The sequence below is a fragment of the Acrocarpospora pleiomorpha genome (assembly GCF_009687885.1).
GTDB classification, from domain to species: domain Bacteria; phylum Actinomycetota; class Actinomycetes; order Streptosporangiales; family Streptosporangiaceae; genus Acrocarpospora; species Acrocarpospora pleiomorpha.
Map to the genome: position 1 here is coordinate 1 of NZ_BLAF01000025.1, position 55,080 is coordinate 55,080.

Below are 55,080 nucleotides of genomic sequence, written 5' to 3' on the forward strand. Positions count from 1 at the left end.
GCCCGCGCCCGCGCCAGCGCCTGTGCCGCCGGCCGCCGCTGCCGCGCCGCCGCCCGTTCCGCGTACCGATCGTGTACGGCCTGAGCCTCCGCCAGCCGCCCCACCGCCACCAGCGCCTCCACCAGCAGATCCGGCCACGGCAGCACCCCCGGCTCGGAGATCCCCGACGCGTGCCTGATCCGCGTCAGCGGCCACAGCACGGAGATCACCCCCTCCGGATCCCCCCGCGCGGCGGCCAGGAACGCCGCCGCGGTCGCCAGATACCCGCCCGCCGCCACGCTCGGCGTCCTGACGTCCCGCAACCGGGCCTCCGCCCGCTCGAACTCGCCGCGCGCCGCCAGCGGCCACACCAGCAGCGCGTTCACATACGGCGTCAGCCAGTACTGCCCGCAGTCCTCCTCCAGCGACACCACCAGCGTGCCGTGCGCGAGCGCGTCGTCCCACCGCCCGAGCCGCACCTCCACCTGCGCCAGCAGCGCGGTGACCAGCAGCCGCGCCGGCACGTCGGTCGGCCCCGCCCCGGCCGCCACCCCGGCCAGGTCGGCGTGCGCGCCCGCCAGGTCGCCGCACCAGGTCCTGATCGCGCCCCTGGCGATCAGCCTGTCCCGCTCCTCGCCGGTCGCGATCGCCGGATCCGGCAGCTCGCCCAGATCCTCGCTCTGCCCGGCCAGGAACGCGCTGACCGCGTGGAAATAGCGCAGCAGGTCGGCGCCGGGAGCCGAGAAGGCCAGCGCCCGCCGCGACCAGGTCAGCGCCGACTGAGCCTGATCGTGCACCAGGTGCAGCAGCGACAGCGAACTCGCGATCCGCCGGGCCAGGACGGGCTCCTCGGCCGGCACGCAGTGCCGCCATGCGGCCTCCAGCAGCGTCAGCGCCCGCCCAGTGTCCCCGGTGACCTGCTCCAGCGCCCCCGACACGAACGCCCGCGCGGCCGGCAGCGCGATCGGCCCCGCCGCGATCTCCGACGCCCGCTCCACCTGGCCCGACTGGAGCAGCGCGTGCACCGCCTCCGCGTGGCACAGCGCCCGCTCCCGGCGCGAGGTGGACAGCTGCGCCGCGCAGGCCAGATGGTCGGCGGCGCTCTCCCACAGCCCGTCCGTCGCCTGCTCCCGCGCCATTTCCGCCATCTCGGCCGCCAGGCCGTCGTCGGCCCGCAGCACCGCCCGCATGCGGTGCCGCAGCCGGGTCGCCCCGTCGGCCACCAGCTTGGCCGCGTCCCGGTGCAGCCGGGTCCGGTCCCGCGGGCGCAGGCCCTGGTAGACGGCCGCCCGGGTGAGCGGGTGCGGGAACGCCACCACCAGCTCCCCGGCGGCGAACCGGTGCGCCAGCAGGTCCAGGTCGACGGCCTCGTCCAGCAGCGTGATCCCGTCCGCGACCCCGGCCAGCCGCTCGGCCTGCCAGAGCGGGCACGACTCGCCAAGCACGCCGGCCGCCTCCACCAGGGCGCGGGTCTCGCCGCCGAGCCGGGCCAGCCGGTCGGCCACGTCGCCCGCGTACGGCCGGGGGGCGGGCAGCCAGCCCAGCGGATCGGCCAGCACCTCGGCCGGGGCCTGCCGGAGCAGCGCCCCGGCGTAGAACGGATTGCCGCCGGTGTGCGAGCGCAGCCGGGCCAGCGCGGCGGCGCCCAGCGTCAGCCCGCTGCGCCCGGCCAGGTCGCCCAGCTCGGCCACGCTCAGGCCGGTCAGCGAGAGCCGTACGGCGTCGGCCAGCAGGCGGCGCAGGCCCTCGGGCAGGCGGGCGTCGGACTGGTCGCGGGTGACCACGACCACCAGCACCCGGTCGGCGCGCAGGCGGCGCAGCGCGAAGGTGAGCGCGTGCAGCGACGCGGCGTCGGCCCAGTGCGCGTCGTCGACCACGATCGCCACCGGGCCGTGCTCCTGCAGCTCGCCGAGGAGCTCGAGCAGCACCCCGCCGACCAGGACCGGGCCACCGTCCGGCCCTGGACCCGACCGCCCGGCCAGCGCGAGCAGCTGCCCGACCACCCCGTACGGCAGGGCGGTCTCCATCTCCTCACCACTGGCCGGGAGCACGCGGAAGTCGGGGGCCTCGGCGAGCGCGCACCGCACCAGCGCGGTCTTGCCCATCCCGCACGGGCCCTCGACGAGGACCAGGCGCGGGCTGCCCGAACGGGCGAGATCGAGCTGGGCCGCCAGCGCGGCCCGCTCCGCGGCGCGCCCGACGAGGGTTTCCCTCAGGTCAGCGAGGATCGTCACACTCTGTAGGAGCGCAGCGGAAGCCCCCTGATACATGGGATTCAGGCTTGCTCTTCATCACTGTCCGGCCCCAGCTTGGCACGCAGCGTCTTCAGGCACCTGGCCCGGGTCGGGCCGATGCTGCCGATCGGCATGTCCAGACCGGCGGCCACCTCGGCGTAGCTGGGCGGCGGGCTGGCCAGCTGCACCCGCAGCAGGCGGCGGCAGCGCACCGACAGCTGCTCGAAGGCGCGCAGCAGCCGCCGCATCCGGGCCGCGTCCAGGACCCCCTGCTCGGCCTCCAGGAGCGCGCGTTCGGGGGAGCGCTCGTCGGGACGCAGGTCGAAGACGAACGCGTCGGCCGTGGGGGTGACCCGCTGCCTGGCCCTGGCCAGCCGGATCGCCTCCCGCCTGGCGGTGGTGGCCAGCCAGCCGCCGATGCGCTCCGGATGCTCGATCCGGTCGAGTTGCTCGGCCAGCTTCAGCCAGGTGGTCTGGCAGACGTCGGAGCGGTCGTCATGGGCCAGGCCGAAACCCCCGGTGACCGCCCAGATGAGGCCGCTGAATCGCGCCACCAGAACGTTCCACGAGGACGTGTCCCCGCACGCCGCTCCTTTGACCAGGTCGGCGGGGTCGCCTGGGTCATTCGGAACGGTGGCGTCCAATTCGGTGCTCCTTCGGGGGGCGGCAGCAGCACAAGACGAGATCTAGCATCGATTCGGCCCAGGGGAAACCCGATTAGCGCGGCTCGCCCCGCATAGCTGGAACCCCGGCTTGCGGGCCGGAACCTCTGAATTCCCACGTGTCCCGGGAGTTTCGCGCGCGGTTTCGTCGACATTCTGGAATGATCGCGTCGATATCCCGTCGGACATCGAGGAATGACGGACTGATGCCACCTTTAGATCAACTCACCGCCTTCGTGTCTGCCAATCCCGTCGGAGCGGCCATCCTCGGCGTATTCGCACTGGTCGCCATATTCATCGCCCTGTTCGCGCTGCGCGCCCTCTACCGGGCCTGCTCCCGGTTCATCCGTGACTACGTGGCCGTCCGCCCGGCCGAGGACATCCTCACCATCGTCGCCGCCAGCATCGCCACCGGCGTGTCCGCCCAGGGCATGTGGCGCTTCTCCGGCGACGTGCTGGGCTTCGATGGACCGCTCCGGCTGCTGCTGTTCGCGTTCATCGAGGTCGCGGTCATCACCAGCGCCGTGCGGGCGCGCCGCAACATGCGCGAGAACTACTCCGCCGGCATCGACGGCATCGCCGTGTGGGCGCTGACCGGGCTTTCCGCCGTGCTGTCCAGCATGGACGCGCGCAGCCTGCCCGAGGCCCTGTTCCGGCTGGCCGCGCCGCTGGTCGCCGCCTGGCTCTGGGAGCGCGGCATGGCCATCGAACGGGTGCGCCTCACCGGGAGCTCCCGTATCCACTGGCGCCTCACCCCGGAGCGGGTCATGGTCCGGCTCGGCCTGGCCGAGGCCAGCGACCGCACCGCCTCCGAGGTCGACGCGCACCGCCGCCTGACCCGGGTGGCGCTGGCCGCCAAGCGGGCCCGGGCGCTGCGCGCCGCCGGCGCCTCCGACCGCCGCATGCGGGCGGCCCTCACCAAGCTGGACCGGGCCATGGACCAGGCGGTGGAGCACACCGGGCTGGCCATCGACCAGGCCCGCCAGGAGGCGCTGCTGTCCCAGATCGGCGCCCTCTACAACACCACCGCCCTCATCGACCTGCACCCGCCGGTGCCGTGGGAGCCGGAGGCGCCGCCGCCGATGCTGGCCCTGATGGCGCCCGACGACGAGGACGAGCGCCGCGAGTCCCGGCAGGAGACGCCGGTGGACACCATGCAGCGGGCGACCATGATCCGCACGGCGCGGGCGTACTGGGACGCGCAGATCGAGAACAAGTGGGTGCCGCGGGCGGCCGACATCGCGCGCGAGACCGGGATCCCGGTGGACACCGCCCGCGAGTACCGGTCGCTGTGGAAGCTGGAGGCCAACGCGCACGCCCTGATCGAGGCCGCCTACCTCGAGCACGGCATCGTGGACACCGGGTCCTTCCCGGCGGTCCCGCCGTCGGACCGCATCCTGTCGGTCAACGGAGCCGCCGTGAGCTGACCCGCTCCGCTCCGGAAACAGCCCCTGACGCGCTGGCGTCAGGGGCTGTTTCGTATTCCGTAACGAATGTATGTCATTACAAAGTCCTGACATGTCTGGCTTCGGGGAAGGCAAGAACATCTATCACATCGGGGATTTGAGCCGGTGAAGGGAGACCCCCATGTTCCGTCCGAAGCCGTTGGTGCTCGCCTGCGTGCTGGCCGTCGCCGCCTGCACGAGCCCCGCGAGCCCGTCCGGGTCCGCGACCACCGCCCCTGCCGCCCCCACCGCCGCCGCGCCGGCCGCCGGTGCCGCCACCTACGCCGTCGTCACCCACGGCGGGGTCGGTGACGCGTTCTGGGACGTGGTCAAGAACGGGGCCGAGACCGCCGGGACCGACCTCGGCGTGACCGTCACCTACGAGGGCGACGGCGACCCGCAGCGGCAGTCCCAGCTGATCGACGCCGCGGTGAACAAGAAGGTCAACGGCATCGTGGTCTCGATGGCCAACCCGGACGCGCTGCGCGCCTCCATCGAGGGGGCCGTGCAGGCCGGGATTCCGGTGATCACCATCAACTCCGGGCAGGACAAGTCCGTCGAGTTCGGCGCGATCACCCATGTCGGGCAGGACGAGCTGGTGGCTGGGCAGGGCGCGGGCGCCAAGCTCAAGGAAGCGGGGGTCGGCAAGCTCGTCTGCGTCGTGCACGAAGCGGGAAATGTCGGTCTTGAGCAGCGGTGCAAGGGTGCGGGGGAGACGCTCGGCGGCTCGGTGGAGAACCTCCAGGTGGACATCAACAACCTGCAGGAGGCGCAGTCCACCATCCAGTCCAAGCTGCAGGCCGACCCCTCGGTCAACGGCGTGCTGGCGCTGAACCCGGCCGTCGGCGCCGCCGCCGTGGGCGCGGTCAAGGGCGCGGGCTCGGCCGCCAAGGTCGCCACCTTCGACCTCAACGCCGACGTCATCAAGTCGGTGCAGGCGGGGGAGATCCTGTTCGCCATCGACCAGCAGCAGTACCTGCAGGGATACCTGCCGATCGTGCTGCTCAACCTCTACAAGACCAACCTCAACGTGGCCGGGGGCGGGCACCCCGTGCTGACCGGGCCCGGGTTCGTGACCAAGGAGAACGCGGCCCAGGTGGCCGAGCTCACCGGCAAGGGCACCCGGTGACGGTCGGCCAAGGAGAACGCGGCTCGGATGACCGGCACCCGGTGACTCTTACCCAAGGGGACGGCGGCCCGGCTGAGCGGCAGGAGGCTCCGGTGCGGCGCGTGGCCGCGCCGGAGCGCCGGCGGGCGCGCCAGGTGCTGGCCCGGCCGGAGATCGGGGCGCTGGTCGGCGCGCTCGTCGTGTTCGCCTTCTTCGGCACGCTGTCGGAGGTGTTCCGGAGCCCGGCGGGGATCGCCAACTGGCTGGACCCGGCCTCCACCCTGGGGATCATGGCCGTCGCCGTGGCCCTGCTGATGATCGGCGGCGAGTTCGACCTGTCGACGGGGGTCATGACCGGTTCGACCGCGATCGTCACCGGCCTGGTGGCGACGCGGCTCGGGTGGAACGTCTGGCTCGCGATAGCCGTGTCGCTGGTGTTCGCGGTGGCGGTCGGCTTCCTCAACGGCTATCTGGTGATGCGGACCGGCCTGCCCAGTTTCATCATCACGCTGGGGAGCTTCCTCATGCTGCAGGGCCTCAACCTGGGGGTCACCAAGCTGATCACCGGCACGGTCCTGATCCGCGGCCTCGCCGACGTGCCCGGCTACCACAGCGCCTCCATGGTGTTCGCGTCCACCGTGTCGCTGTTCGGCGGCGCCTTCCGGGTCTCGATCCTGTGGTGGCTCTGCCTGACCGCCCTGGCCGTGTACGTGCTGCGCCGCACCGCCTTCGGCAACTGGGTGTTCAGCGTCGGCGGCGACGTCCGGGCGGCCCGCAACGTGGGCGTGCCCGTGGTCCGCACGAAGATCACCCTGTTCGTGACCACCGCCGTGGCCGCCTGGCTGGTCGGCACGATGACGATCCTGCGGCTCACCTCCATCCAGGCCAACTCCGGCATCGGCCAGGAGCTCATCTACATCGTCGCCGCCGTCATCGGCGGCTGCCTGCTCACCGGCGGGTACGGCTCCGCCGCCGGCGCCACCCTCGGCGCGCTCATCTTCGGCATGGTCTCCCAGGGCATCGTGTACGTCGGGTGGGACGCCGACTGGTTCAAGTTCTTCCTGGGGGCGATGTTGCTGCTGGCCGTGCTCACCAACCAGTTCGTCCGCCGGTACGCGGAGGAGGCCGGGAAATGAGTCCCTTGCTCGAGGTTCGCGGCATCGGCAAGCAGTTCGGGTCCGTCGTCGCCCTCGCGGATGTCTCCACCCAGGTCAGCGGGGGCACGGTGACGTGCGTGCTGGGCGACAACGGCGCGGGCAAATCCACATTTATCAAGATTCTTTCGGGCGCGCATCGGCATGACAGCGGCGAGTACCTCATCGACGGGTCGCCGGTCCGCCTCGACAGCCCGCGCGAGGCGCTGGACCGGGGGATCGCGACCGTCTACCAGGACCTGGCGATGGTCCCGCTGATGCCGGTCTGGCGGAACTTCTTCCTCGGCGCGGAGCCCACCAAGGGCTGGGGGCCGCTGCGGCGCCTCGACATCGCCCGCGCCAAGGAGACCACCCGGCGCGAGCTCCTGGACATGGGCATCGACATCCGCGATCCCGAGCAGCCGGTCGGCACCCTGTCGGGCGGCGAGCGCCAGTCGGTCGCCATCGCGCGGGCCGTGCACTTCGGCGCGCGGGTCCTGATCCTGGACGAGCCGACCTCGGCGCTGGGGGTCAAGCAGGCCGGGGTGGTGCTGCGCTACATCATGCAGGCCCGGCAGCGCGGCCTCGGCGTCATCTTCATCACCCACAACCCGCACCACGCCTACCCGGTCGGCGATCGGTTCCTGCTCCTCAAACGCGGCCGCGGCCTCGGCGAGTACGGCAAGGACGACATCACCGTGGCCGAACTCACCCAGCTGATGGCCGGCGGCGCCGAGCTGGAGCAGCTCGGCCACGAACTCGCCGCCTACGGTGACGTCGCGGCGCGCATCGAGGAGGAGGTCGCCACCCTAGCGGCCCCCGTAAAGTCGGAGGATGAGCAACCTTGAGCCAGACCCCCGGGAGGCCGTCTGCGGCACGCACGGGGCACCAGGGCCGACGTTCGAGCTGCTGACCGGCCGGGACGTGGTGCTCGGCGGGCCACGGGGGCTGCGGGTCACCCGGACGCTGCCGAGCCGGGGGCGGCGCATGGTCGGGGCCTGGTGCTTCCTGGACGCGTACGGGCCGGAGGAGGCGGACATGCGGGTGCCGCCGCATCCGCACACCGGGCTGCAGACGGTGAGCTGGCTGGTCGAGGGCGAGGTCCTGCACCGCGACTCGGTGGGCAGCGAGCAGCTGATCAAGCCCGGCCAGCTGAACCTGATGACCTCGGGGCGCGGGATCGCGCACTCGGAGGAATCCGCGTACGGCCGGATCCACGGCGCGCAGCTGTGGGTGGCGCTCCCGGGGACCGACCGGGACATCGCCCCGCATTTCGAGCATCACGCGGCGCTGCCCCTCCTGACCTGGCCGGACGGGGCCGAGATAACGGTGATCATGGGTCAGCTGGCGGGCATGACCTCGCCCGCGACGACGTACACACCGCTGGTGGGCGCGGAGATCACGGTGACCTCGTCCCTGAGCATCCCGCTGCGCGCCGACTTCGAGCACGCCGTGATCACCCTGTCCGGAGCCGCCGAGATCGAGGGCGGCACCCTGGAACCCGGGCCCCTGCTCTACCTGGGCGCGGGCCGGGAGGAGCTCTCCATCCGGGCGCTGCGGCCGTCCCGCCTGCTGCTCCTCGGCGGCGAGCCGTTCGAGGAGGAGATCGTGATGTGGTGGAACTTCGTCGGCCGCAGCCATGAGGACATCGCCAGGTTCCGCGAGGACTGGGAGGCGGGCCGGGGCTTCGGCGAGGTCACGGGCTTCGACGGCCCGCGACTGCGCGCCCCGGCCCTGCCCGGCGCCACCCTGCGCCCACGCGGGCGCGAACATTAGCGGTGCCGGCCGTCCGGGTGCAGGACGACCTTGGTCCAGCCCTCGTCGCGGGCGTCGAAGTGGCGGTAGCCCTCCGGGGCCTGCTCCAGCGGCAGCTCGTGCGAGATGACGAACGACGGTGTGGCCCGGCCGGTGTGGATGAGGTTGCGCAGCCGCCGGTTGTAGGCCTTGACGTTCGCCTGGCCGGTGCCCATCTTCAGGCCCTTGAACCAGAACAGGCCCATGTCGAAGGGGATCTCGCCCCTTCTGGTGCTGTCGTCCGGCGCGCCCGGGTCCTGCGGCAGGAAGACGCCGATCACGCCGATGCCGCCGGTCGGGCGGACCGACCTGACCAGGTTGTTCATGGTCATGTTGGGATGTTCCCGGCCCTGGGGGTCGTGCGCCTGGTAGCCGACGCACTCGCAGCCCCGGTCGGCGCCCTCACCGGCGGTCAGGCCCAGGATCTGCTCCACCGGCGAGCCCTTGGCGTCGTCGATCGGGATGGCGCCGATCTGCTCGGCCAGGCGCAGCCGGTCGGGATGGCGGTCGACGACCATGACCTTGCTCGCGCCCTTGATCAACGCCGAGTAGGCGCACATCAGGCCGACCGGGCCCGCGCCGTACACGACGGCCGACTCGCCGGGCCGCAGTCCGGCCAGTTCCGTGCAGTGCCAGCCGGTCGGGAAGATGTCCGACAACATCACGTAGTCGTTCTCCTTCTCCTTCGCGTCGCCCGGCAGCCGCAGGCAGTTGAAGTCGCCGTACGGCACGCGCAGGAGTTCGGCCTGGCCGCCGTTGAACGGGCCCATGCCGGCGAAGCCGTACGCGGCTCCGGCGGTTCCGGGGTTGAGGGTGAGGCAGAAGCCGGTGAGCCCGGCCTCGCAGTTCTTGCAGTGGCCGCAGGCGACGTTGAACGGCAGGCAGACCATGTCGCCCACCCTGATCCGGTCCACGGCGGAGCCGATCTCGACCACCTCGCCGAGGTTCTCGTGGCCGAGCACCCGGCCCGGTTCCATGGTCGTGCGGCCTTCGTACATGTGCAGGTCGGAACCGCAGACGCCGGTCGTGGTGATCCGTACCAGGACGTCCGTCGGCCGTTCGATCCGGGCGTCGGGCACCTCTGTCACGACGACATCACGCGCGCCGTTGTACACCAGTGCTTGCATGATCAGTCCCCCGTGTTTCGGCGGTGAGGAGGAGTACGTATCCGGAATGAACCGGTTTTTCCTCCGTAGTAGCCACTCCCCGCCAAAACCGGACGAATGCCCTATGTCTGGTCAAATTCGGTAACGCCTTCGTTGGACGTCACTGAGTTGGACGTCACTCAGGCGATGACTCGCTGGGGGACTCGCTGTGGCGTTCGCGGAGTTTGGCGCGGATCTCGTCGGGGGTGTACGCACGACGGCGGCGCTCGCCTCGGGCGATGACGACTCCGGTCGCGGCGACGCCCGCGAAGGCGGCCAAGCCGAGTATCTTCCACCAGCGCATGTGCTTAGGGTAGCGGTGTGAGCGGGATCAGTCTTGACGAAGCCCTGAATCTGACCAGGACCGGGGACGTGTGGGTGTTCCGGGGGCGTTCCGTGCCTGACCGGGCCATTCAGATGACGACCAACAGTCCGGTCAACCACGTCGGCATGTCGGTGGTGATCGAGGACCTGCCGCCGCTGATGTGGCACGCGGAGCTGGGGCGCTCGCTCCCGGACGTGTGGTCGGGGACCCGGCAGCGCGGCGTGCAGCTGCACGACCTGCGCGAGGCGGTGCTGGTCTGGGCCAACAGGTACGGCCAGCGCGGCTGGTTGCGCCAGCTCGAACCGCCGGCGACGCGGGAGATGGAGGACGCCGCGCTGCGGACGGTGGCCCGGCTGGACGGGACGCCGTTCCCGTCGACGGCGCGGCTGGCGGGGCGGTGGATCCGGGGGCGGCTGCCGTCCCGGCGTTCGCGCGAGATGGCGCTGGAGAGCGCGTACTGCGCGGAGGTGGTCGCGGTGACGTACGAGGAGATGGGGCTGCTGACCGACCGCCGTAAGCCGAACTGGTACGACCCGGGCAGGTTCTGGAGCGGCGACGACCTCGATCTGGCCACCGGATTCCACCTTGGCGGGGAGATTTCGGTACAGATCCCCAAAACCTGACCACAGAACTTTACAGTTCGCTGCCCCTTTTGTCTGATTTGTCGGGTATACAGGTATATATCCGGTCAAGTTAGGGGGCGTTCGTGGCTCGGCTTATTGGGGTCTTGATGATCCTGGCCATGATAGGTGGGTTGGCCTATCTGATTGCCATTGACCTACTGGGACAGTAGGCACGGGGATTTGGGTGCCCCTACACTGAGGGACGGCGAACTCTCGCGCCGAACCTCCTCAGCGGGCACCCACGCGGCTCGCCGAACGCGGAGGCAAAGGGGACTCGACGCGCCTCGGGAGACGCGGTCTCGGACATCATGACCTTGCGGCAAGCCGGATAGCGGGCGTGGGCCGGGTTCGGCGCGTGCCGCGAGCGGAGTCATGCGATGACCGACAAGAAGCAGCTCAAGGCCCGCATCCGGGCCCGGATGGCGAAAACCGGCGAGAGCTACACCACGGCCAGGCGGCACCTGGTCGGCGCCCAGGACGGCCCCGCCGTCGACGGCGGCTGGCGGTTGAACGGGGGACGGCACCCCGACAGCGCCGCGATCACCAACATCCTCCGCAACGGCGGAGCCGAGGTCAGCGAACCGCTGGTGTTCGTGGCCGGGGGCGGACTCGGCGCCGGCTACATCCTGTGGGAGTTCAAGCACGACGACAGCCGTCACGTCACGCTCGGCTTCCGCAACCAGTGGCAGTATCCGCAGCGCTGGCTGGAGAAGACGCTCACCCGGCTGGGCGTCAAGCACGACGCGCACACCACCGGCGGCGCGAAGGCCGCCTCGCAGCGGCTGACGGCCGAACTCGACGCGGGCCGCGCGTGCGTGATCATGCCGGATCGGTATCAGATCGGCTACTGGAACGCGCCCGCCTCGCTGGACGGCTACGGCGGCCATCCGGTGATCGCCTACCGGCGGGACGAGACCGGCGTCTTCCTGGACGACCGCAACCTCGCGCCGCTGCGCGTGCCCCAGGAGAAGGTGGACGCGGCCAGGGCCAGAGTCGGCTCGTACAAGAACATGCTGGTAGTGCCGTATCCGGGGGAGCTCACGCTGCCCGAGGCGGTGCGGGACGGGCTCAGGGACTGCGCCGAGCACCTGTCGCTGCCCTCCGACTCGTTCTCGCTGCCCGCCTGGCGCAAGTGGAGCCGTACCATCCTGGACGGCAAGGCCGCCAAAGGCTGGCCGAAGGTGTTCGCGGACGGGCGCGGGCTGGCCGGGGCGATGCTCTCCACCTGGGAGGGGATCGAGCCGGTCGGACAGGATGGCGGCAACCTGCGCGACCTGTTCGCCGACGGCCTGGACGAGGCCGCCGCGATCCTTGGGTTTCCGCTGGGCGAACTGGCGACGGAGTTCCGGCGCATTCACGGGCTCTGGCACGGGCTCGCCGAGGCGGCCCTGCCCGATTCCGAGTACGGCCGGCTGCGCGAGCTGACCGCGGAGATCCGGGAATCGCTCATCGCCGAGGGGGCCGCCTCCCCGGACGCCTCGCGCGAGCTCTGGGAACTCCGGGCGGCGGCCGACAAGGCGGTCGTGGATCTCGACAGGTTCGCCGACCTGAGTGAACGGCTGGCCAACATCTTCGAGGCCGAAACCGCCGCGATCGCGCGACTCCGAAGCGTGATCACAGCATAAAGGCACCTGATCGCGGGCATTGACCCAGGGAATTCTCAGGATAACCACCTAGGGTCCCCCTGCATGAACTGGAAACAGAAGGTGAACTCCGCGCTGGGGGAGTTCACCGGGTTCCATATCGCCAAGGTCGGCGGGGAAACCGAGCCCGGCAAGGCTCCCGAGCCCGTCGAGGTCCGGCCCCCCGCCGACCCCAGGACCGACCGGCTGCTCCGCGCGCCCGTGTTCGTGATGTCGCCGGTCCGGTCCGGGTCCACGCTGCTCCGCGCGCTGCTCAACGCGCACTCGCTGCTGCACGCGCCGCACGAGCTGCACATCCGCCGCCTCAAGGTGGACTTCGGCACCACCCTCGCGGAACGCGCCATGCACGCGCTCGGCCACAACCAGGCCGACCTCGAACACCTCCTGTGGGACCGGGTCCTCCACCGCGAACTGCTCAGAAGCGGCAAGAGCCACATCGTCGACAAGACGCCCGCGAACGCGTTCGCCTGGGAGCGCATCTCGACCTGCTGGCCGGACGCCCGGTATGTCTTCCTGCTCCGGCATCCGGTCTCGATCGCCCGCTCCTGGCATGAGGCCGACCCGGCCAAACGTACGCCGGAGGAGGCCGCGCAGGACGCGCTGCGCTACATGAAGGCGGTGCAGCGGGCCCGCAAGGGGCTGACCGGTCTCACCGTGCGGTACGAGGATCTCACCGCCGATCCCGAGGCCGAGGTCCGGAAGATCTGCGAGTATCTCGCCATTCCGTACGAGCCGGGGATGCTGCGCTACGGCGAGCAGAGCGTGCTCACCAAGGGCCTCGGCGACTGGAAGGACAAGATCCGCTCCGGCGAGGTCCAGGCCGGGCGGGAGCTGCCCGGCGCCGACGAGATACCCGACCTGCTCCGCCCGATGTGCGAGCGCTGGGGGTACGTGACCCCGTGAAGATCCGTTACCTGCTGCTGCACGCGTACGGGATGGGCGGGACGATCAGGACGGTGATCGGGCAGGCCAACGCCATGGCCGCGCTCGGGCACGACGTCGAGCTGGTCAGCGTCGTCCGCCGCCGCGACGAGCCCCAGTTCAGGATCGATCACCGGGTGACGCTCAGCGCCCTGGTGGACGAGCGCGCCGGACGCACCGAGGTCACCTTCCGCGATCGGGTGATGCGGCGGGTGCGCGGCAAGGCCGTCCCGTTCGGGGAGTTCGCCGCCCGCTACTTCACCCCGCACGTGGAACGCGCGGTCACCGCGTACATCGCCGGCCTGGACGGCGGCGTGCTGGTCACCACCAGGCCCGCCCTCAACCTGATGGCGGCGCGGCACGCGCCACGCGGACTGGTCACCGTGGGGCAGGAGCACATGAACCTGCGCACCCACCACGAAGCCGTCCGCAAGTCCATCGCCCGCTGGTATCCGCGGCTGCGGATGGTGGCCGTGCTCACCCGCACCGACCAGGGCGACTACCAGCGGCTCGCGCCCGGCGTGCGGACCGCGCACATCCCCAACGCGGTCTCCGGAGCCGGCCGCAGGCGCTCCGCTCTCACCGCCCCCACGGTGATCGCGGCCGGGCGGCTGCGCGTGCAGAAGGGCTTCGACCTGCTGATCCCCGCCTTTGAGCAGATCGCCCCGGGCCACCCCGACTGGCGCCTGGACATCTACGGCGAGGGCCAGAAACTCCAGGAACTCCGGCGCATGGTCAAGATCCCCGGCCAGGTACGGCTGCGCGGCCGGACCACCCGGCTCGACGAGGAGCTGGCCAACGCCTCCGTCTTCGCGCTCAGCTCCCGGTTCGAGGGCCTGCCCATGGTCATGCTCGAAGCCATGGCGCACGGCCTCGCCGTGGCCGGATTCGACTGCCCGACCGGGCCCGGCGACGTGATCGTGGACGGCGTCAACGGCCTGCTCGTGCCGCCCGAGGACGTGGACGGCCTGGCCCGCGCCATCGCCCGCCTCGCCGACGACGCCGAGCTGCGGGAACGCCTCGGCGCGGCGGCCCTGGAGACGGCCAGGATGTACTCGCCCGAGGCGGTGATGCCGCGGTGGGAGCAGCTCTTCACCGAACTGCTCGCGGCGCGTTAGCGCGGTCATTACCCTCATACCGGTGATCCAGGGCATCGATGTCTCGGACTGGCAAGGCGCCGTCGACTGGTCCGCGCACGCCGAGACCGACATGGGATTCGCGTTCGCGCGGGCGACCGAGGGCGACGGCGTCGTGGACTCGCGCTTCGCCGAGAACTGGGCCGCGATGGGCCGCAGCGGCCTGGTCCGCGGCGCCTACCACGTCGCCCACCCGCACGGCGACCCGCTCGCCCAGGCCAGGCACTTCCTGGACACGGTACGGCTCGCGCCCGGCGACCTGGCCGCCGTCGAGTTCACCCGCGACGGCGCGCTCCCCGCCGAGCAGGTCGCCGCGTTCGGCCGCCGATGGTGCGCCGAGGTGGCCCGGCGCTGCGGCCTGCGCCCGCTGGTCTGGACGCACGCCCACTTCGCCATGGCGGGCCACTGCGAGGGCCTGGAGACGTACCCGCTCTGGATCACCGCGCCAGGCCACCCGATGGGGCGTCCGGTGGTGCCGCCGCCCTGGGACTCCTGGACGATTCACCAGTACGCGGGCAGCCCGATCGACCTCGACGTCTTCGCCGGCACGCTGGCCGAGCTGCTGGCCCTGGGCGCGCCCGACAAGCGAGCGAAATAGGTGCGCCGAGCCCGGTAGAGTCGGCATGTTCTCATCGTGTTCAGCTCGTGAAGGAGTCATCGTGTCTGCCGCCCTCGAAATTCACCTCACCCTCGCCGGAGCCGAGCGTGCGGTGGCGGCGGGGACGACGTATGGCGAGCTGCTCGAAGCCGACGGGCGAACGGTGATCGCCGCGCGGGCCGGGGGCGAGCTGAAGGACCTCGCGGCCGTCGTCGCCGACGGGGACGACGTCGAGCCGGTCGCCATCGACAGCGCCGACGGGCGGGCGATCCTGCGGCACTCCACCGCGCACGTGATGGCGCAGGCCGTGCAGGAGCTCTTTCCCGAGGCGAAGCTGGGGATCGGGCCGCCCGTGGAGAACGGGTTCTACTACGACTTCGACGTCAAGGAGCCGTTCACGCCGGATGATCTCAAGCGCGTCGAGAAGCGCATGCGGGAGATCGTCAAGCAGGGGCAGCGTTTCGCGCGGCGGCCGGTGTCGGACGCGGCGGCGCGGGAGGAGCTGGCGGCGGAGCCGTACAAGCTTGAGCTGATCGGGCTGAAGGGTGGCGCGTCCGGGGAGGACGGGGCGAATGTCGAGGTGGGCGGCGGGGAGCTGACCATCTACGACAACCTGGACGCCAAGACCGGGGAGCTGTGCTGGAAGGATCTCTGCCGGGGGCCGCATCTGCCGACGACCCGGGTGATTCCGGCGTTCAAGTTGATGCGGTCGGGGGGTGCGTACTGGCGGGGGAGTGAGAAGAACCCGCAGTTGCAGCGGATCTACGGGACGGCGTGGGAGTCGCGCGAGAAGCAGGACGAATACCTGGAGTTCCTGGCTGAGGCGGAGAAGCGGGATCACCGCAAGCTGGGGGCGGAGCTGGATCTGTTCTCCTTCCCTGATGAGTTGGGGTCTGGGCTGCCGGTCTTTCACCCGAAGGGGGGGACGATCCGGCGGGTTATGGAGGATTACTCGCGGCGCAAGCACGAGGAGGCGGGGTACTCGTTCGTCAATACGCCGCATATCACGAAGGACAATCTGTACAAGACTTCTGGGCATCTGGAGTGGTACGCGGACGGGATGTTCCCGCCCATGGAGCTCGAAGGCGCCAAGTACTACCTCAAGCCGATGAACTGCCCGATGCACAACCTGATCTTCCGGGCGCGCGGGCGGTCCTATCGGGAACTGCCGTTGCGGACGTTCGAGTTCGGGACCGTGTATCGGTATGAGAAGTCCGGGGTGGTGCACGGGCTGACCCGGGTGCGGGGGCTCACGCAGGACGACGCGCACATCTACTGCACGCGTGACCAGATGCGCGACGAGCTGAAGTCGCTGCTGCGTTTCGTGCTCGATCTGCTGCGTGATTATGGTCTTAACGACTTCTACCTGGAGCTTTCGACCAAGGATCCGGTCAAGTTCGTCGGGACTGATGAGGATTGGGCGGAGGCCACGGAGACGCTTCGCGAGGTCGCAGAATCCGAGAAGCTGGAGCTTGTGCTCGATCCCGGTGGCGCGGCCTTCTACGGGCCGAAGATCTCCGTGCAGGCGCGGGACGCGATCGGGCGGACCTGGCAGATGTCGACCATCCAGCTCGACTTCAACCTGCCGGAGAGGTTCGACCTGGAGTATTCCGCCGCGGACGGGACCCGGCAGCGGCCGGTCATGATCCACCGCGCGTTGTTCGGGTCGATCGAGCGGTTCTTTGGGGTGTTGACCGAGCATTACGCGGGGGCTTTCCCGGCTTGGCTCGCGCCGGTGCAGGTGATCGGGATTCCGATCGCGGACGCGCACGCGCCGTATCTGCTGGAGGTGGCGGAGCGGTTGAAGGCGAAGGGCATCCGGGTCGAGGTGGACGCTTCCGCGGACCGCATGCAGAAGAAGATCCGCAACGCGCAGAAGTCGAAGGTGCCTTACATGCTGCTGGCGGGGGATGAGGACATCGCCGCCGGGGCGGTTTCGTTCCGGTACCGCAGCGGCGAGCAGAAGAACGGCGTCCCCATCGAGGACGCGATCGCGGAAATCGTCGACACGGTGGAACGCCGCCTGGTTTAGGGGTTCGGTCGGGTACGGCTTCCGGCGTGGTGTTCAGTCGGTCCGGCTTTTCGGACGGACTTCTGGTCGAACAGGGCTTCTCGGATATCCGGGAAGCCACCGCGTCGGCGGGCACGGGCGGAGCCCGAGGGGAAGTAATCCAGCCTGCCCGGACAACCACATCGCCGCCCGGGCACCTCAGACAGGAGCCGCTACTCCAGGTACCCCATGAACCCGCACAGGGCGTCCACGTTGTCGGGGATGGCGGTGATAAGGCCGGTGGGGTGCAGCACGAGAGCCGCGTTGTTGTAGGTGTTGGAGTTGTAGGAGTAGAACCAGAACGGCCCGTTAAGCCAGTTCGACGAGATGATCGACGAAATCCACGCGTCAGTGAGATTCATCGGCAAAGCCGGATAGTTTTTGATCTGGGCGAAGGCGTCCTGACGGGACAGCCTGGGAGTAAGAAATATGAGAACTCGGCCACTCGTGGCCGCCCCATCACCCTGGATGATCTTCGTCTGCTCGTCCTGCATTGTCATTGCGACATCCCCTGTTTCCCCGCTGGAGCGCACACCTTGCACACCCCCAAAACTTCGGAATGTAGCATTCCCGCTACTTATCGTGACAAACGATAGCAGGTCACCCCAAGTCGCAGCAGGTGATCGGGGCGCAGACTCGGTTTCGGTCGGGACAGTCGGGGATGAATCCGGCGTTCGCGATAACGCTGGGTGACGCGTTTCCCCAGATCGGCGTGCTCGGTAAGGTACGGCTCCCGATCAGCCAGGAGCCGTACCTTCTTGTGAGATCAGGCGGGCTCGGGTTCGGTTTCCTCGCCGGGGAGGCGCACGTCGTCGACGGTGACGTTGACCTCGACGACCTCCATGCCGAGCATCTGGGCAACCGACGTCGCCACGTTCGACTGGACTTCGGCGGCCACCTCCATGACCACATGACCGTAGATGATCACGATCGTGATGTCGATGGCGACCAGGCCGTCCTGGATTTCGGCCTTGACGCCCTGGTTGGCGCGCTTGGAGCCGAAGCCGATGCGGTCGCGGACCGATTCGAAGGCGCGCTCGAAGTCGCCGCCCAGATCGGCCACGCCCGGGACCTGGAGGGCGGCCAGAGCGGTGACCTTCTCCACCACCTCGTCCGCGACGGTGATCTTCCCCTTGAGCCCGGACACCGAGATGGCGTCGACGTGCGCGGCTCCCTCGGCGGCTGGCGCTTCCTCGGCGGCTGGCGCTTCCTCGGCCGGTTCGTCGATGACGGATCCGGCGGTCTCCTCGTAGGACACGATTTCGGTCATCAAATTCTCCCGTGGATACTCTGGCGTTCACGCTGCGGCGGCAGCGGGAGTGGGAAGACCATCTGAGGCCCGCGCGTACCCTGAGCTGGTTTCAACGGTGCTCTCCTTGGTCGTGGTGTAGCCGTAGCCGTCCGCTCGTTGGAGCAGTCGGACGTGGCGGTGATTGATGCCCTGCACGGTGCCGTGAACGGTGGTGATGTTGAAGCGGCCAGTGGAGCGAACCGCGACCCGGCCCGTGTGGACCCCGGCGTTCTTGCCTTTCGGTACGTTGGCCCGGACCAGGTCACCGGTGACGAAGCCGCGAACCTGTTTGATCCTGGGCAGTCGTAGGCGGGGGAAGCCGTAGGCGTCGGTGCGGGTCCGGCAGTACCTGCCGCGCCCGGTGGCCTTGACCAGGAGGACCTGTGAGGGCCAGCCGGTCACGGTGTCGAGTTCGCCGACGTGGAGTGCGTCCAGAGTGTGGGATTTCGGCGCGCCGGTGCGGGAGCGGTTCCATTTGGTGCGCCCGCCCGAACCGGTGACCACGGGCAGCCCGGTCGCCTCCAACGCCCGCCACAACGCCCAGCGGGTCGCGTTGACCGCTGCCGCATCGCGAAGCGGGAGCTTGGCTTTCTTCACGACCCGAGCCAGGAGCGCGGGTCTGTCTTGCAGGAACTCCTCCACCGGAGTGGCGTTCTTGGCCCGGTTGCACCGTCGGCACGCCAACGTGAGATTACTGACCCAATCGGAACCGCCACGGACGCGGGGGTGGAGATGGTCGACCTGCAGCGGCAGGTTCTCCCTCCCGCAGTACACGCAGGCGCGACCCCATTTCTCCAGCAGGTATTGGCGGACCTCATAGCCCGCCAGAGTGCCCTGCTGATATTCCACGCCATCCAACGGCCTGCCCGCGCTCAGGGCGTGGGTGTCGAAGGACACCCGTTCGAAATGGATCACGCGGACCGGAGCCCACCGGGTCAGGCGGGACACCCACGACATGGTGGTGTCGACCCGGTGCCGCAGCGACGGGGCGAGCCACCCCTTCGGCTTGGCGCGGTTGGCGAAACGCGGGGCGCGGTAACGCAGGTTCGCGCTGCGCCGCCGACGCCGGTAGTTCGCACGAGAGGCCAGTCTGTCGCGGATCAGTCCGCCCCGGTGATCAAGCCGGACGCTGTACTTCCCGGTACGGGTGGCGCCATCGCCGGTGAACACCGCGATCCCGGTGTGCTTGGAGCCGGGGTCGATTCCCACCTGCACTCCTTGAACAGTGGATTCGGCGATGATGCGATCTTTGAGCCGGATCACGAACGGGGTGTGGCGGGCCACCACGGCCCGGCCGGAGTCCAGGAGTCGCCTGGCTCGGGCTGGGCTGGTGGGCTGAACTGGTGTTCCATGCTTGTCCAGGACGAACACCACGGGGGCGTTACCGCCCCGATCTCCCGCGACGGGTGAACCCGCCTTGGGGTGACGCCGAACAGCCGGTGCCGACTGCCCGATCTCCCCTCGACCGTGTTGAACACCAGGTGCCACCGAGTAATCGGCGACGTCCGAGCCCCGTTCCGTGCTCACCCCGTGAGCGTTTTCTGCGGGCGCGGATTCCAGAGCAGCGGACTGAGGAAGCATCCACTGGCGGGTCTGCGATCTTGTGTTCAACGAAGCCATCTGGCTGCACCTCCAATGGTGATGGCTGGTCTGGTCAACGTGGAGCCAGTCGATACAGCAAGAGCCGCATCTCAAGCTTCGGCCTTCAAGCCGGGGTCGTTGACGTGGATCATCTCCTCGTGAGTCAGGCTGGAATTCTGCCGGAAGATCAGGAGCTTTGTCCGCCGATAGGCTGCACGTGCCGGTCGAGGTTCCAGAGGGCTGTCCGTACTCTTCGGTGAACGTTGTCCCAACCGGGCACGGATCGCTGACATTGGGGGGCCGCCCGTCCGAGTACGGCCGGGTCATATGCTGACCGATATGACAGATGACCCGGGGCTGCCGGAGGGGGCGGGCGTACCTGACGCTTTCGGACGACTCTGGACCCCCCACCGGATGGCGTACATCAAGGGCGAGAACAAGCCGTCCGGAACCGGCGCCGACGACGGTTGCCCGTTCTGCGAGATCCCGAAGCATGACGACGCGGACGGCTTGATCATCGCCCGCGGGTCGGTGGTATACGCGCTAATGAACCTTTATCCCTATAACTCCGGCCATTTGATGATTTGCCCGTACCGGCATGTCGCGGACTACACCGACCTGGACGACGCCGAAGTGGCCGAACTAGGAGATTTCACCAAGCGTGCCTTAAGCGCACTCCGGAAAGCCAGCGGCGCGCAAGGATTCAACGTGGGAATGAACCTCGGACTTGTGGCCGGAGCCGGGATCGCCGCGCATCTGCACCAGCACATCGTCCCGCGCTGGGGCGGCGACACCAACTTCATGCCGGTGATCGGCCAGACCAAGGTCCTCCCACAACTTCTCCGCGACACCCGCCAACTCCTCGCCGACGCCTGGCCCACCTGAGCCCGGCACTCGGCGCAGCCGAGTCCCACCGGGCGGGTCGGACGTTCGCCGGCAGGGCCTTTGTCGATCGAATTCTGACTGGGACAGTCGAAGTCTTGGCGGGCGAGCGGCAAGCCCTTGTATTTCGTGTGTTGGTGAATCCGGATCTGTCCTCGCAAGGCGATTCGGTACGCCCGAACGCCAAGCTTTCCGTGCCGTACGCCTTGCTGCGCCTGGGGCTTTTAGTCCACCTTTGTTCCATGACGGAGACGATGGTTGGGATTCGCCTCGATCTCGGGGCAGACAGCGACGCCGAGGAGCTCACGAGCGTTGCCAGGCGACTCCGTGACGAACTACGCCAACTGGATTTCGAGACCGTCCCGATGCCCACGGTGCCCCCTCCTCCCGGAGCCAAAGGACCGGTGATGGACGTCATCGGCGAGGTATGGGTCAGCGTCGCCGGGTCCGCCGGCGTGGCGGGACTGCTGGACGTCCTGGCCGCGTGGATCACCCGCGGACGCGGGCGCAGCGTCAAGCTTGAGCTGAACGGCCAGGTCATCGACGCGACCGGCCTGTCCCGCCGGGACCAGCGCCGATTGATCGAGGAGTGGATCGCCAGGCAGCGAGAAATCGAAGAATGAGCTCCCACGCCCTGATCGTCGCCGCCGACACCTACCGTGACTCCGGCCTGGCCGCGCTCCGCGCGCCGTCGCACGACGCCCGCGAACGGTGAATCTCGGAGTGCAGACTGTGGTCGTCGCGGCTCTTGTATTGCTGCGGCATCGTCTTCCTGTCCGGGAACCATGATCCCTCTTAGCGCCCGCCGGTCTGACTCGGTATAACCGCTGGCTGGGGAGGGCCCCAGAACGTCAGTGGGGGGCGCTACGCTGCGGTCGTGCTGGGCGGACGGGTGAGCCGTGCCGTGACGGGAGGGGGAAGCGTGACCATTGAAGCCGCCAACGGAGTCGGCTCGGACGTGGACGGGGATGTTCGCGCGGGGGTTGGCGGTGATGTGTCCGCTGATGTGGTCGGGCGGGTGCTGGGGACGCAGTCGGCTTCGCCGCTGTCGTTCTGGGTGGGGCTGGCGCCGGGGAAGGTGGTGCAGCTCGACGATGTCGTGGTGACCCGGCGGGATGTGCCGGGATACGGGCCGGTGCTGGTGGCGGGGATCGTGACCAAGGTCGAGGCGCGGCACGAGGGAGCCGCTTTCGACTCGGACGTCTTCCTGATCGCGGAGGGCAGCCTTCCGGCGGCGGTCGTGGAGGTGGCCGAGGTCAAGGTGACGCGGATCGAGCCGGAGGTGTTCGTGCCGCCGCTGCCGGGAGCGCTGGCATATCGGGCGCAGGGGGCCGAGCGGGACCAGGCGCTGTACTTCGACGTCATGGAACGCCGGGTGCCGATGGGTCTCGGGCGGGACGGGCTTCCGGCGTTCGTGAACTTCGACTTCCTGGACGGGACCCGCGGGGCGCACGTGTCGATCTCGGGCGTTTCCGGTGTGGCGACGAAGACGTCATTCGCCACGTTCTTGCTGTACTCGATTTTCAATTCGGGGATGCTCGGGGCGGAGGCCGCCAACACCAAGGCGCTGATCTTCTCGGTCAAGGGCGAGGATCTGCTGTTCCTCGACTACGACAACACCCGGCTGGACGACGTGGCCAGAGATCAGTACGGGCGACTGGGCTTGCCCGCACGACCCTTCCGGAGCGTGCACGTCTTCGCGCCGCCACGGCCGGGAGACCCCAACGCGGTCCCGCACGTGTCGGCGCGCACCCGCGGCGTGAGCGCGTTCTACTGGACGCTGGCCGACTTCGTCGAGCAGGAACTGCTGCGCTTCGTCTTCGCGGACGCCGACGACGAGCGCGCGCAATACAGCCTGCTCATCGGCCAGATGGCGGCCCGGTTGCGCGCCGCCGCCCAGCCCGCCGGAGACTCGGGAGCGATCAGGTTCGAAGACGGCCCGATCTGCCGGACCTACCAGGATCTGGTGGACTTCATCGACGACCGCCTCACCGACGAGGGCACCCGCGTCGCCTGGACCGGCGCCCCGATGCCGCTGGGCACGATCAACGCCTTCCTGAGACGGCTCAGAACCTCCATCAGATCGTTGTCCCCGATCGTCCGGGGCGACCTGCCACCCGGCCGGCCGCACACGATCGCCACCTCCGACGCCCAGGTCTCCATCGTCGACCTGCACAATCTCCCCGAACGGGCGCAACGTTTCGTGGTCGGCGTCGTCCTGCGCGGCGAGTTCGCCCGCAAGGAGAGCACGGGTTCGGCACGCCCGCTCCTGTTCGTCGTCCTAGACGAGCTCAACAAGTACGCGCCACGCGAAGGCGACTCCCCGATCAAGGAGATCCTCCTGGACGTCGCCGAACGCGGCCGATCCCTCGGCGTCATCCTGATCGGCGCCCAGCAGACCGCCTCCGAGGTGGAACGCCGAATCGTCGCCAACTGCGCCGTCCGCGTCGCCGGCCGCCTCGACCCCGCCGAAGCCGCCCGCGCCGAGTACGGCTGGCTGCCCCCCACCGCCAGGGAACGCGCCACCATCGCCAAACCCGGCACGATGTTCGTCGCCCAGCCCGAGATCCCCGTCCCGCTCGCCATCTCGTTCCCGTTCCCCGCCTGGGCCACCCGCCCGGCCGAAGCGGGCAACCCGCCACCCACGAGCAATACCCCATCCCGTCCGGCCTTGTCCGACCCGTTCGCGGGCTTAACCGCCGAAGCTCCTGAAGATGACATCCCGCCTTTCTAGGCTGTTCATCGTCGGCGCGGCAGGGCGGCGACCCGACCCGCGACCCCGATGCCAGACCGCGACACAGAGGTTCGAAGGAGTTTTGAGCCCGCTACCACGGGTGAGGACAGTCGTCTTCTCCCTTCCAGCCGATCAGTTCGCAGCACGAGGAGTCCGATGAAGATCCTTCACACCGCCGACTGGCACGTGGGCAAGGTGCTCAAAGGGCGTGCGCGGCTGGACGAACATCGGGCGGTGCTGCGCGAACTGGTAGGAATCGCACGCTCTGAGGATGTTGACGCGGTCATCGTGGCGGGGGACGTGTTCGACACCTCGGCGCCCACGCCGGAGGCGCAGGCCCTGGTCATGCCCGCGCTGATGGCGCTACGCGAGGACGGCCGCCAGGTGGTGGTCCTGGCGGGCAACCACGACAATCCGTACCTGCTGGATGTGTACCGGCCGGTGCTCGGGGCGCTGGGCATCCAGGTGCTGGGCACATTCCGGCGCCCGGACCGGGGCGGAGTGATCACCTTCACGGCCCGTTCCGGTGAGCCGGTACGGCTGGCGGTGTTGCCGTTCCTGTCCCACCGGCACGTGATCCGCGCCGCCGAGGCGCTGACCGGCACCGCCGCCGAGCACAACCGCGACTACGCCGAACGATTCGGGCAGCTCGCCGCCGCGATGACGGCCGATTTCACCGCCGACACCGTCAACCTGGTGACCACCCACGGCACCCTGCCCGGCGGCCGCTTCGGCGGCGGCGAACGCGAGGCCCAATCGATCTTCTCCTACTACTTCGAGGCCACCGCGTTCCCGTCCACCACCCAGTACGCCGCACTGGGTCACCTGCACCGTCGCCAGCAGATGCCGGGCCCCTGCCCGATCTGGTACAGCGGCTCCCCGATCGCCGTCGACTTCGGCGAGGAACGCAACACCCCCGGCGCGCTCCTGGTCACGGTCGAACCCGGCAGCCCCGCCGTGGTCCGCGAGGTCTCGATCACTTCGGCTCGCGCCCTGGCCACCGTGACCGGCACCCTCGGCGAACTGGAGGCGATGGCGCCCGACCTGACCGAGACCTGGCTTCGCGTGATCGTGGCCGAGAAACCCCGCCCCGGCCTGGCCGACATTGTCCGCGAACTCCTGCCCGGCGCCCTCCAGGTCGACCTTCACGAACAGTTCCGGCCCACTCAGGCGAGGCGGCGCGACAGCGACACGGGCCCGGCCTCGCGCGGCCCGCGGGACCTGTTCCGCGACTATCTCGGCGCCACCGGCCGCGACGATCCCCGCGTAGCCGCCCTCTTCGACCGTCTACACGACGAGGTGACGAGTTGACACGCCAGATCCGTCCGCACGACGAGGTGACGAGGCTGATGCGCGCGATTCGGCTGCGCGATGCGTTGATGAGCCCGGTCCGGCCGCAGGACGGGGTGACGAGCTGATGTCTGCGATTCGGTTGTGCGACGAGTTGACCCGCCCGGTCCGATCGCGTGACGAGGTGACGAGCTGATGCGTCCGATTCGGTTGTACCTGGAGAATTTCGGCAGCTTCCGCGAACCGGTCGAGGTCGACTTCGCCGACGTCGACTATTTCGCCCTGGTCGGCGCCACGGGCTCCGGCAAGAGCACCGTGATCGACGCCATCTGCTTCGCCCTGTACGGCACCGTCCCCCGCTGGGGCAAGGAGAACGTGGTCGCCTACGCGCTCGCCCCTTCGGCCACCTCCGGCAGGGTGGCTCTGGTCTTCGAGGTGTCCGGCCGCCGTCACGGTGTCGTGCGCACGTTGCTCCGGGACGCCAAGAACAGTGTCCGCACCAAGGAGGCCAGGCTCGACGAGCTGGATCCCGGCGTGCCGCCCGCCTCGCCGATGACCGACCTGCTGGCCAAGGTGACGAACGCGGTCGCGGAAGGGGAGAACGTCACCGTTGAGGTCCAGCGCATCACCGGCCTCGAATACAAGTTCTTCACCCAGTGCGTGGTCCTCCCGCAGGGCCGCTTCGCCGAATTCCTGCACGCCCAGCCCCGCGACCGGCAAGACCTCCTCGTCCAGCTGCTGGACGCCGAAGTCTACGAGCGGATCCGGCAGCGCGCGGTCCGCGAGGAGGACACCGCCAAACAGCACGCCACCTTCGCCCGCAACGAACTCAACCGCCTGTCCGGAGCCGACGAACCGGCCGAGCGCGCCGCGACCGACCGCCTGGCGGCCCTGAAAGAGCTGACGTCCCGCGTCGGCGACGACCTGGCGGCCCTGACCGCCCACGACGAGACCGTACGCCGCCTCCAGGAGGAGCAGCGGACCGCGGCGGGCGCCCTGGCCACACTGACCCGTCTGACCATGCCCGGCGATGTGCCCGGCCTGGCCGAGGGACTGCGATCCGCCGAGGAGGCGGTAGGAGCGGCGACCACCACCGTCACCACCCTGGAGGAGGCGGAACAGCTCGCGGACAGGAGCCTCGCCGACCTGGGCGACCGGTCCGCGCTGACAGAACGTGGCAGCCTGCTGGAACAGTACCTACGCGTCGCCGCTCAGGCGCTCCAGGCACGCGCCGACGCGGACCAGGCCACCTCGACACTCCCCGCCCTCGTCGAGCGAACCACGGCAGCTGAACGCGCCCTGACCGACGCCGAGCAGGAACGCGATCGCCTGCGAACGGCACACGCCGGCGCCGAAGTGGCCCACAGCATCGTCGTAGGAGCACCCTGCCCCACCTGCCTCCGCCCAGTGACCGAACTCCCGCACCACCCCGCCCTCGCAGGCCTCAGCACCGCCGAGGGCACCGTCAGATCCGCCCGCAAACACGCCGAAGACGCCCGCTCCCACCACGGCAGAGCAACCGCGGAAGCAGACCTCCTCACCCGCCACGCCAACAAACTAACCACCGAACTATCCGACCTCTCCCGAAAAGTCACCACAAAAGCCCACGAGCCCCGGCCTGCGTATGAGCCCCGGCCGGGGGACGGGCCGATGCCTGTGGATGGGCCCATGCCTGTGCACGAGTCCCGGCCTGTGGGTGGGCTCACGTCTGGGGATGGGCCTCTGGGTGCGGGCAGGGTCGCGCGCGGGGATGCGGCCGCTCGTGCGGGGGAGGCCGCAAGGATCGGTGAGATGGCGCGGGTGGAGTTGGGGGAGATCACTCGCAAACTTCAGGCTTTCGATGAAGCGGGCAGGCAGGTGACGGCCGCGCGGCAGCGGACTCGGCAGGGGAGGGCGGCGCTCGCGGCGGCCGAACGGGCCGCCGCGGGGTTGCGCGGCAGGGTCGAGCAGGCGTGGCGGGAGCTGGAGGCGGCACGGGACACGGTGGCGGGGTTCCGGCCGCCGCCGGTGGAGCGGGCGGACATCCATCGGGGCTGGGCGGCGCTGCTGGCCTGGCGTGACCAGGCGGCGGAGGCGGAACGGGAGGCGGGACGGGCACGCGGGGAACGGCTGGCCGAGGCCCTGCGCGTTCGGGATGGGGAACGGGCCGAGCTGGTGGCCCGGCTTGGGGAGCATGAGCTCGTGGTGCCACCGGACTTCACGCCGATGCGGATCGGGCAGGCGCTGGCCACCACGGTGGCGCAGGCGGAGAGCAGGCTGGAGCGGATCCGGGAGGCTCGGGAGCGGGCCAGGCAGCTGGCCCAGGAGGTGGCCGACCGGGACGAGGAGGCCAGGGTCGCGCACGAGCTGTCCCTGCTGCTGCGGGCCAACCAGTTCGAGCGCTGGTTGTGCGCGGAAGCCCTGGAACTGCTGGTCGCCGCCGCCTCCGACACCCTCCGGGACCTTTCCGACGGTCAGTACGAGCTGGTTCTGGGCGGCAAAGGCGAGATCGAGGTGGTCGACTACGCCGAAGCCGGTCTGCGGAGAAACGCGCGGACGCTCTCCGGCGGTGAAACCTTCCAGGCCGCCCTCGCCCTGGCACTCGCCCTGTCCGACCAAGTCGCGGGCCTGGCCGCCTCCGCCGCCCGCAGCCTCGACTCGATCTTCCTCGACGAAGGCTTCGGCACCCTCGACCCCGCCACCCTCGACACCGTCGCCACCACCCTGGAACGCCTGGCCTCCAGCCACGAACGCATGATCGGCGTCGTCACCCACGTCCCCGCCCTAGCCGACCGCGTCCCGACACGCTACGAGATCACCCGCGACCAAACCGGCTCCCACGTCCAAAGGACCACAAGATGAGCACCACCCCGTATCGGCCTGGTTTGGGTCTTGTTCGAAAGGCTGGCAGTTGAGCACTACCTTGCGGCGGCCGGGGTTCACCGTCGATCCGTGGGATCCGGGGTATGCGGCGGCGGTCGCGGTTGAGGCGATGGCTGAGCTTGAAGGGAGCTCGGCGGAGCTTGATCTGGAGGTTGAGGTTCCGGCCGATCAGTGGCGGCCGATCACGCCCGCGCCGGGAACCGCGGCTCCCAAGGTGCTGCTGATCGCTGACGGGGTGCGCAGGATCGACGCGCGGGTGTGGGTGGACGGAGCGCCGGGGGAGATGCCGGCGGCCGGGATCGCGGCGTCGTACGCGGCCGGGATCGTGCGGTGTGTCCCGGGGGGTGACACGCCCGCGTCGCTCGCCGCTGTCGAGGTGCGGCGGGCGTTGTTCAGCTCGGCGCCGAGCGCACCGGAGGCGGCCACCGACCTTGCCGTCTACCAGGCGGAACAGAGCGGTGACGGAGGATTGGACGACCTGTCCCTGGCGTTGCAGCGCCGCCTGACCGAACTTGAGGTGACTCTCGCGATCAACTATCGCGCCGAATCGGGCGAGGACGACCTGCTGCTCGTGGACGGTCCACTGCGCGGACGCACCCACCTGCCCAGAACCGTCGGGTACGTCAAGACGCACCACACGTCATACCTGCCGAAACCGCAGGCGGCCGTGGTGCCCGCCCTCACCAGCGGGCAGCGCACGCCGGTCTTCCGAATGGGAACCAGCTGGCAACGCCACGCCTGGTACGTGAAATTGCCCGTGCGCTCGCAAGCGCCCTGGGCGGGCATCGCGCGCTGTGAGGCCGGAGCCGACCTATCCGGCCCCGAGGTCGCGGCCCTCGCCGACGCGATCACGCTGGTACTGCCCTCACTCGCGGGAGTCGACTACAAGGACCCCCGAGCACCACAGAACCTGGTGCCGATCGGCGGCCTGGAAAAACTCCTCCGCCACCACCTCGGCGACCCCGGCCTGCTCTACCGAGCCCTACGCTCGGCGGCAACCAGGTCCTGATACGTCGGGTACCGCGATGGCCACTGACCGTCCTCATTGCCGGGGTCGGCGAGAGCGTTCGGCCCTCGCACGGCAAACGTGTCCGCAGGGCCGTGGATGCCGTGCCCGCAGCCCGAACTCACGGCGATTCGATGGCGATCGGCTCGTGATCTTGTGTGGGTCCTTCGGAGGCCGGCGTCGAGTCGTCCGAGCGTGCCAGAGCCTCGATGATCTCGAGGGCCGGCAGGACCGTGGCGCAGCGGTCGGCGGCGTACTTGAGGGCCATCCGGTGGTGCTCGGCGGAGAAGTCGGCGACCGCGTCGGAGACCAGGAAGGCCTGGACGTCGCCCATGAAGGCCTCGCAGACCGTCATCAGACAGCCGATGTGGGCGTACACACCGGTCACGATCAACTGGTCGCGTCCCGTTTTGGTGAGGATGTCGCGGAGCTCAGTGCGGTGGAAGGCGCTGTAGCGCCACTTCACCAGCCGGATGTCGGACGGGCCGGGCGTGAGAGCGGGGATGATGTCCTGGCCGTGGCGGCCGGGGCCGATGCCGGGGCCCCAGAAGTCCTGGAGCAGGCCGCGCTGGCTCGTCGTCTGACCGCCGGGCTGGGCGGAGTAGACGACCGGCACGTCGAGCCGCCAAGCCGTCTCGCGGAGTTCGGTGATGCGGGCGATGGCGTCGCTGATCGGGGCGGTGTTCTGCGGGAAGGCCTCGACGAAATAGTTCTGCATGTCGTGGATGAGCAGCAGCGCCCGCTGCGGATCGGGGGTCCAGGTCACCCTGTTGGCGGGGAGCTCCTGCGGGCCGGGCATGGGGTAGGGGGCGATGGCGGGGATGGCCACGACTGTCCTCTCTTACCGGGACCGAAGGTCCCCTTTGCTGATCTTGCCGACGGCGGTCGTCGGCAGGGTGTCCACGAAGGCGAACTGATCGGGGATCTTGTATGCGGCCAGCCCGCGTTCCCGCAGGAAGCGGCGGAGCACCGGCGCCGTCGGGGCGGGCCCGCCGTCACGGGGGACGACGTAGGCGCGGGTGCGTTCGCCCAGATAGTCGTCTGGGACGGCCACCACCGAGGTGTCCAGGACGGTGGGGTGGGCCAGGAGGTGGTTCTCCACCTCCTTGGCGGAGATCTTCTCGCCGCCCCGGTTGATCTGGTCCTTGGCACGGCCGACGACCACCAGGTGACCGGTGGCCAGCCGCCGCACGATGTCGCCGGTGCGGTAGAAGCCGTCGCCGGTGAACGCGGTCCGGTTGTGCTCCTCGGCGCGGTAGTAGCCCCGGATCGTGTACGGCCCCCGCGTCAGCAGGTGGCCCGGGTCGCCGGGGGCGACCGGGCGATCGTCGTCGTCCACGATCAGGATCTCGTCGTCGGGGGAGATGGGACGGCCCTGCGTACCGACGACGAGATCGGCGGGGTCGTCCAGGCGGGTGTAGTTCACCAGACCCTCGGCCATGCCGAAGACCTGCTGGAGAGTGCAGCCGAGCGCCGGGCCGACCCGGCGGGCGGCCTCCTCGGCGAACGTGGCGCCGCCGACCTGGAGCACGCGCAGGCTCGACAGGTCGGCGGTGGCGTGGGTGGCGGCCTCGGCCCAGATGATCGCGAGTGGGGGCACCAGGGCGGTGATCGTCACGCCTTCGCGTTCGATCAGCGGGAAGCAGGTGTCGGGGGTGGGGCGTGGGGCCATGACGGCGTGGCCTCCGGCGTACAGGACACCGAGGACGCCGGGGGAGCTGAGCGGGAAGTTGTGCGCGGCGGGCAGGGCGCACAGGTAGACGCTGTCCGCGTCCAGCCCGCAGATCTCGGCGCTGCCCCGGACGCTGTAGAGGTAGTCGTCGTGGGTGCGGGGGATCAGTTTGGGGGTCCCGGTGCTGCCGCCGGAGAGCTGGAGGAACGCCACGTCGCCGGGGCGGGGCGGACGGACGCCGGTGACGGGTTCGGAGACCCGCAGCGACTCCAGGGGGATGTACGGGCCGGGGTCGCCGTCGACGATCACGTACGGAACCTTCAGAACGGCGGCCAGCTCACGATGGTCGAAGCCGTCGTGGACGTCGGTCGTCACGTACGCGCTGGCCTCGGTGAACGCGCAGAAGTAGCCGATCTCGGCCGACCGGTGGGCGGGCAGGGCGAACACCGGCAGCGCGCCCACGCGGAACAGCGCGAAGATCACCTCGTAGAACGCGGGGCGGTTGGGGAGTTGCACCACCACGCGGTCGCCGGGGCCGATGCTCAGCCGGGCGAAGCCGGCGGCGAGGCGGTCGGCGCGTTCGTCGAGTTCGCTATAGGTCCACCGATCGGCGCCGCCGACGAGGGCGACCCGGTCGCCGAAGGCGGCGGCGCGCTCGCGCAGCAGGGAGCCGAACGTCTCGCCGCGCCAGTATCCGGCCGCTCGGTAGCGCTCGGCGAAGTCCGCGGGGTAGGGGACGAAGGACACGGTTCTCCTCTCAGCTCGCGTCGCCGGTCCGCAGGCCCAGCGCGTTCAGCAGGGTGCGGAACTTCGCGGTCGTCTCGGCCAGTTCGTGCTCCGGCACCGAACCGGCGACCAGGCCGCCGCCGGCGAACAGGCGTACCCGCTCGGCGCCCACTACGGCGCAGCGGATCGTGACCGCCCACTCGCCGTCGCCGGAATCGTCGCTCCAGCCGACCATGCCGGTGTAGAAGCCCCGGTCGAACGGCTCGACGTCGGCGATGACCGCCCGGGCCGCCTCGGTCGGGGTGCCGCAGACGGCCGGGGTCGGATGCAGGGCGACGGCCAGGTCCAGCGACGTGGTGGCGGGATCGGCGAGTCGGCCGGTGATCCGGCTCGACAGGTGCCACATCGTGGCGGTGCAGATCAGCGACGGCTCCGCCGGCACGCTGAGGGTCCGGCAGAACGGCGCCAGCGCGTCGGCGACCGCGCCGACCACGACCGCGTGTTCCCGCTGGTCCTTGGCTGAGCAGAGCAGGGCGGCGGCGCGGCGGCGGTCCTCCTCCGGGTCGGCGCTGCGCGCGGCCGAACCGGCCAGCGGATTGGCCACCACGGCCGGGCCGATCCGGGAGACGAGCAGTTCCGGGCTCGCGCCCACCAGGGTCTGCTCGCCCGGCAGGCTGATGGCGAAGACGTGGCCGTGCGGGTCGCGGGCGGCCAGGCGGCGGGCGATCTCCACCACGTCGGCGGCTTCGGTGCCGGTCAGTTCGAGCGAGCGGGCCAGCACCACCTTGTCGACGGCGCCCCGGTCGAGCAGTTCCAGCACCCGCCGCACCCCCTTGACGTGGTCGGCCGGGCTGGGCACCGGGGTGATGCGCCACTCGCCCGCCGGAGCCGCCGCGGGCACGTCCCCCGTGACGAACGGGTCGGCCCATCGGGTCTGGGCGGGCACCACCAGGTGGGCGGAGGCGGGGTCGTCGAACGGGATCGCGCCGATGACCAGGCCGCCGCCGCGCAGCCGGTGGCTGACCCGGTCGCTGAGGTCCTCCAGGGTGCCGGCGGGTGGGACCACCGACGTGACGCCCTGGGCCAGCAGGGTGTGCTGGGGGGAGGAGAACAGGGACGACAGTCCGGGCCGGTAGGCGCGCAGCAGTTCGGGGGCGGCGATCGCCTCGTATGCGATGGACATGGCTGCCTTTCTCTCAGGCCCGCAGGGTGGCGCCGCCGTCCACGTACAGGTCCTGCATCGTGATGTGCCGGGCGCGGTCGGAGACCAGGAAGGCGACCGCGTCGGCGATGTCCGCGGGGTCGGCGATCCGGCCGAGCGGGATGCCGGTGCGGAAGCTCGCCAGGTCGCCGCGCAGCACCGCCTCCCGGTCGAGGCCGGCCTGCATCGCCGTGTCGGTCGAACCGGGGGACACGACGTTGCACCGGATGCCGTGGGCGGCCAGTTCGAGGCCGAGACACCGGGTGAACATCGCGGCCGCCGCCTTGGAGGCCGCGTACGCCGACATGCCCATCCGGGGGATGCCACCGGCGTTGGAGGCCACGGTGACGATCCGGCCGCGCCGCCGGGGGATCATCCGCCGGGCGACGGCGCTGCTGACGTGGAAGACACCCTCCGTGTTCACCCGGAAAACCGCTCTCCAGTCGTCGGCGGTCAACTCGGCCGCAGGTCCGGTGCGGAGCACACCCGCGGTGTTGACCAGGATGCCGATCGGCCCGATCTCTCTCTCGACCCGGCCGACCAGCGCCTCGACTTGATTCGCGTCGGTGACGTCGCAGGTCAGATGCATGATGTCACCTTCAGTCCGGCCGAGTAACACGTCGGTCGCGGCCACGACGGCTCCCTCGCCGGCCAGGGCCGCCGCCACCGCCGCGCCGATGCCGCGGGCCGCGCCGGTCACGAGCGCCACCTCGCCGGTGAGATCTCGATTCACTTCACTCCTTGCGAACTTAGGTAAGGCATACCTAACTTTCTATACGCAGCGCTATCTGTCAACGGCCCCGGTTGTGATCTGCTTCACCGCGTCGCACCTCTTGACAATCCGCCCCGTGCGCCAAGAAGTTAGGTAAGGCTTTCCTAAGAAAGCGGTACGAGTCAATGGCGGCCACCCCTCACCGCGGGGGCGTTCCGCCATGCCTGGAATGTCCCCTGACTGAGAATGGGCGGTCGTTGCATGTCGCTGAGCTACGAACGGGTCAGGGAGGACGTCGTCGACGTCCTCGCCGAGCCACCGGCGGAGTTGTCCGACGATGAGAACCTCCTTGACCTGGGGCTCGACTCCATCAGGGTGATGAGCCTGGTCGAGCGCTGGCGCGCGGCCGGCGTCGACACCACGTTCGCCGAACTCGCCGAGCGGCCCACGGTCGCCGACTGGTGGAAGCTCCTCGCCGACCGGCAGGAGGAGGGGCGATGAGCGAGCGCGCCGACGTCGTCGTGGTCGGCGGCGGTCCCGCCGGGTCGACCGCCGCCACCCTGCTGGCCCGTCGCGGGCACCGGGTCGTGCTGCTGGAGAAGGAGAACTTCCCCCGCTACCAGATCGGTGAGTCGCTACTCCCCGCAACCGTGCACGGCATCTGCCGTCTCCTCGACGTCCACGAGGAGATGGAGAAGGCCGGGTTCATGGTCAAGCGAGGCGGCAGTTTCCGCTGGGGTGTCAACCCCGAGCCGTGGAACTTCCTGTTCGCCATCTCACCCGAGCTGACCGGCCCCACGTCCTACGCCTACCAGGTCGAACGCATGAAGTTCGACGAGATCCTGCTGCGCAACGCGGCCAAGAACGGCGTCGACGTGCGCGAGGAGTGCGCCGCGATCGAGGCGGTCGACGGCGGCGACCGGGTCACCGGCGTCCGCTACGCCGACGCCGAGGGCGTCGAGCACACCGTCGAGGCGACCTACGTGCTGGACGCCTCCGGCAACCGCAGCCGCATCTGGAAGGCCGTCGGCGGCGAGCGCCACTATTCGGAGTTCTTCCGCAACATCGCCCTGTTCGGCTACTTCGAGGGCGGCAAGCGGCTGCCCGGGCCCGACCGCGGCAACATCCTGTGCGCCGCCTTCGACGAGGGCTGGATCTGGTACATCCCGCTCAGCGACACCCTGACCAGCGTCGGCGTGGTGATCTCCCGCGAGCACGCCGCCCGCCTCCAGGGCGACCAGGAAGCCGCGCTGCTCGGCCTCATCGACCGCTGCGCCATCGTCAAGGACTACCTGTCGCAGGCCACCCGCGTCACCGAGGGCACCTACGGCGAGATCCGCACCCGCAAGGACTACTCCTACTCCAACAGCGCCTTCTGGCGGCCCGGCATGGCGCTGATCGGCGATGCCGCGTGCTTCATCGACCCGGTCTTCTCCACCGGCGTCCACCTGGCCACCTACGCCGGCCTGCTGGCGGCCCGCTCGATCAACAGCGTGCTGGCCGGGGAGATCGCCGAGGACCGCGCGTTCGGCGAGTTCGAGGGCCGCTACCGGCGGGAGTACGCCGTCTTCTACGAGTTCCTGTCGGCCTTCTACGACATGCAGCACGGCGAGGGCACCTACTTCTGGAACGCCCGCAAGGTCACCGGCATGGAGGCCACCGACATGGAGGCGTTCACCACGCTCGTCGGCGGCCTGCATTCCCGTGAGCTGGCTCTGTCGTCGCGCGACCTCGCCGACGCCGTCGAGCGCACCGGCACGATGCAGACCGAGTCGGGGGAGCGCATGTTCCACCTGTTCGGCACGCCGGTCGTCACCGATGTCATGCAGGAGATGAACCAGATCCAGTCCCGGGGTGTGCACGGCGAGCGCACGCCCGAGGCCCCGCTCCTGCCAGGCGGCCTGGTGCCCACCGCGGACGGTCTCGGCTGGGCCGAGTTCTCCCGCGGCTGAGCCCGGTCCGTCGTCCCGATCGCGAGAAAGGCCTCCCTTGCCGTCGCACGTGTTCCCCCTGACCGGCGCCCAACTCGGAGTCTGGTACGCCCAGCAGCTCGACCCGGCCGACCCCGGCTTCAACGTCAGCCAGTACGTCGAGCTCCGTGGCGCCATCGACCTCGGCCTGTTCGACAAGGCGGTCCACCAGGGGGTGAGGGAGGCCGAGGCGCTGCACGTCCGCTTCGTCGACGGCCCCGACGGGCCGTGGCAGGTGCCGGGCGAACCGGCCGAGTGGGCACTGCCGGTGGTGCGCACGACCCGGGACGAGGCGCTGCGGGCCATGCGCGCCGACCTCGCCACGCCCGTCGACATTCTCGACGGGCCGCTGTTCTCGAACGTCCTGTACGTCGTCGGCGAGGACCACCACCTGTGGTTCGCCCGGTTCCACCACATCGTGGTGGACGGTTACAGCTTCTCCCTGATCGCCCGCCGGGTGGCCGAGATCTACACCGCGCTGGCCACCGGGCGGGAGCCGGGCGAGACCCCCTTCGGGCGGCTGTCGGTGATGGTCGGCCAGGACGAGGAGTACCGCGCCTCGGAGAAGCGGGCGGCCGACCGCGACTGGTGGCTGGCCCGCTACGGCGACGAGCCCGAGATCCAGCGCATCACCCCGGGTACGCGAACCCACGGCTTCCATCGCGTCAGGGGCGAGCTCCCGGCGGATGCCCTCCTGCGGGTCGCCAAGGAGAACCGGGCCACCTGGGCCGACGTGACGGCCGCGGTGACCGCCGCGTACGTCCGCCGGATGACCGGGCTCACCGACGTCGTCATCGGCATGCCGTTCGCCGGACGGCTCGGCGCGGCGGCGACGCGAGTGCCGGGCATGGCGGTCAACGTGCTGCCGGTGCGGCTCCCCGTCGGCCCGGCGCAGACCCTCGCGGGCCTGACCAGGAGCGCCGCCGCCGAGATCGCCGAGACCCGCCGCCACCAGCATTACCGCAGCGAGGACCTCCAGCGCGACCTGGACATCGTCGGCTCCGGCCGGCTGCTGCACGGCCCGTCGGTGAACGTGAAGGCCTTCGACTACGCCCTGTCGTTCGCCGGGGTCGACGGCGTGGCCCGCAACCTCGCCGCCGGGCCGGTCGACGACCTGGAGTTCAGCTTCTACAAGTCCCCCGACGACACGCTCGTGCTGGAACTGGACGGCAACGCCGGGACCTACACCCCCGAGTCGCTCGACGCGCACCTGCGCCGCTTCCGCGACTTCGCCGCCGCGCTCGCCGCCGCGCCGGAGGCCCCCATCGCGGCGGCGCCCCTGATCACCCGCGACGAGCTCCGCCTGGTACTGCACGAGTGGAACCGCGGCGGGCCCGCGGAGATCACCGGGGCGGCCACGATCGCGGCGGCGTTCCGCGCCCAGGCCGGGCTGACGCCCGACGCGATCGCCGTGCGCGACCGCGAGAGCGCGCTGACCTTCGCCGAGCTGGACCGGTGGTCCGACCGGCTGGCCGGGCTGCTGGCCGCCCGGGGCGCGGCGCCCGAGCGGGTGGTCGCGCTCGACCTGCCGCGCGGCATCGGCATGATCGTCGCCCAGCTCGGCGTGCTGAAGTCGGGCGCGGCCCAGCTCGTGACGGCCGCCGACCTGCCCGCCGAGCGGCGGGCGTTCCTGCTGGCCGACGCCGGTCCGGTCGGTACGGTGACATCCGAGCTCCTCGCAGAAGCCCGTTCCGGTACGGCTGCCGCCCCCGATCTCACCATCGCGCCAGGATCGCTGGCCTACGTGCTCTATACCTCTGGCTCGACCGGTCGGCCCAAGGCGGTGGCCGTCACCCACGGCACCCTGACGAACCTGTGGCGGCACCACCGGCACGTCCTGCACGAAGGACCGCGACGGAGGGTGGCGCACTCCTACGCCTTCTCCTTCGACTCGGCCTGGGGCCCGTTCCTGTGGATGGTCTCCGGCCACGAGCTGGTCGTGTTCGACGAGCACGAACGGCGCGACCCCGCCGCGTTCACCGGCGTCGACGTCATCGACGTGTCGCCCACCTTCTGCCTGCAACTGGCCGAGGCGGGCGTGCTCGGCGGGCTCGCCCTGGTGCTGCTCGGCGGTGAGGCGGTGCCCGAGGTGTTGTGGCGGCGGCTGCGCGCCCTGGGCGTGCCCGCCCACAACCTCTACGGCCCGACCGAGTTCACCGTCGACGCCCTGTGGGCCTGGCTCGACGAGAGCGACACCCCGATCGTCGGCCGCCCGGTGACCGGCGGCAGCGCGTACGTGCTGGACGACCGGCTGGCCCCCGTGCCGCCCGGCGTCGCCGGTGAGCTGTACGTCGCGGGCGGCGGCCTGGCCCGCGGCTATCTCCACCGCCCCGGCCTGACCTCCGGACGTTTCGTCGCCGACCCGTTCGCCGTCGACGGCACCCGCATGTACCGCACCGGCGACCGGGCCCGCTGGCGGCCGGACGGACGGCTGGAGTTCCTCGGCCGGGTCGACGAGCAGGTCAAGATCCGCGGCCACCGGGTCGAGCTCGGCGAGGTCGAGGCCGCGCTGGCCGACCTGCCGGGCGTCAACCATGCGGCGGCCATCCTGCGGGAGGGCCTCCTGGTCGGCTACGTCGCCGGGACCGGGGTGGACCCCGCCCGGGCCCGCGCCGTGCTGGCCACGAAGCTGCCCGGCTACATGGTGCCCGCCGCCGTGGTGGCGGTGCCCGAACTGCCGATGACCGAGCACGGCAAGCTGGACCGGCGGGCCCTGCCCGCGCCCGTGTTCACCACTACCGGCCGGGGCCCGCGCGGTCCCGTCGAGGCGACCCTGTGCGGCGTGTTCGCCGAAGTGCTCGGGCTGCCCCAGGTCGGCATCGACGACAACTTCTTCGAGCTCGGCGGTGACAGCATCACCTCGATCCAGCTGTGCGGCCGGGCCCGCAAGGCGGGCGTCACCGTCACGCCGCGCCAGGTCTTCGAGCTCAAGACCGTCGCCGGGCTGGCCGCCGTGGCCCGCACCGCCGAACTCCCCGACGTGACGCCCGACGACGGCACCGGCGTGGTGCCGCTCGCCCCGTCGGCCGCCTGGCTGCGCGATCTCGCCGCGGACCGGGTCCCGCTCGCCTTCACCCATACGGCCGGGATCGACACCGACTGCGGCTTCGAGCAGGCGCTGAACGCGGTGCAGACGCTGCTCGACCACCACGACGCCCTGCGCGCCCGCCTCACCCCTGGCTGGACGCTGGAGATCCCACCGCCCGGCACGCTGCGCGCCGAGGACGTCCACGGCCGGGACGTCGATCCCGCCGCCGGGCGCATGACCACGTTCACCTGGGCACCTGGGCGGCTCACCCTGACCGTCCACCACCTGGTGGTCGACGGCGTCTCGTGGCGGGTGCTGCTGCCCGACCTGCGGGCCGCCCTCGCCGGGGAACCCCTTCAGCCGGTGGGCACGTCGGTGCGCCGCTGGGCCGAGACGCTCGCCGACCTGGACGCCGAGGCGGAACTGCCCTACTGGGAGTCGGTGCTGGGCGGGGCGCGCGGCACGCGTGAGCCCGCCGGCACCATCGGTACCGGCGTCACCGCGGTCTCGACGCTGTCCGCCGAGAAGACCGCCGTGCTGCTGGCGGCGGCCACGCGTACCCGCACCCGGCCGGATGAACTGCTGCTGGCCGCGCTCGCCCTCGCGCTGGAGAGCGACGACCTGGTGGTCCAGGTCGAGGGGCACGGCCGTGACCTGCACGACGACCTCGACCTGTCCCGTACGGTCGGCTGGTTCACGGTCGAATACCCCGTCAGGGTCGGCCGCGCCGCCACCCCGGCCGCGACCGTGCGGCGGACCAAGAACGCCGTCCGGGACGTGCCCGGGGGTGGTGTCGGCTATGGCGTGCTGCGGCACCTGCGGGGACACTTCGCCGGCCTGCCCCGGCCGCGGGTGCTGTTCAACTACCTCGGCCGGTTCGCCGCCGGGGAGTCGTTCACCCCGTCCGACGACCCGTCGCTGCCCGCGACCTATCTGCTGGAGGTCAACGCCTTCCTCCATGAGGGGCCGTCCTTGGAGGTGCACTGGTTCACCCCGGGAGCGCTCGACCTCGATGACCTGACCGCCCGCTGGGAGCAGGCGCTCTCCTCGATCGCGAGCGTGGAGGAGGCCCTGGTGCCCTCCGACCTGCCGCTCGTCGCGCTCACCCCGGACGAGATCGACCGGCTGCCCGCCGGGACCGCCGAGGTGCTGCCGCTGTCACCCCTTCAGGAGGGGCTGCTCTTCCACGCCGGGTTCGACGACCTCGACGTCTACACCTCCATGACGTACCTCGACCTCGAAGGGCCGGTCGACGGGCTGAGCGAGCGCATGGAGCGCCTGCTGGCCCGGCACGACGCGCTGCGCGCCGCCTTCCTCACCGAGGGGTTCGACCGGCCGGTGCAGGTCGTGCCCGCCGAGGTCGCGCTGCCGTGGCGTGAGGTCGACCTGACCGGCGACCCGGGACGGCTGGCCGACCTCGAACGCGAGGAGCTGACCCGCCGCTTCGACGTGACCGCGCCGCCGCTGCTGCGCTGCGTCCTGGTGCGGCTGGCGCCCGGACGCCACCGGCTGCTGCTGACCAGCCACCACCTGGTGGCCGACGGCTGGTCCACCCCCCTGATCGTGCGTGAGCTGGTGTCGGGGGTGGCCGACCCGGCGCCGCCCTACCGTGACTATCTGGCCTGGCTGGCCCGGCGAGACGGCGGCGCCGACGCCGGCGCCTGGAGTGCGGCGCTGGCCGGGGTCGAGGAGCCGACGCTGGTCGGCGGCGCCGAGCCGGCGCGGACGCCGGTACCGCCCCGAGAGCTCTCCGTGCCGGCCGGACCCGGCGTCGGTCAGGCGCTCGCCGACCTGGCCCGCAGGCACGGGCTGACCGTCAACACCGTCACCCAGGCCGCTTGGGCGATCCTGCTCGGCCTGCTCACCGGCCGCGACGACGTGGTGTTCGGCGCGACCACCGCAGGACGCCCGGCCGAGATCGACGGTGTCGATGCCATGGTCGGCCTGTTCGCCAACACCGTCCCGGTCCGGGTGAGGCTGGATCCCGTCGAGTCGCTGACCGCCACCCTGGCCCGGCTCCAGACCGAGCAGGCGCGGCTGTTCGACCATCAGTACGCGGGCCTGGCCGACATCCAGAGCCTGGCCGGGATCGGGCCGCTGTTCGACACGCTGCTGGTGTTCGAGAACTACCCGACCGGCCCCGGCGTCTCCGGTGACCTGACCGTCACGGGTGCGGGCAACCGCGGTTACACCCACTATCCGCTGGCCCTGCTCGTGCTGCCCGCCGGCAACCCCGTGCTCGGGGACGACGGCCAGGGGCCGAGGTTCGTCCTGGAGTATCGGCCCGACGTGTTCACCGACGCGCAGGCCGAGGCGCTGGCCGGGCGGTTCGCCCAGGTCCTCGCGCAGCTCGCCCGGGAGGTGCCGTACGGCGAGATCGACGTGCTCACGGCCGACGAACGCGGCCGGGTGCTCGGCGACTGGATCGCCACCGACGCCCCCGTGCCCGCGGGCACCGTCGTGGACCTCTTCGAGGAGCGGGCCGCCGCCACCCCCCACACCGTCGCGGTGACCGACGGCACCCGGACGCTGACCTTCGCCGAGCTGAACCTGCGCGCCAATCGGATCGCCCACGCGCTGATCGCTCAGGGCGCGGCGCCCGAGACCACGGTGGCGCTGGCGCTGCCGCGCTCGGCCGATCTGGTGGTCGCCGTGCTGGCCGTGCTCAAGACCGGCGCCGCCTATCTGCCGATCGACCTGGACTATCCGGCCGAACGGCGGCACCTGATGCTGGCCGACGCCCGGCCGGTCCTCGACCTCACCGAACTGCCGCCGGTGGACGACGCACCCGGCCACGACCCGGCCGTGGAGAGGGACCCGCGCCACCAGGCCGTCGTCATCTACACCTCCGGGTCCACCGGCAGGCCCAAGGGTGTGCAGCTCGCCCACGAGGGCCTGATGAACCTCTACCGCGACCACCGCGACACCGTCTTCGCCGACGCGGTCGCGGCGGCCGGCGGGCGGCGGCTGCGGGCCGCCCACACCGCCTCCTTCTCCTTCGACTCCTCCTGGGAGCAGTTGCTCTGGCTGCTGTGCGGCCACGAGCTGCACATCCTGGATGAGGAGGCGCGCCGCGACGCCGAAGCCGTCGTCGCCGCGATCCGCGAACACCACTTGGACACCATCGACGTCACCCCGACCTTCGCCGAGCAACTCGTCGACTGCGGCCTGCTCGATGGGCCGCACGTGCCCGTTCTGGTGCTGCTGGGCGGCGAGGCCGTACCGGAGCCGCTGTGGCGGCGGCTGCGGGAGACGCCCGGCGTCATCGCGCACAACTACTACGGCCCCACCGAGGACACCGTCGACACCCTCGGCGCGTCCCTGGCCGACAGCGAGACACCGGTCATCGGCCGCCCGATCGCCAACACCCGGATTCACGTACTGGACCGCCGCTTGCGGCCGGTGCCGCCGGGCACCGTGGGCGAGCTGTACATCGCGGGTACCGGGGTGGCCCGGGGATATCTGAACCGCCCGGGGCTGACCGCGGAGCGGTTCGTGGCCGACCCGTTCCGGGGCGACGGCTCCCGGATGTACCGCAGCGGCGACCTGGCCCGGTTCCGGGACGACGGGTCGCTGGAGTTCCTCGGCCGGACCGACGACCAGGTGAAGGTACGCGGGCACCGTGTCGAGTTGGGCGAGATCGAGGCGGCGCTGACCGCGCTGCCGCACGTCACCAGGGCCGCCGTGATCGTGCGTGAGGACCGGCTGGTCGCCTATGTCGTCACCGGCGGGCCGGTGGATCCGAGGGAGCTGAGACTGCCGGCGTACATGGTGCCGGTGGTGGTCGAGCTGGATGAGCTGCCGATGAACGTGCACGGCAAACTCGACCGCGCCGCGCTGCCCGACCCGCGGCCGGCCTCCGGTGGGCGGGCCGCCAGAGACGAACGTGAGGAGATCGTCCGGGGGGTGCTCGCCGAGTTGCTCGGGGTGGCCTCGGTCGGGGCGGAGGACGACTTCTTCGCCCTCGGGGGCCACTCGCTGCTGGCCGCTCGGGCGATCAACCGCGTCCGGCGGCTGCTGGGGGCGGGTGTGAGCGTGCGCGACCTGTTCGAGGCCCGTACGGTCGCCCGGTTGATGCCGCGCCTGTCCGCGGCCGGGCGGTCGCCGGTCGCGGCGCTGCCGCGACCGGAGCGGGTGCCGCTGTCGGCGGCGCAGCGCCGGTTGTGGTTCCTGCACCACCTGGAGGGGCCGAGCCCCGTCTACAACGTCCCGTTCCGGCTGCACCTGGACGACGGCACCGACCCGGCCGCGCTGCGCGCCGCGTGGTCGGACGTGCTCGGCCGGCACGAGATCCTGCGGACCTTCTACCCGGACGCGGGCGGGACGCCGTACCAGGAGGTCCGGGCCGAGCAGCCGCCGCCGGCGGTCGTCCCGACCACCCGCGGACGGCTGGCCGGCGACCTGGCCGCGGCCGAAGCGCACGCCTTCGACCTCACGGGCGACCCGCCGGTGCGCGGCACGCTGTTCACGCTCGGCGACGGCGGCTTCGTGCTGTCGGGGGTCTTCCACCACATCGCCTCCGACCAGTGGTCGGAGGGCGTCTTCCTGCGCGACCTGGCCACCGCCTACGACGCCCGGCTCCAGGGCCGCGCGCCGCGCTGGTCGCCCCTGCCGGTCCAGTACGCCGACTACACGCTCTGGCAGGCCGCGTCCTCCACCGAGGCGGCCGAGGAGCACTGGCGCACCGCCCTGGACGGCATCCCGGCCGAGCTCGTCCTGCCCTACGACCGGCCGCGTCCCCGCGTGCCGTCCTACCGGGGCGGGACGGTGCGGGTCGAACTGCCCGGTGACGTGCACGACGGCATCGCCGCGCTGGCCCGGCGCAGCGGCACCACCCCGTTCATGGTGCTCCAGGCGGCGGTCGCGCTGCTGCTCGGCAGGCTCGGCGGCGGCGCCGACATCCCTCTCGGCGTGCCGGTCGCCGGACGTGCCGACGACGCGCTCGACGACGTGATGGGGTTCTTCGTCAACACCCTCGTGCTGCGCGCCGACCTGTCCGGCGACCCCGCCTTCGTCACTCTGCTGGAGCGGGTGCGCGAGACCGAACTGGCCGCGCTCACCCATCAGGACCTGCCGTTCGAGCGGCTGGTCGACATCGCCGCGCCCGAACGGTCGCTGTCGCGGCACCCGCTGTTTCAGGTCCTGACCCAGTACCACCACGCCGCCAGGCCCGGCCCGCTGGGTGTGCTGGAGCCCGACACCAGCGTATACGCCCGCTTCGACCTGGCCTTCACCGCCGTCGACGACGGCCACGCCATCCACCTGTCGGTCATCCACGCCCTCGACCTGTTCGACGAGGACACCGCCGCGCTGCTGGCCGACCGGCTGGTCCACCTGCTTCGCCAGGTCACCGGCGACCCCGGCCTCCCGGTCGGCGTGGTCGACGTGCTGGCTCCCCGCGAGCGGGAGCTCATCGGCCCGGACACGACCGCCGACGTCCCGCCCGGCACGCTCAGCCGGATCATCACCGCCCGCGCCCACCTGCACCCCGACGCGCTGGCGGTCGCGGCCGACGGGGGCGCTGAGCTGACGTACGAAGAACTCGACCGGTATGCCGACCGCCTCGCCTGGAGCCTGACGGCGGCCGGACCGGAGACCGTCGTCGCGGTGTCGATCCCGCGTTCGGCCGAACTGATGGTCGCCCTGCTCGCCGTGCTCAAGACCGGCGCCGCCTACCTGCCGGTCGACCCCGACTACCCGCAGGCCCGCCGCCGGCTGATGCTGGAGGACGCCCGCCCGGTCATCACCCTCACCGCCGACGACGTGCGCGCCGCCATGGCGTCGGACCACACGGAGCCGTTCCCCGACGCCTCGGCGCCCGGCCACCCGGCGTACGTGATCTACACCTCCGGCTCGACCGGCCGCCCCAAGGGTGTCGCCGTGGAGCACCGGGCGATCGTCAACCGGCTGGCCTGGATGCAGGCCGAATACGGTCTCACCCCCGAGGATCGGGTGCTCCAGAAAACCCCGGCCGGGTTCGACGTCTCGGTGTGGGAGTTCTTCTGGGCGCTCTGCGAGGGCGCCGCCGTGGTGCTGGCCCAGCCGGGCGGGCACCGCGACCCGGCCTACCTGACCGGCGTCATCCAGGCCCACGGCATCACGACGGCGCACTTCGTGCCGTCCATGCTGCGGGCCTTCCTCACCGACCCGGACGTGCCGCGCTGCGTGAGCCTGCGCCGCGTCATCTGCTCCGGAGAGGCCCTGCCCACCGACCTGGCGGCCGGCTTCCGCCGTCTCCTCGACGTGCCTCTGCACAACCTCTACGGCCCGACCGAGGCGGCCGTCGACGTCACCTATCAGGAGTACACCGGTGATCCGGGCACCGTCACCGTGCCCATCGGACGGCCGGTGTGGAACACCCGCCTGCACGTGCTCGACGCCGCACTGCGACCGGTACCGATCGGCGTGCCCGGTGAGCTCTACCTGGCCGGAGTGCAACTCGCCCGGGGCTACCTCAACCGCCCCGGCCGCACCGCCGAACGGTTCGTCGCCGACCCCACCGGAGACGGCGAGCGTATGTACCGGACCGGCGACCTGGTCCGATGGCGGCACGACGGCTCGGTGGAATACCTGGGCCGTACCGACGACCAGGTGAAGATCCGCGGCCACCGCATCGAGCTCGGCGAGGTCGAGACCGCCCTGCGCGCCCTGCCCGGCGTCAGCCAGGCCGCCGCGGCGGCCGTCGACGGCCGCCTGATCGGCTACGTCGTCTCCTCCGCTCCGGCCATCGGCCTGCGGGAACGACTGGCGGAGACCCTCCCGGCGCAGCTGGTCCCCTCGGTGATCGTCCCCGTCGACACGCTGCCGCTTTCCGTCAACGGCAAGCTCGACCGTTCAGCCCTGCCCGCGCCCCTACCGCGGAAGACGAAGCCCAGGCCGGGCGGCGATCCCGGAGCGGCGGCCCTGGCCGCCGCGTTCGCCGAGGTCCTGGGTCTGGACGAGGTCGGGGACGAAGACGACTTCTTCGGCCTGGGCGGCGACAGCATCCTGTCGATCACCCTGGTCGCCAAGGCCCGCGCCGCCGGACTGACCATCACCGCCAAGGACGTGTTCGAGCACCCCACGGTGACCGGGCTCGCCTCCGTCGCCCGGACCGCCGACGTACCGGCCGGGTCCTCCCGCGCGGGAGAGGACCCGGCCGGTCCGCTGCCCCTGCTGCCGGTCATGCACTGGCTGCGCGACCTGGGCACTCCGGTGGAGACGGTGCACCAGGCCCGGCTGCTCCGGGTGCCCGCCGGTCTCGGCGCCGACCGGATCGCCGCCGCGTTCACGGCCCTGGCACGCCTCCACGACGCGCTGCGCATCCGGCTGAACCGGCCGCACCCGCTCATCTGGTGGGCCGAGGTCGCTGCCGACGCGGCGGTCTCCGTGCGGACGGTCAATGGGCTGGAGAGCCTGGCCGACGAATATCGGGAGGCCGTGGGACGGCTCGATCCGGCGGCGGGACGGCTCGCGGAGGTCGTGTGGTTCGACCTCGGTACGGCTCCGGGACGGCTGCTGGTCGTCCTCCACCATCTCGCGGTCGATGGCGTGACCTGGCGGGTCCTGGTGCCCGACCTGGTGGCGGCGCTGGAGGGCCGCGTCCTCGATCCGGTTCCGGTGTCGCTGCGCGCCTGGTCACGCGCGCTCACCGACGAGGCTCAGACGCCCGACCGGCTGGCCGAGCTCGACCACTGGCTGGCCGCCACCGCTCCAGGCACGCTTGAACTCGGCGGTCCGGGCGGTGCGCCGGTCGTACACGAGACCGAACTGAGCCCTGAGCTGACCCGGGCGCTGCTCGCCACCCGGGGCGGAATGAATGGGCCGCTGCTCACCGCGCTGGCGCTCGCTCTGCGGGACGGCCGCGCCGAGCCGGTGCTGATCGACCTGGAGGGCCACGGCCGTGACCATCCCGACCTGGACCTGTCCCGCACGGCGGGGTGGCTGACCTCGGTGTATCCGGTGCGCCTCGATCCCGGTGACGGGGACGGCGCGCTGAAGCGGGTCAGGGCGCAACTGGCGGCGGTTCCCGCCGGCGGGGTCGGCTATGGGCTGCTGCGCCACCTCAACCCGCAGACCTCCGCCCTGCTCGCCTCGGCCGCACGGCCGGCGGTTCTGTTCAACTACCTCGGCCGGGTCGGCGTGGGCGGGGACGAGCTCTGGAGCGTGGCGGCCGAGCCTCTCCCGGACGAGGTGGTGCCGTCCCCGTACACGCTGGAAGTGGACGCCGTCACCCACGACGGACCGGGCGGGACCGTGCTGCGGGTCACCTGGGCCTCGCCGGTGCTGAACGTCGGGGAGCTGGCCGCGCGGTGGGTCTCCGCTCTTACCGACATCGCGGGGGCACGCGCATTGACCCCCGCCGACCTGCCCCTCGTCATGCTCACCCAGGATCAGATCGACACGCTGCCCGAAGACACCGCCGACGTGCTGCCGCTGGCCCCCCTGCAGGAGGGCCTGCTGTTCCACGCCGCCGCCGACGAGAGCGCGCTCGACGTCTACACCGTGCAGAACCACCTGGAACTGCGCCGCCCGGTCGACCCCTCCAAGCTCGGGGACGCGTGGCGGAAGCTGGCTGACCGCCACCCCAACCTGCGGGCCGGGTTCCGTTACGAAGGGCTCGATCGCGCCGTCCAGTTCCTGCCGGAGAGCGGTGACCTGCCGCTGACGGTGATCGACCTTACCGGCCTGGTGGGCGCCGAACCCGAACCCTCGGAAGAGGTCGAGGTCGACCTCGGGTTCCTCCGCGACCCCGCCCAGCGCGCCCGGGTCGCGCACATCCTCGCCGATGACCGGGCCTTGCGCTTCGACCTCGACAGGCCGCCGCTGGTGCGGTTCACCCTGATCACGCTCGGACCCGACCACCACCTGCTGGTGATGATCCACCACCACATCCTGTGGGACGGCTGGTCGGAGGGTCTGTTCCTGCGCGAGCTGTTCGAGCTCTACGACGGTCGGGACCCCGGCCCCGTCACCCCCTACCGCGACTACCTGTCCTGGCTCTCCCGCCGGGACGGGCAGGCGGCCTTCGCCGCGTGGAAGGGGGCGCTGGCCGGGCTGGAGGAGCCGACCCTGCTGGCTCCCGGCGCCGCCCTGACGCCGGTCATCCCGCACGCCGTGCTCGCTGAGCCGCCCGCCGACCTCGGCCCCGGATTGCTGGCCCAGGCACGGCGGCACCGCCTCACGTTGAACACGCTGCTCACCGCCGCGTGGGGCATGGTCCTGGCCGGGGCGACCGGCCGCTCCGACGTCGTCTTCGGCAGCACCGTCTCCGGCCGTCCCGCCGAGGTGCCCGGCGTCGAGTCGACCATCGGCCTGTTCCTCAACACCGTCCCGGTACGGGTCCGCATCGACCCCGAGGAGACGCTGCTCGCCCTGTTCACCCGCCTCCAGCGGGAACGGTCGGCCGTCCTCGCCCACGACCACCTCGGCCTGGGCGAGATCCAGCGGGCCGCCGGGCTGGGCAACCTCTTCGATTCCCTGTACGTCCTGCGCAACTTCGGCGGCGACGAGGAGGAGCGGGCCAGGATCACCGCCGCCTTCGGCATCACCGAGATGGACTCGGTCGATGGCACCCACTATCCGCTGACCCTCGTCGTCACCCCCGACGAGGAACTGAAGGTGTCGCTGGCCTACCGGCCCGATGTGTTCGACCGGCCGCTGGCCGAGGCCATGCTGGCCCGGTTCGTGCGCCTGCTCGAACAGATCGCCGCCGACCCCTCGGCCGTCGTCGGGCGGCTCGACCCGCTCGGCCCCGGCGAGCGCCGCCGGGTGCTGGAGGAGTGGAACGACACCGCCCACCCGCTGCCCGACGTCACGGTCGCCGGGATGCTGGAGGAGCGCGCCGCCGCCGACCCCGACGCCCCGGCCCTGGTCTTCGGCACGGAACGGCACACCTACGCCCAGCTCAACGCCCGCGCCAACCGCATCGCCCACCTGCTCGCCGCCAAGGGCGCCGGGCCCGAGCAGGTCGTCGGACTGGCGCTGCCCCGCTCGGCCGACATGGTCGCCGCGTTGTTCGCCGTGCTCAAGACCGGCGCCGCCTATCTGCCGCTGGACCTCGGCAACCCGCCCGACCGCGTCGGGCGGATGCTCGCCGACGCCGACGCCCTGTGCGTCCTCACCCCCGACGACCTGCGCGACCTCGACGGCTACCCGGACGGGAACCTCGGCCGGACCTTCCCGCTGGGCCATCCGGCGTACGTGATCTACACCTCCGGCTCGACCGGCCGCCCCAAGGGGGTCGTGGTGCCGTACGCGGGCCTGACGAACATGCAGCTCAACCACCGGGCGGAGATCTTCGGGCCGGTGGTCGCGGCGGCCGGGCGACGGCTGCGCATCGCGCACACCGTGTCCTTCTCCTTCGACATGTCGTGGGAGGAGCTGCTCTGGCTGATCGAGGGCCACGAGGTGCACGTTCTCGACGAGGAGATGCGGCGCGACGCCGAGGCCCTCACCGGGTACTGCGCCGAGCACCTCATCGACGTCGTCAACGTCACTCCCTCGTATGCGGGTCAGCTCGTCGAACACGGCCTGCTCGACGGACACGTGCCCCCGCTGGTGCTGCTCGGCGGCGAGGCCGTCGGAACGGCACTGTGGGACACCCTCCGCACGACCCCCGGCACCCTCGGCTACAACCTGTACGGTCCGACCGAGTACACCATTAACACTCTCGGCGGCGGCACCGAGGACAGCGTCACACCGATCGTCGGCCGCCCGATCTGGAACACCCGCGTCTACGTCCTGGACGACCGGCTCCGCCCCGTCCCGGTCGGCGTCGCCGGAGAGCTCTACGTCTCGGGGATCGGCCTGGCCAGGGGCTACCTGAACCAGCCCGCGCTCACCGCAGAACGCTTCGTCGCCGACCCCTTCCAGGCCGGGCGGCGCATGTACCGGACCGGCGACGTCGTCCGGTGGCGGGCCGACGGCAACCTCGACTTCATCGGCCGCGCCGACGACCAGGTGAAGATCCGCGGCTTCCGGGTCGAGCTCGGCGAGATCGAGGCCGCCCTGACCGCCGAACCCGGCGTCACCCAGGTCGCCGTGATCGCACAGCCGGGGGCGGTGACCCGCCTGGTCGCCTACGTCGTCGGCGACCGTGCCCCGGGGGATCTCGCGGAGGCGCTGCGGGCCCGGTTGCCGCACTACATGATCCCCTCGGCGTTCGTGCGGATGGAGGCGCTGCCGCTGAACGTCAACGGCAAGCTCGACCGCAAGGCGCTGCCCGCACCCGACTTCGCCGCCGTCTCCTCGCGCGAGCCGCGCGACGTACGCGAAGCGGCGCTGTGCCGGGTCTTCGCCGACGTGCTCGGCCTGCCGAGGGTGGGCCCCGATGACGGGTTCTTCGAGCTCGGCGGGCACTCCCTGCTGGCCATGCGGCTGGCCTCCCGGGCCCGCGCCGAACTCGGCGTGCCGGTCAGGCTGGCCGCGGTCATCGCCAACCCGACCCCGGCCGCGCTCGCCGCCCACCTGGCCGGAGGCCGGCCCGGCGGGTTCGAGCCGCTGCTGCCGCTGCGCGCCTCGGGCGACCTGCCGCCGCTGTTCTGCGCCCACCCGCCCGCCGGTTTCGCCTGGTTGTACGGCGGTCTGCTGCCTCACCTCGACCCGCGGCGTCCCCTCTACGGGCTCCAGGCCCCGCAGTTGTCCGGCGAGGACTTCCACCCCGCCGACCTGCGCGACCTCGGCCGCGCCTACGCCGACCGCGTCACCGCCGTCCAGCCGCACGGGCCCTACCACCTGTTCGGCTGGTCCTTCGGCGGCCAGGTCGCCTACGCGATGGCCACCGCCCTGCGGGAACGCGGCGAACAGGTCGCCTTCCTCGGCGTCCTGGACACCTTCCCCATGGACGGCGACGAGGGACCCTCCCGCACGCCCGAGGAGCTCGACGAGCTCAGCCGGGCCGAGACCGAGGAGTTCCTCCAGGGCATGCGCGAGTCCGGGGGCGTGCTAGCCGACTTCGACGAGGCGACCGTCCGGGCCATCGCCACCGTCCACCGCACCTGCATGGAACTGCTGCTCAACGCCGCCTACGGCCACCACGACGGCGACCTGATGGTGGTCACCGCGCGCAAGGACCGGGTGGAGACCGGCGACCACCTGGCCTGGACGCCGCTCGTCACCGGTGAAGTCGTCAACCACGACGTCGACTTCACTCACGCCGAACTGCTCACGCCCCGGGCGCTGACCGTCATCGGCCCCATCGTCGACGCGGCCCTGCGCCGGACCGAGGAGACCTCATGACCGGGCGCGCCCTGCTGCGCGGCTGCCTCTCGGCCCAGCGCCGGGTCCTGGCCGCCGCCGTGGCCTCGGCCGTCTTCCGCCAGGTCGCGCTGCTGGCCATTCCGTGGTGCGTGCAGCGCGCCGTCGACGACGGCATCACCCGCGGCGACGCCGCCGCCACCGCGGGCTGGGCGCTGGCCGTGCTCGTCGTCAGCGTCGCGGAATGGGTGGGCCTGCTCGGCTGGCAGTGGTGGGCCAACGAGGCCGACGCGCGTACCGGCGTCGCCCTGCGCGCCCGGCTGCTGCGGCACGTCGCCACCCTGGACGACTCCGGTGGCCGGGGCGACCTGGCCATGCGCGCCGGACGCGACGTCGACCAGGTCCGGGCCTGGGTGCACGGGTTGACCACGTGGGCGGTCATCGGGACCACTTTCGTGGTCGTGCTCCCGGTGCTGGCGACGCTCGAACCGGTCCTGCTCGTCATCACCCTGCTGATGCTGCCGCTGCTCGTCGCGGTCAACGTGATCTTCCCCCGGCGGTTCGAACCGGCGCTGGAGTCGCTGGCCGAAGCGCACGGCGCCCGCGCCGACGCCGTCTCCGACCTGCTGTCGGCCGTTCCGCTGCGCGGCCTCGGCGGGCTGGACGTGCTGACCCGGCGGCACCACACGCACAGCGCGGCCGTTCTGCTGCGCACGCGCAGGGCCGCCCGGATCTCGGCCGCGTGGGCGGCGTCCGGGCCGCTCGTGCCCCGGCTGGCCGTGGTCGCCGGGCTCGGGTTCGGTGGTCTGGCCGTGCTGTCCGGCGACCTCACCCTCGGCGGTCTGGTGGCCTTCACGTCCTGGATGACCACGGTGACGCTGGCCGTCGGGGTCGGCGTCGAACGCTACGCCGAACGCGGGCAGGCCTCGGTCGCCGCCCGGCGCATCGCCGAGGTGCTGGCGCTGCGGCCCGCCGTCGCCGATCCGGCGAAGCCGGTCGCGCTGCCCGTCCGTGGGGACCTGACCTTCCGCGGAGAGGAGCCGGAGCTGACGGTCCCGCCGGGAGAGCTGGTCGCGGTCACCGGGCCGACCGGCTCGGGCAAGACCCGGCTGCTGCGGCTGCTCGGCCGGCGTGCCGACCCGGACGGGGGAACGGTCGCCTACGGCGGTCTCGACCTGCGTCAGGCCGCGCTCGGCGAGGTGGCTCGCCGCATCGTCCTGGTCTCCCAGCGGCCCGTCCTCGTGTCCGGCACGATTGCCGACAACCTGCGGCTCGGCCGCGACCTGACCGACGACGAGCTGCGCGCGGCCTGCGCCGCCGCCGCCATCGACCTGCCGCTCGACACCGAGGTCGGCGAACGCGGCGGCGCGCTGTCCGGTGGTCAGGTGCAGCGGCTCGCGGTGGCCCGCGCCCTGCTCGGCCGGCCGGCCGTGCTGCTCCTGGACGACGTCACCTCGGCACTCGACGTCGCGACCGAGCGGCGGCTGCTCGACGGCGTGCGGCGGTGGTCACCCGGCACCGCCGTCGTCTTCGTCACCCATCGCGCCGCCGTCGTCGAGGCGGCCGACCGAGTGCTCGACCTGGGATCGGTGGAGGTGCCCAGTGGGTGAGGTACGCGTGCTGTCCGACGAGCCGTCCCAGGCACGGCTCGTCAGCCGTGCCTGGCCCCATCTGCGGCCCCATCGGCGCCGCCTGATCGTCGCGGGCCTGCTCAGCGTCGCGGAGAACGCCGCACTGGTCGCCTTCGCGCCGGTCGTCGGCTACGGCGTGGACGCCCTGGCCGCCGGTGACCGCGACGGCCTGCTGCGGGCCGTCGTGCTGTTCGGGCTGCTCGTGGTCGCCCAGTTCGTCCTTGCCGCCCTGGCCGGGACCGGGCTGGCCGAGGCGGGCGAGCAGGTCGTACGCGGCCTGCGCGAACGGGTCGCCGAACGGCTCGCCGGGGCGCCCCTGCGGTTCCTGGAGGCCCACCGGGACGGTTCGCTGCTCCAGCGGGCCACCGGCGAGATCGCGGAGTTCGCCACGGCCGTCCGGGTCTCGCTCCCCAACCTGCTCGGGGTGGTGGCGACGCTGGGGCTGACGACCGTCGTGCTGGTCGGCTACTCGTGGCCGCTGACGCTGGTCGTGCTCGTGGTGTTCCTGCCGCCCGCGCTGCTGGCCGTGCGCTGGTTCGCACGGGGCGCCGGTCCGGCGTTCGGCGCGCGCGCCGAGGCCGAGGCCACCATGGCGGGCACCTTCGCCGAGACGCTGGACGCCCGCGAGGAACTGCGCGCGAGCGGCGGGCTGCCCGCCTGGCTGGCCCGGTTCGATCGCGAGAACACGGCGACCCTGCGTACCCAGCGGCGCACGGTCCTGGTGGAGAACCGCGTCAGCGTCGTCGCGCTCGCCGAGGGCGCCACGCTGGCGGCGCTGCTCGGGCTCGGCGCGTGGCTGGCCGGGCGGGGCGACCTGAGCGTCGGCACCGCCGTCGTGTTCGTGCTGGCGGCCCGGAACCTGTTCTCGGCCTTCAACGACCTGTTCCAGTTGGCGGGGGATCTGCAGGTCGTCCGTACCGGAATGGCCCGGGTGCTCGACCTGCTCGCCGCCACCGATTCCCGCTCCGGCGGGTCCGCGCTGCCCAGCCGCGGTGAACTGGCGGCCGAGGGGGTGGAGTTCGCGTACGAGACGGATCTGCCCGTGCTCCGAGGGGTCACGGCCCGGTTCTCCGAGGACACCCACGCCGGGCTCGTCGGCGAGACCGGCTCCGGCAAGACCACGCTCGCGAAGCTGCTGGGCGGCCTCTATCGGCCCGACGGCGGCCGGGTCACCTTCGGCGGCACCGACCTGGCCGACGCCGCCGAGGAGGAGGTGCGCCGCCGGATCGCGCTGATCCCGCAGGAGGTGCCCATGGTGACCGGAAGCGTCGCCGACAACCTCGCCCTGAGCCCCGGCGAACCGGGCCGCGAACGCATGCGCGCGGCCTTCGCCGATCTCGGCGTCGCCGACTTCCCGGACACGCTGCCCGCCGGCCTGGACACCCCGGCCGACGCGCTGTCGGCGGGGGAGCGGCAGATCATCGCGCTGGCCCGGGCCGTGCTGGCCGACCCGCCGGTGCTCGTCATGGACGAGGCCACCGCCGACATCGACCCGGCGACCGCGCGACGTCTGGAGACCGCCCTGGCCACGCTGCGCCGGGGCCGCACCCTCATCGTCATCGCGCACCGCCCCTCGACCATCGACCTTCTTCCTCGGCTCGTACGTCTACGGGCGGGCCAGATCGAAACAGGAGAGAACCAGTGAAACTCACCGGGCTGATCCTCGGCGCCCTCATCTTCGCCACCGCCGCCTGCGGTTCGGGAGCGGCGGAGGAACCGGCCGCCACCAACGCCCCCGCCGCCGCTGCCTCCGGCGACCCGGCCACGCGCGTGGTCGAGACCGCCAATGGTCCCGTCACGGTGCCCGCCGAGCCCAAGCGGGTGGTCTCCCTGCTCAACAGCACGGCCGCCGTGCTGGAGCTGGGCATCACCCCCATCGCCGTCCTCCAGGAGTGGGAGGGCGACTACTCGCCGGAGGAGTGGGCGAAGGTCACCGCCATCCCGGTCCTGGGCGCCGACGAGACCTCCATCAACTACGAGCAGCTCGCCCAGCTCGAACCCGACCTCATCGTCAGCACCCAGCGCCGCGACGAGGACTTCGGCTACGACAAGCTGAGCGCCATCGCCCCCACCGCGATGTTCGTCACCGACAACCCCGCCGAGGTGCGTGAGGTCCTCCCCAAGATCGCCGAAACGCTCGGCGAGTCGGACGCCATGGCCGGCCGCATCTCCGAATACCAGGCCAAGATCGCCGATATCAAATCGAGGTACGCCACCGTGCTCGCGGAGACCACCTGGGACTACGTCGAGGGCGGCCCCGAAGGCTTCGTGGCCAACTCGCCCGTGTCGTGGCCCGGCCTGTTCATGGAGGAGGCCGGCCTGACCTTCTCGAAGGTCGCCACCGGTGAACGCGAGAACCGCGGCGTGCGCCTGTCGTTCGAGCAGGTCTCCCAGCTCCAGGACACCGCCGTCCTGCTGTACGGCGCCCAGCCCGACGGCACCGCCGACCCGGCCACCCAGAAGCTGCTCGACCAGGGGTCGTGGAAGCTGCTGCCCGCCGTCAAGGAGGGCCACGTCTACCCCGTCAGGTTCGGCTACCAGTACAGCTACAAGGGCGTGCTCCAGCTGCTGGACCAGCTCGACGCCGTCCTGGCCCAGCTCGCTTAGGGAGTGCCCTCGTGTCCGTCACCATCGTCGAATATCCGCTCAAGCCCCGCCTGCTCGAAGTCAGCCGGGTCCAGCGGATCACCCCCACCACCGTCCGGGTCACCCTGACAGGCGCTGACCTGGAAGGCTTCCAGGAGGCCGCCCCCGCCGACCACGTCAAGCTGTGCCTGCCCGAGCCCGGCGCGGCGCTTCCCGTCATGCCCACGCTCGGCCCCGACGGCCTGGAGCCGCCGCCCCCGGGCTCGCCCCGGCCGATCCTGCGCGACTACACCGTCCGCGACTACCGCGCCGCCGAGAACGAACTCGACGTCGACATGGTCCTGCACGGTCACGGCCCCGCCGCCACCTGGGCGGGCCGGGCCACACCCGGTGACCGCGTCGGCGTGCTCGGCCCGCGCGGCTCCGTCATGGTCCCGCTGGTCCTCGACTGGTACCTGCTCGGCGCGGACGAGACCGCGATCCCCGCGCTCGCCCGCTGGCTGAAGCTGCTGCCCGCGACGGCCAAGGTGATCGCCTTCGCCGAAGTGGCCGACGCCCGCGAGGAGCAGGACCTGCCGAGTGCCGCCGACGTCAGCCTGACCTGGCTGCACCGCGACGGCGTGGCCGCGGGCGAGAGCGACGTGCTGGTGCGGGCGTTCCTGGGCGTCACCCGACCGGCGGGCGAGGGTTTCGCCTGGGTGGCCGGGGAGGCCGGCACGCTGGTGCCGATCCGGCGCCATCTGCGGGGCGACTTCGGGCTGCCGAAGGACCGGGTCGACGTCGACGGCTACTGGAAGCGCGGCATCGTCAACCTGGATCACCACGAGCAGGACGACGAGGACTGAGTTGGGCCTGCCCTCGCTCCAGGCCGACACGATCCTGTGGATGTGGGTTCAGCTCCTCACGATCGTGGCGGTGGGCCGGCTGCTCGGGGC

35 protein-coding genes are annotated in these 55,080 nt (G+C 71.3%); 24 read left to right on the forward strand and 11 right to left on the reverse strand.

What is annotated here, in order from left to right; all coding sequences use genetic code 11:
• Together Aple_RS22370 and Aple_RS22375 are read right to left on the reverse strand one after the other, a co-directional pair.
• Positions 1-2,213 (reverse strand): AAA family ATPase (locus Aple_RS22370; protein WP_170321618.1); only part of this gene is annotated, 2,213 nt, incomplete at its 3' end.
• A 41-nt stretch (positions 2,214-2,254) separates the two neighbouring features.
• The gene (locus Aple_RS22375; protein WP_170321619.1) at positions 2,255-2,857 is read right to left on the reverse strand and encodes an RNA polymerase sigma factor; all 603 of its coding nucleotides are present in this window, start codon (positions 2,855-2,857) and stop codon (positions 2,255-2,257) included.
• A 254-nt stretch (positions 2,858-3,111) separates the two neighbouring features.
• Here Aple_RS22375 and Aple_RS22380 point away from each other — a divergent pair, with 254 nt between their 5' ends.
• The 5 genes from Aple_RS22380 to Aple_RS22400 all read left to right on the forward strand — a co-directional run bounded on the left by Aple_RS22380 (position 3,112) and on the right by Aple_RS22400 (position 8,337).
• A complete protein-coding gene (locus Aple_RS22380) occupies positions 3,112-4,302 on the forward strand; it encodes a hypothetical protein (protein WP_246264698.1) in 1,191 nt (396 codons plus the stop codon).
• Between the two features lie 160 nt (positions 4,303-4,462).
• Positions 4,463-5,449, forward strand: coding sequence for a sugar ABC transporter substrate-binding protein (locus Aple_RS22385; RefSeq protein WP_155346628.1), 987 nt, complete (start codon positions 4,463-4,465; stop codon positions 5,447-5,449).
• Between the two features lie 41 nt (positions 5,450-5,490).
• A complete protein-coding gene (locus Aple_RS22390) occupies positions 5,491-6,564 on the forward strand; it encodes an ABC transporter permease (RefSeq protein WP_246264699.1) in 1,074 nt (357 codons plus the stop codon).
• Positions 6,561-7,409: an ATP-binding cassette domain-containing protein gene (locus Aple_RS22395; RefSeq protein WP_155346629.1), complete on the forward strand. Its 849-nt coding sequence runs from the start codon at positions 6,561-6,563 to the stop codon at positions 7,407-7,409. Before Aple_RS22390 ends, Aple_RS22395 begins: the two co-directional genes overlap by 4 nt.
• Positions 7,396-8,337, forward strand: coding sequence for a pirin family protein (locus Aple_RS22400; RefSeq protein ID WP_155346630.1), 942 nt, complete (start codon positions 7,396-7,398; stop codon positions 8,335-8,337). Before Aple_RS22395 ends, Aple_RS22400 begins: the two co-directional genes overlap by 14 nt.
• On the opposite strand, the gene Aple_RS22405 is transcribed toward Aple_RS22400, so the two are convergent.
• A complete protein-coding gene (locus Aple_RS22405) occupies positions 8,334-9,482 on the reverse strand; it encodes a glutathione-independent formaldehyde dehydrogenase (protein ID WP_155346631.1) in 1,149 nt (382 codons plus the stop codon). The genes Aple_RS22400 and Aple_RS22405 overlap by 4 nt on opposite strands.
• 154 nt (positions 9,483-9,636) lie before the next feature.
• The gene (locus Aple_RS52160; protein ID WP_170321620.1) at positions 9,637-9,804 is read right to left on the reverse strand and encodes a hypothetical protein; all 168 of its coding nucleotides are present in this window, start codon (positions 9,802-9,804) and stop codon (positions 9,637-9,639) included.
• Between the two features lie 26 nt (positions 9,805-9,830).
• Between Aple_RS52160 and Aple_RS22410 the strand changes: the two genes are divergently transcribed.
• The 6 genes from Aple_RS22410 to thrS all read left to right on the forward strand — a co-directional run bounded on the left by Aple_RS22410 (position 9,831) and on the right by thrS (position 16,778).
• The gene (locus tag Aple_RS22410) at positions 9,831-10,448 is read left to right on the forward strand and encodes a hypothetical protein (protein ID WP_218038474.1); all 618 of its coding nucleotides are present in this window, start codon (positions 9,831-9,833) and stop codon (positions 10,446-10,448) included.
• Between the two features lie 377 nt (positions 10,449-10,825).
• Positions 10,826-12,073 (forward strand): BtrH N-terminal domain-containing protein, encoded by a 1,248-nt coding sequence (locus tag Aple_RS22415; protein ID WP_218038466.1) that lies wholly within the window; start codon positions 10,826-10,828, stop codon positions 12,071-12,073.
• Between the two features lie 63 nt (positions 12,074-12,136).
• Positions 12,137-12,994: a sulfotransferase family protein gene (locus tag Aple_RS22420; RefSeq protein ID WP_155346633.1), complete on the forward strand. Its 858-nt coding sequence runs from the start codon at positions 12,137-12,139 to the stop codon at positions 12,992-12,994.
• Complete coding sequence (locus tag Aple_RS22425; protein ID WP_155346634.1) at positions 12,991-14,130, forward strand: glycosyltransferase family 4 protein; 1,140 nt, start codon at positions 12,991-12,993, stop codon at positions 14,128-14,130. Before Aple_RS22420 ends, Aple_RS22425 begins: the two co-directional genes overlap by 4 nt.
• 22 nt (positions 14,131-14,152) lie before the next feature.
• The gene (locus tag Aple_RS22430) at positions 14,153-14,746 is read left to right on the forward strand and encodes a glycoside hydrolase family 25 protein (RefSeq protein ID WP_170321621.1); all 594 of its coding nucleotides are present in this window, start codon (positions 14,153-14,155) and stop codon (positions 14,744-14,746) included.
• A gap of 61 nt (positions 14,747-14,807) precedes the next feature.
• A complete protein-coding gene (thrS, locus tag Aple_RS22435) occupies positions 14,808-16,778 on the forward strand; it encodes a threonine--tRNA ligase (RefSeq protein WP_155346636.1) in 1,971 nt (656 codons plus the stop codon).
• 191 nt (positions 16,779-16,969) lie between these two features.
• On the opposite strand, the gene Aple_RS22440 is transcribed toward thrS, so the two are convergent.
• From Aple_RS22440 to iscB, 3 genes are all read right to left on the reverse strand, one after another.
• Positions 16,970-17,296, reverse strand: a complete 327-nt coding sequence (locus tag Aple_RS22440) for a hypothetical protein (protein WP_155346637.1) — start codon at positions 17,294-17,296, stop codon at positions 16,970-16,972.
• Positions 17,297-17,562: 266 nt separating this feature from the next.
• Positions 17,563-18,066 carry an Asp23/Gls24 family envelope stress response protein gene (locus tag Aple_RS22445; RefSeq protein WP_155346638.1) on the reverse strand — a complete coding sequence of 168 codons (504 nt, stop codon included), beginning with the start codon at positions 18,064-18,066 and terminating at the stop codon, positions 17,563-17,565.
• A gap of 27 nt (positions 18,067-18,093) precedes the next feature.
• Positions 18,094-19,614, reverse strand: a complete 1,521-nt coding sequence (gene iscB, locus Aple_RS22450; RefSeq protein WP_246264700.1) for an RNA-guided endonuclease IscB — start codon at positions 19,612-19,614, stop codon at positions 18,094-18,096.
• 393 nt (positions 19,615-20,007) lie between these two features.
• Between iscB and Aple_RS22455 the strand changes: the two genes are divergently transcribed.
• From Aple_RS22455 to Aple_RS22480, 6 genes are all read left to right on the forward strand, one after another.
• A complete protein-coding gene (locus Aple_RS22455) occupies positions 20,008-20,553 on the forward strand; it encodes an HIT family protein (RefSeq protein ID WP_308805514.1) in 546 nt (181 codons plus the stop codon).
• A 95-nt stretch (positions 20,554-20,648) separates the two neighbouring features.
• The gene (locus tag Aple_RS22460) at positions 20,649-21,173 is read left to right on the forward strand and encodes an effector-associated constant component EACC1 (protein WP_155346640.1); all 525 of its coding nucleotides are present in this window, start codon (positions 20,649-20,651) and stop codon (positions 21,171-21,173) included.
• 299 nt (positions 21,174-21,472) lie between these two features.
• Entirely contained in the window at positions 21,473-23,284 is a 1,812-nt protein-coding gene (locus Aple_RS22465; RefSeq protein WP_246264701.1) for an ATP-binding protein, read from the forward strand.
• Positions 23,285-23,440: 156 nt separating this feature from the next.
• A complete protein-coding gene (locus tag Aple_RS22470; RefSeq protein WP_155346641.1) occupies positions 23,441-24,595 on the forward strand; it encodes an exonuclease SbcCD subunit D in 1,155 nt (384 codons plus the stop codon).
• A gap of 174 nt (positions 24,596-24,769) precedes the next feature.
• A complete protein-coding gene (locus Aple_RS22475) occupies positions 24,770-27,415 on the forward strand; it encodes an AAA family ATPase (protein ID WP_155346642.1) in 2,646 nt (881 codons plus the stop codon).
• A gap of 49 nt (positions 27,416-27,464) precedes the next feature.
• Positions 27,465-28,445 (forward strand): hypothetical protein, encoded by a 981-nt coding sequence (locus Aple_RS22480; RefSeq protein ID WP_246264702.1) that lies wholly within the window; start codon positions 27,465-27,467, stop codon positions 28,443-28,445.
• 118 nt (positions 28,446-28,563) lie between these two features.
• Here the strand turns inward: Aple_RS22480 and Aple_RS22485 are convergent, their stop codons facing one another.
• The 4 genes from Aple_RS22485 to dhbA are packed head-to-tail and all read right to left on the reverse strand — an operon-like array spanning position 28,564 to position 32,774.
• Positions 28,564-29,271 (reverse strand): isochorismatase family protein, encoded by a 708-nt coding sequence (locus Aple_RS22485; protein ID WP_155346643.1) that lies wholly within the window; start codon positions 29,269-29,271, stop codon positions 28,564-28,566.
• Between the two features lie 12 nt (positions 29,272-29,283).
• Positions 29,284-30,861: a (2,3-dihydroxybenzoyl)adenylate synthase gene (locus Aple_RS22490; protein ID WP_155346644.1), complete on the reverse strand. Its 1,578-nt coding sequence runs from the start codon at positions 30,859-30,861 to the stop codon at positions 29,284-29,286.
• Positions 30,862-30,871: 10 nt separating this feature from the next.
• Positions 30,872-32,023 carry an isochorismate synthase gene (locus Aple_RS22495; RefSeq protein ID WP_155346645.1) on the reverse strand — a complete coding sequence of 384 codons (1,152 nt, stop codon included), beginning with the start codon at positions 32,021-32,023 and terminating at the stop codon, positions 30,872-30,874.
• 13 nt (positions 32,024-32,036) lie between these two features.
• A complete protein-coding gene (gene dhbA, locus Aple_RS22500) occupies positions 32,037-32,774 on the reverse strand; it encodes a 2,3-dihydro-2,3-dihydroxybenzoate dehydrogenase (protein ID WP_155346646.1) in 738 nt (245 codons plus the stop codon).
• Between the two features lie 240 nt (positions 32,775-33,014).
• Here dhbA and Aple_RS22505 point away from each other — a divergent pair, with 240 nt between their 5' ends.
• Genes Aple_RS22505 through Aple_RS22535 form a run of 7 tightly spaced genes read left to right on the forward strand, consistent with a single transcriptional unit; the run spans position 33,015 to position 54,990 of the window.
• Positions 33,015-33,254: a phosphopantetheine-binding protein gene (locus Aple_RS22505; protein ID WP_218038468.1), complete on the forward strand. Its 240-nt coding sequence runs from the start codon at positions 33,015-33,017 to the stop codon at positions 33,252-33,254.
• Positions 33,251-34,705 (forward strand): FAD-dependent oxidoreductase, encoded by a 1,455-nt coding sequence (locus Aple_RS22510; RefSeq protein WP_155346648.1) that lies wholly within the window; start codon positions 33,251-33,253, stop codon positions 34,703-34,705. The genes Aple_RS22505 and Aple_RS22510 overlap by 4 nt, the downstream gene beginning before the upstream one ends.
• A 49-nt stretch (positions 34,706-34,754) precedes the next feature.
• Positions 34,755-49,970, forward strand: coding sequence for a non-ribosomal peptide synthetase (locus Aple_RS22515; protein WP_218038469.1), 15,216 nt, complete (start codon positions 34,755-34,757; stop codon positions 49,968-49,970).
• Complete coding sequence (locus tag Aple_RS22520) at positions 49,967-51,538, forward strand: ABC transporter ATP-binding protein (RefSeq protein WP_155346650.1); 1,572 nt, start codon at positions 49,967-49,969, stop codon at positions 51,536-51,538. The genes Aple_RS22515 and Aple_RS22520 overlap by 4 nt, the downstream gene beginning before the upstream one ends.
• Positions 51,531-53,204, forward strand: coding sequence for an ABC transporter ATP-binding protein (locus Aple_RS22525; protein WP_155346651.1), 1,674 nt, complete (start codon positions 51,531-51,533; stop codon positions 53,202-53,204). The genes Aple_RS22520 and Aple_RS22525 overlap by 8 nt, the downstream gene beginning before the upstream one ends.
• Positions 53,201-54,166, forward strand: coding sequence for an ABC transporter substrate-binding protein (locus Aple_RS22530; RefSeq protein ID WP_155346652.1), 966 nt, complete (start codon positions 53,201-53,203; stop codon positions 54,164-54,166). Before Aple_RS22525 ends, Aple_RS22530 begins: the two co-directional genes overlap by 4 nt.
• Positions 54,167-54,177: 11 nt before the next feature.
• A complete protein-coding gene (locus Aple_RS22535) occupies positions 54,178-54,990 on the forward strand; it encodes a siderophore-interacting protein (RefSeq protein ID WP_155346653.1) in 813 nt (270 codons plus the stop codon).
• The last annotated feature ends 90 nt before the right edge of the window (positions 54,991-55,080 follow it).

What these genes read in the sequence shown, in the direction of transcription:
- Aple_RS22385 (WP_155346628.1), top strand. Translation starts at nt 4,463, where the DNA reads ATGTTCCGTCCGAAGCCGTTGGTGCTCGCCTGCGTGCTGGCCGTCGCC.
- Aple_RS22395 (WP_155346629.1), top strand. Translation starts at nt 6,561, where the DNA reads ATGAGTCCCTTGCTCGAGGTTCGCGGCATCGGCAAGCAGTTCGGGTCC.
- Aple_RS22400 (WP_155346630.1), top strand. Translation starts at nt 7,396, where the DNA reads ATGAGCAACCTTGAGCCAGACCCCCGGGAGGCCGTCTGCGGCACGCAC.
- Aple_RS22405 (WP_155346631.1), bottom strand. Translation starts at nt 9,482, where the DNA reads ATGCAAGCACTGGTGTACAACGGCGCGCGTGATGTCGTCGTGACAGAG.
- Aple_RS52160 (WP_170321620.1), bottom strand. Translation starts at nt 9,804, where the DNA reads ATGCGCTGGTGGAAGATACTCGGCTTGGCCGCCTTCGCGGGCGTCGCC.
- Aple_RS22415 (WP_218038466.1), top strand. Translation starts at nt 10,826, where the DNA reads ATGACCGACAAGAAGCAGCTCAAGGCCCGCATCCGGGCCCGGATGGCG.
- Aple_RS22420 (WP_155346633.1), top strand. Translation starts at nt 12,137, where the DNA reads ATGAACTGGAAACAGAAGGTGAACTCCGCGCTGGGGGAGTTCACCGGG.
- Aple_RS22440 (WP_155346637.1), bottom strand. Translation starts at nt 17,296, where the DNA reads ATGACAATGCAGGACGAGCAGACGAAGATCATCCAGGGTGATGGGGCG.
- Aple_RS22445 (WP_155346638.1), bottom strand. Translation starts at nt 18,066, where the DNA reads ATGACCGAAATCGTGTCCTACGAGGAGACCGCCGGATCCGTCATCGAC.
- Aple_RS22455 (WP_308805514.1), top strand. Translation starts at nt 20,008, where the DNA reads ATGACAGATGACCCGGGGCTGCCGGAGGGGGCGGGCGTACCTGACGCT.
- Aple_RS22470 (WP_155346641.1), top strand. Translation starts at nt 23,441, where the DNA reads ATGAAGATCCTTCACACCGCCGACTGGCACGTGGGCAAGGTGCTCAAA.
- Aple_RS22475 (WP_155346642.1), top strand. Translation starts at nt 24,770, where the DNA reads ATGCGTCCGATTCGGTTGTACCTGGAGAATTTCGGCAGCTTCCGCGAA.
- Aple_RS22495 (WP_155346645.1), bottom strand. Translation starts at nt 32,023, where the DNA reads ATGTCCATCGCATACGAGGCGATCGCCGCCCCCGAACTGCTGCGCGCC.
- Aple_RS22505 (WP_218038468.1), top strand. Translation starts at nt 33,015, where the DNA reads ATGTCGCTGAGCTACGAACGGGTCAGGGAGGACGTCGTCGACGTCCTC.
- Aple_RS22510 (WP_155346648.1), top strand. Translation starts at nt 33,251, where the DNA reads ATGAGCGAGCGCGCCGACGTCGTCGTGGTCGGCGGCGGTCCCGCCGGG.
- Aple_RS22520 (WP_155346650.1), top strand. Translation starts at nt 49,967, where the DNA reads ATGACCGGGCGCGCCCTGCTGCGCGGCTGCCTCTCGGCCCAGCGCCGG.